This window comes from Brucella tritici, assembly GCF_008932295.1.
Taxonomy (GTDB): domain Bacteria; phylum Pseudomonadota; class Alphaproteobacteria; order Rhizobiales; family Rhizobiaceae; genus Brucella; species Brucella tritici.
The window spans coordinates 1-57,355 of record NZ_WBWA01000018.1; the positions used below are offsets into that span (position 1 = coordinate 1).

The following is a 57,355-nucleotide window of genomic DNA, read 5'->3' on the forward strand; positions in this document are numbered from 1 at the left end:
ATGGCGCAATCATTGCCCACTGCTGGTCATCAAGCCAGAATTCTCCTGCCATGGTCCAAAACTCCCGCTGCAGAAGCGAGTGAATCACGGAGTGCCAGTATGATCAAGAGTCTGATTGGGTTTTGGCCCTAGTGTGGCGAATCCAAAATTCGTATTACTCTGGAGCGGGGTTGCGAACGAATTTCGGATTCAAATCCACCACACTAGGATGCACTCCAAAATAAAAAAAGGCCGGGAGAAACCCGACCTTTCAATCGCCTCAACAATCAGTGCCAGTACATCCGTGGTCAAAGATCGGAGACAATAACTTAGCGCCCGAGTTAAAGCGCCTGAAGATTATCAGCGGCTTTCTTGCCGGAACGGCGATCCGCCACCAACTCGAAGCTCACCTTCTGGCCTTCATTGAGCGTATGCATACCTGCACGCTCAACTGCAGAGATGTGAACAAACACATCCGGCGAACCATCGTCAGGCTGAATAAATCCGAAGCCTTTGCCGCTATTAAAGAATTTTACTGTTCCGTTTGCCATAGAGAATTCCTTTCAATTCGCATGGTTGAAGAATAACGAAATAATTTTCGTCGCGATTTTACGAAATTGAAAGAAAAGTCATGGCGCTTTATGCGCCTTGTCGTTCGATGACAAAATCGATTTTTAATAGATATACCCTTATTCCACCCTCTACAAGGGTAGCAGGTTAATTTTATTTTTTTCGCCATCAATTCGATTTCGCTATAATTCTTTCAATAACACCGGAAATCGGGCCATATGCGTGCCAGAAATACCAAAAAATATTGAACATTTTCGGCGAACAAAAATTTACAATTCAAATTCTATTGCGGGCGAAAGACACGTGTTTCGGCCCGTGAACTCCAGTCGCGGAGCTGTGATCGGGCGTGAATTGTTTTGATCGGGTTCGCTATGGAACCAGGCACATTCATCGCTACCTCAATAGATGCGGATCGGCCCGGCATAGTTGAATGAATATGCGAGTTGACGATCCCACGGAGGAGCGCAATCCGATTGGCGCTATTCGGGAGATAATTGAAATGCGGTACCACCTTATGGCTGCCATTGCGGCAGGTGTTTCGCTGTTTTCATTTGCTGCACATGCAGAAGATTTCACTAAAGGCACACTGAAATCCTATGATCGGGCGAGCCAGGTCGTCACTTTGACCAACGGTCAGAGCTTCGAACTCTATCCGCCTTATCATCCGAATGTACGGCCTGGTGAACGGGTCGTCGTTGACTGGCAGAGCAATCTGAACGGCGATGATCACGCCGATTTTGTCGGCCCGGCATCAATGCACCACATGTAACCGGAAAGAAAGGCGGCAGAATTGCCGCCTTTCTTCTATCCATTTGCCGCCCAAGGCTTACTTGACCCATACAACGCGGCGCGTCTGCGTATCGATCAGCGCCGGACGATCCTCCACATAGACGTAGGCATAGGCCGGCTGCTCAGGAACGGCGACCAGCGGCACATCATCCGGGATGACCGTGCCTTCGGCAATGTCGCCTTCGATGACAACCGGATCGACCGGATTGGTTTCGATGTAGGTTACAACTTCGTTTGGAACCAGCGGCCCGGCATTCGGCCCTTCGGTATAATAAACGACCTGGCGGTTCTGCATGGAAACAATCACCGGCTCACCATTGACATAGACGTAACCGAAATCGGGATTGTCAGGGATCGGACGAACCGCGATAGCATCGGGTAGAACATAGCCGTCACTGATATCGCCCTCAATGACGACCGGGTCCGAAGGGTTTGCGATAACATAATCACGCGCTGCCTGAGGCACTTCGATAAGCACTCGATCCTGTGCCAGCGCAAAACCGGAGCTGGCGAGAAACGCCGCTACGGTCAGAACAAGAGCTTTCTTCATTTTCAGCCTCACTTTCGCGTTAAGTCGCAAGGCTGAAATAACCGGGCTGATATGTCGAAGTTCCGGCAGAAGGGTACACTTCCTGCGACAGGCTGAAACATTCCCCTTGCAGGTGGCGCTCACGCGGACGAACTGGCTGAGGCAACACATTCGAGTGTGCGCAAATATACCCAAACTAAAAAGATGAGGTCGAATAATTGCGAACAGTAGTTTGATCGTTCAAATTGCTCCAGAACGAGCGCAGCGATTCACGAGTTAATACATATTCTCCAGAACTCCCAAGCCTCTGGCTTTGGGAGATCGCCTGGCAGATAAATCAGCTATCCGGAAATTACATTTTGTTTTTTAGTAATAATTAAATTAGGCGTCGCCGATTGAAAAATTTTACCCAGCAAATTGCTATTTTAAGATCGATCTAAATCCAGTTAAGATGGCCGTGTTTTCAATGAACAGGAGGTTTTTAAACTTTTTCATATTGCTAAGCGCAATCCGTTCTCACTTTGCAAGCAACATCTGTGTTGGTCAATTAGACTGAAACACGCCTGTAGAGGAAAGCGGAGAATGCAAAACGGCTTGTATAATACTGATACAGGGTTAGGCCATTCCGTCATTCCCCCGTATGGCGTCAAGGTCTGGATTGCATTCTGGAAGCGTTGATTTTTGATTATATTTTTTATTACGAATGAATAGGCTGCCCTTGTCTGTCCCATCATCCAGACAAAGGCAGCCACATTTAATTGTGCCAGATGCGTGCAATCAGCGTATTGGTCGCTCCATCCGTGCCAGAATGGCCCGAAGCTCTTCAACGGACCGATCGATCTCGTCCTTCTTCATCTCAAGTTCCAGGAGTTTTTCCTTGAAGCGCGTGCGCAGGCCTTCTGTTTCCGCCGGATCGGTGGTGCCATTTTCCCACACGCTGATCAGTTGCCCCATCTCGCTCAACGTGAAGCCAATGCGCCGTCCAAACAGGATGAGACGCAAGCGTGTATGGTCGTTGTAATCGTAAAGTCGCGTCACACCCGCACGACGCGGATTAAGCAGTCCCTTGTCTTCGTAAAAGCGCAAGGCCCGCAACGTCAGGTCGAACTCTTCTGCGAGATCTCCGATCCGGTATAGCCGACCGCCTGACTGATTTTCCTTTCGTGCATTCCCGCTTGCACCGGTCAGCAGATCTGCAATCGCTATATCTGCCACCTGCCCTGGCGCGTTTGTTTGTTTACTCATGTTCTACCCTGTTTCCGCCCCCGGAAACGCCCGGTCACCGCGCGATTGCGCGATGGAACCACTGTTGATGACAGCCCACATTGACATTGCTGTCAGTGTCGCAGCTTCGATTTACATTTGCCGCCGCGATTCACGCATCTTCCATACCCGATAGGTCCGCTTTTCATGTCGGACTGCCTTCGACCTGCCGAATTCAACCCGCTCAACCGTGGGATGCCTTTCTGCACCCACTAAAGCACGCACTTAGCCGCATATATTAACGAGTTATTTACCACGTTTGGACAAATGTAAGCAGAGCAAATTCTTGCCAGTTGCGTCGCAGAATTTGCTTCCGGCGGTCTCTATCATTGGAAAAAGTGAATTTCTCATGGCAAACCCAGATCTGGCGTCAGGTTCACGATCCATCATTGACGAATTGAACGCCCGCCGTGAGCGCCGGGCGCCTTCGCCAGCCATGGAAGAACTCAACCGCACTTTGGCGAGCCTTGAAAAGCGCCTGATGGATCTCGAACAGGACGATACCCCCGACATGCGCAATATTCTGCGCTCGGAACGTCAGCCGGTTCGCCATCCGGACGAAACAGTCACCGGCCTTGCAGAGATTGCCGAAAACCTGCGCCGCATGCGCGGAAGCCATGAAGAGCCGGAACAGAATTATGCATCAAGTGCCGAGGTCAGCCGGGCCAGCCGCGAGATGACCCGCATTCAGCGCGCCGCAAGCGAAGAAGGCTTTTCGCAGCGGATGAGCGACGACTTCGACCGTATCAGCGACAGCGTCCGCCTTCTCGCCGACCGCAGCAGCGAGGCCAATGCGCAGGCGCTTCGCCGCCAGCTCGAAGAACTCAACCGCACGGTCCAGAGCCTTGCCCGCGAAGAAACCCTGCACCGTCTGAACAATCGCTGGGACCGCTTCGACGCGCGTTTCGAGGCATTCGAGCAGCGTCATAACGCCGTTGACCCAGCGCTCGATGCCATCGGTTCGCGGCTTGAGCAGGTGCGCGATGCTATCGGCACCCTGCCCCAGTCCAACCGCTTGAGTGCAATCGAAGATCGCATCGGCCAGCTCGCTAGTTCCATCGAGGAGTCGCTCAGCCCGCAACATGTGTCGTCGCTGGAGCAGAACCGCCTGCAGCAGATCGATGAGCGGCTGGATGAGATCAGCCGCGCCATCATTGCCACAAGCCGCGCCCAGCGCCCGGATCAGGACGGCGCACGCCGTCTGGAGCGCATCGAAAACCGTCTGGCGGAACTCGCAGAACAACTCGCCACTTCGGCAACGCAGCAGAATTCCGACACGCTTTATCGCAAGCTCGGCGAACTTTCCTCGCGCATCGACGGCCTTTCAGGCGGCTCAGCGCTGCCGGACGGTGTCATCGACCAGCTCGCACACCAGATCAACCTGCTTGCCAATCAGGTCGGCAAGGTTATGGAGAATCTCAGCCAGTCCGACTACCATGCCGTCGAGGCGCGCCTCGAAGCCATTGGCGAAAAGCTCGAAGCTGCCGAGCGCCGGGCCGAAGAGCCGCATCCTTCTGTTCTGGACACGATCGACCGTCGCTTTGCAGAACTGACCGAGCGTCTCGACACGCAATACGCCACGCAGCATGTCGACAACAGTGCGATACACACGCTGGAAGGTCGTCTGGACGATCTCTCGCAGCAGATTTCGCTGGGTCTTCTTCAGGCGCCGACCTATGAAGGTCCGGGACTGGACATGAAGGCGATCCGCAGCCTTGAAGATCAGATCGCAAATATCGCCCATCATCTCGCGCAACCTGTAGCCGAGATCGCTGAACTGAAGCCGCGTCTCGATTCTATCGAACGTTCCATCGCATCCAATCGCGAAACAGTGCTGGATGCAGCGCGTGAAGCTGCCGAAAGTGCAGTCGCGCGTGTTCTGCAGCATGGATCGCATGGCGACAGCGTAATCGCCCGGCAACTCGCCGACGACATGAAATCGCTGGAAGCCCTGGCGCGTAATTCCGACGAGCGCAACGGCAAGACATTCGAGACCGTCCACGACACATTGGTCAAGATCGTTGATCGTCTGGCCAGGCTTGAGCAGGACGTGGCGGGTAAATCAGACACGCCGGACGCTGAAAATCCGGTCTTCACCAGCCCCAACGCTGGATCACCGCGCCCATCGACGCCGCGTTCACCGGCGGCAGCAGCCGCCGAAGCAGCTTTTGCAACCGTTCAGAGCGAAGCCGGTCCCGCCGATATGCAGTTAGCTGAATCGGCTGGCAAGTCGTCGCTTTTCGGCGGTTTTGCCAAGGCGATACGTGGTCGCCGCGCTGACAAGTCTGTCGGAAAGAGCGACGAAACGCTGGAAGCCAGCGCTTTCGACACGACGCTTGATGCACCAGCCTTCGAAAGTGATCTTGCCGCCATTGAGCCGATCACCCGCGAAGAGCCGGAGCTGGAGACGATCCCGTCCCCTCGCCCTCAAGGCGAAGGCATGCCGGATCTCAATTCGATTATGAAGCGGGTGCGCGAAGAGCGTCGCCAGCGCGAAAATGCTGCCGATGCAGCCCTTGCCGCCAACGGCAAGGTGGACTTCATCACAGCAGCCCGGCGTGCCGCCCAGCTTGCCGCCGCCGAATCCGAACAGCTTCAGAAAGGCGCAACCAAGCGCACCGGCAAGAAGAAGTCGTCAGTCGGCGATATGATCCAGCGTCAGCGCAAGCCGATCCTGATGGCAATCGGTGCCGTGATGATTGCCATGGCCGGTCTGCAGATCGGCTCTGCCTTCCTGAACCGTGATGAGCCGGTGGAAACGGCAATCGATACAGTACCGCCGCAGATCGACACCACTGCAACCGAAAACACGTCTGCACCAGCCGACGAAATCGCCGCGAAGATCGCATCGGACACGACACCCGCGCTCGAGCAGTCCGCCCCCGCAGCAGTGCCTCCGGTTACGGAGCCGCATTCGGAGAAAGTTGTACAGGAAGAAACCCCGGCACCGGCAGATGAGCAGCAGGCAGCGGTGGAAATCCCGACACAGGTTGAACAGCCTGCCGCAACAATCGCCAATCCGGTGAAGCCCGTTGAAACGGCGGCATCAGCCGAACCTGCCGCACAACCTCAGACGGCCATTCCGCCTGTACCGGAAGAAGCCGGTCCGGCAGCGCTTCGCGAAGCTGCGGCCAAGGGCGACGCCCGCGCGCTGTTCGAAGTCGGCAATCGCTATATGGAAGGTCGTGGCGTTGCCGCCGACTTTGCCAAGGCGGCGAAATGGTACGAAATCTCTGCCGGTCAGGGCTTTGCACCCGCGCAATATCGTCTCGGCAACTTCAACGAGAAGGGCCTTGGCATGCCCCGCGATCTGGAAAAGGCCAAGACCTGGTACCAGCTCTCGGCTCAGCAGGGCAACGCCAGCGCGATGCACAATCTCGCCGTCCTTTTCGCAACCGGCGCCAATGGCAACCCGGACAATGCCTCCGCCGTGCGCTGGTTCACCGATGCTGCCGAACTCGGCGTGAAGGACAGCCAGTTCAATCTCGGCATCCTTGCGGCCAAGGGACTGGGCATGCCGGTCAATCTGGAAGAAAGCTACAAGTGGTTCTCGCTCGCCGCCAATGCCGGTGACAAGGATGCCGCCGACAAGCGCGACCAGATTGCCAAGGCAATGAAGCCGGAACAGCTCGAACGCGCCAAGGATTTGGTCAAGCTCTGGAAGGCCAAGCCGCTCGATCAGGCGACCAACTCCATTGACGTCCCGGATGCATGGGCGGAAAACAAGCCGCTCACCACCGGCTCGGTGGATATGAAGAAGGCTGTTCGCAACATCCAGCTTATTCTCCAGAAGAACGGCTACGATGTCGGCACCGCCGATGGTTTGATGGGCGGCAAGACCCGCGCCGCGATTGCTGCCTTCCAGAAGGCAAACGGGCAGACGCCCACCGGCGACGTTGACCAGAAACTGGTTCAGCTTCTTCTTGAGAAGAATAAATAACGCATTGACGCAACTTGGATTTTGAAGGGCAGCATGTGCTGCCCTTTCTCGTTTCAATCACAGGCGTCTGAAAAAAGTGACAGGTTGAATCGACTCGTCGAGGCTTATTATCTACCTCCTATCAACGAGGGGATAGACGATGCTCTTGCACGTAAACAACGACATGGAAAACGGGATCATCGCGAAGATTCCCCTCGCGCTCGACAAGGATATCAAAAATTTCCAGGGGGATGCGATCGACTTCGAGATTTCATCCGGCGACAAGCAGCTTATCCCGGCGGAGGATATTCATCCCTACAAATCCATTTTCAAAGTCCTATCCGGCAGTTTCGAGCTGAAGAACATCTTCATAGCCGTATCGTTCAATGCGAATTTCACAACACCAGATGGCAAGAAGACCTGTCTGACACGGTCCAGCCCCATGGAAGAATGGAATGTAATGAATGGCAACTACTATGCCGAAAGCATGAACTGCTTCGGCTTCAAGTCCAGCAGTCGCTTTGCTGGAAATTTCAGCGTGAACCTGACCAATCCCTATCTTTATGTCATCAAAAACGGCAGCCTGACCGACAGTAAAATGTCCGACAACATTTCAATCCGTGCGCAGTTTTATCCATCATCTGGTTATTCCGTCATCACACCGAAAGAAGATATCAATATCATCATCAGTAATCGCCAGAACGCTACCGACTGAGCCACAGTGCATCGCGGCCAGTATGCGTCCATGTATTTCCTATATATTTTATGGGATTATACCAGAAATAGCGGTTTTCAGCACTCTTCAGAGCTCTTTTTGTTGTTCTTAAACAACACCCCGCATTTTTCCTCAAATAGAGTTCCGCGAGATAAGTTTATCGGCAATCGGCGTTTGACTTCGCGGCGGCGACAGAGCAAGACATTATGAGGAGTGGCAGGGCTGAAACTCACATGTGGAGTTAAGCCTAACTACTTGTTTTCATGCATTTCCGTACGCAGAACAGTTTCATAATTTTGCCGGAGATGTTTTAGTAGGGTGCAACATCTTGCGGAGAAGCGCGGCCGCAAGCAGCTGTGTGTCATGCGTTGGTGAAAGCCGGGTTCGGAATTGGGTATTTACCTTCCCATTGCGGAATTGTCGGTCAACATGCTGGTTCTTCTCGGCATGGGCGCCGCCGTGGGTTTTCTCTCCGGATTGTTCGGCGTCGGCGGCGGCTTTCTGATCACGCCGCTTTTGATCTTTTATAACATTCCACCTGCAATCGCAGTCGCCACCGGCGCCAATCAGGTCATCGCCTCGTCGGTTTCCGGCGCGCTGGCGCATTTCAAGCGTCGAACGCTCGATATCAAGCTCGGCCTGTTTCTCGTGGCGGGTGGTGTATTGGGTTCGCTCGTCGGTATCTTCGTGTTCTCGTGGCTGCGCGATCTCGGCCAGTTGGACCTGATCGTCTCCATACTCTACGTCTTCTTTCTCGGCACCGTTGGCGGCTTGATGCTGGTGGAAAGCCTGCGAGCGCTCCGGCGCGTGAAAAAAGGCCAGGCTGGCGCTGTGAGACGGTCCGGCCAGCACACGTGGATACACCGACTGCCGTTCAAGATGCGGTTTCGCGCCTCGACCATCTATGTCAGCATCATTCCGGTTCTCGGCATCGGATTCTTCATCGGTCTTTTGTCATCGGTAATGGGTGTCGGCGGCGGCTTCATCATGGTTCCGGCGCTCATCTATCTGTTGCATGTTCCGACCAATGTGGTTGTCGGAACCTCATTGTTTCAGATTACCTTTGTCACTGCGGTCACGACCGTTCTGCAGGCAACGACCAACCAGTCCATCGACATCGTGCTCGCCTTCCTGCTGATGGTTGGCGGCGTTATCGGCGCACAATATGGCGCACGCGCAGGACAAAAGCTGCGCGGCGAACAGTTGCGCCTTCTGCTGGCGCTTCTCGTGCTCGCCGTTGGCCTGCGTCTCGCCTTTGGCCTGTTTGTGCGGCCCGACAATCTGTTTTCCATCTCGATTGCGGATATCTGACATGCGGAGCCTTACGCTTTCCTCCGCATTAATGTTCCTTCTGATGGCGGGAAGTGCGCTGGCGCAGGTCGATTCCAGTGGCAACGGCAACACGGTTCCGCAATTGCAGAACCCCGCCGACGAAACCATCGAGATCGGGCTTTCAACGGAAACCATCGCCATCACATCGAATTTCGGCGGCACTGATCTTACCATATTCGGTGCGCTCGATAATGCCGATCCGATGGTCCAGCGACAGGGTCGTTACGATATCATCGTCGTGCTGCAAGGCCCCTCACGCGATCTCGTGGTGCGCAAGAAGGACCGTTATCTCGGCGTCTGGGTGAATGCGGATTCGCAAACCTTCATGGGCGTCCCGCTCTCCTATTCGCTCGCCTCTACCCGCAATCTACAGGACATTGCCGAGGAAAAAATCTACCGGCAGCTTTCGGTGGGCGTGCGCAACTTCTATCTCGTCCCGGAAGATCCGGGCAGCCTGTCGAGCAACATCCCGACATTCGGCAACGAACTGCGCGAGATGAAAATTCGCCAGGGCCTCTATACGCAGCGCATCGGGGGCGTGGAGTTCATTTCCCGCACCCTGTTTCGCGCCACGTTGAACCTGCCCGCAAACGTGCCGGTCGGACGCCACAAGGCCCGTGCTCTTCTGTTCCGCAACGGTGTTTTTCTGCGTGAAGCCAATGCCAGTCTTGAAATCGTCAAGGCCGGTTTTGAACAGAGCATCTACAACGCCGCCCACCAGAACAGCTTTCTCTACGGCCTGTTCGCCGTTTTCCTTGCCGTTTTCACCGGCTGGTTTGGGCGCATTCTGTTCCGTCGAGATTAACCACTGTAAAGCGCGCCGCGCGCAATCGGGTAGACCTTGCCCTGCCCCAGCATATAGGCACGCAGGCTCTCGTCGGCGAACAGCCCCCGAAAGGCTCGATCCAGAATATTCAGCGCACCCGTATAGGCACCAAAAGCAGGCATGATGAGCCTTTCGCCGTCGCTTACAAAACAGGGGCGGCGCACCGACCGTCCCCGCCGCACGATGCGGGCCGCCGGATGAAGGTGGCCTGCAATCTCGCCCTGCCCGGCCTTGCGCGATGGTTCATGCCGGAAGGTAAGCGGTCCGATTGCCAGTTCCTCCACACAATCGCCCGGCAGATCCACCGGGCGATACGGATCGTGATTGCCGGTAATCCAGAACCAGTCGCGATGTTCCATCAGCGATTTCAGCCGGATGGCATAAAGCGACGGCAGGCGCTCGCTGGCCGTCGCATCGTGAAAACTGTCACCGAGGCTGATGACAGTTCGCGGCTGATAGCGCGCAATTGCCAGCGCCAGCATGTCGAGCGTCGCTGCTGTGTCATAAGGCGGGATGAGCTGACCGCGCCGGGCAAAGGATGATCCTTTTTCCAGATGCAGGTCGGAAACGATGAGCATATGCAGATCGGGCAGGAACAGTGCGCCGGATGGATCGCACACAGCCGCAACGCCACGCACTTGCGTATGGGCCAGACTGTAGGCCTCTCCGTTGCCCCACACCGCAGTCTTCATTGCATCGCCTCTCTGATCAGGTCGTCTGCGGCCTCTTCAAGCAGCATTTCATCACCATCGCCTGCCACACGCTCACGCCCGATTTCGAGCATGACAGGCAGTGCCAGCGGAGAAATCCTGTCGAGCGGCTTGTGCAGCAGATGACCTTTCACACGCGCCAGCATGTCGCCAAGACGCTTGATATCCAGAAGTCCGGTCGCAGCATCCGCGCGTGTCGCCTGCAACAATATATGGTCAGGCTCATGAGTCCGCAGCACGTCATAGATCAGGTCGGTGGAAACCGTAACCTGACGGCCTGTTTTCTCCTGTCCCGGATGACGGCGCTCGATAAGCCCTGAAATCACGGCACAATTGCGGAAAGTGCGTTTCAAAAGGTAACTTTCATCGAGCCAGGCTTCGAGATCGTCCCCCAGCATATCCTCGTCGAATAGCCGGGTGAGATTGAGCTTTCCGGTGCTGATCAGCGCGCCCATATCCTTGAGGCCCCAAAGCCCCAGCGAATAATCGGTGGCGACAAAGCCAAGCGGATGCGCGCCCATGCGTTCCAGGCGGCGCGTCAGCAACATGCCGAGCGTTTGATGCGCCAGCCTGCCCTCGAACGGATAGGCGACCATGTAGAAGCGATTGCCGCGCGGAAAGGTTTCGATCAACAGTTCGTCCGTTGCAGGCAGCACGGATTTCCACTGCTGCACTTCAAGCCACTCCCGCACCTGTTCCGGCAAAAACTGCCAGCGCGTGCGGTCGGCAAGCATGGCGCGCACCTGCGCGGCGAGATAGGTGGAAAGCGGAAACTTGCCGCCTGCATAGACAGGAATTTTGGCATCCTGCCCGGCAGCATTGGAGGCGATGCATTCATTTTCACGGATGCCTTCAAACCGCAGCACCTTTCCGGCAAACAGGAACGTGTCGCCAGCAGTCAGCGTCTCAAGGAAATATTCCTCGATGCGACCGAGAACACGTCCGCCACGCGCATTTCCGCCCTTGCCGCCACGAGTAAGCCGGACATTCAGCTCTGGCGCTTCGACAATCGTGCCGATGTTGAGCCGATATTGCTGCGCGATACGCGGATTGGACACCCGCCACGTGCCGTCCGCGGTCTTGCGGATTTTCGCAAACCGCTCATAGGTCTTGAGCGCGTAACCGCCGGTCGCCACGAAATCCAGAATACGGTCGAACGTGTCTCGCGGAAGGTTCGAATAAGGTGCAGCACTCTGCACCTCACGATAAAGCTGATCGGCGTTGAAAGGCTCGGCACAGGCCATGCCAAGCACATGTTGCGCCAGCACATCCAGCGCTCCGTCTATCAGGGGTGGTGTATCCTGCGCGCCCAGATAATTGGCGTCGAGTGCGGCACGGCACTCCATCACCTCGAAGCGATTGGCGGGCACCAGAATGGCGCGGCTTGGCTCGTCCATGCGGTGATTGGCGCGTCCGATGCGCTGCGCAAGGCGGCTCGCCCCCTTCGGTGCTCCGACATGAATGACCAGATCGACATCGCCCCAGTCGATCCCGAGATCAAGTGTCGAGGTCGCGACCACAGCCCGCAATGTGTTGGCAGCCATGGCTTGCTCGACCTTGCGGCGCTGGCTGGCATCAAGCGAGCCATGATGCAGCGCAATCGGCAGCGTGTCCTCATTGACCCGCCAGAGTTCCTGAAAAAGCATCTCTGCTTGACTGCGCGTATTGACGAACAGGAGCGTCGTCTTGTGCTGGCGGATCGCCTCATAAATGTCAGGGATAGCATAGCGTGACGAATGGCCGGACCACGGCACCCGCTCATCGGAATCGAGAATGCTGATTTCCGGCTTGGCGCCGCCATCCACTGTCACAAGACCGGCCATCGGCCCGGTGGCGTCCTGTTCCACCAGCCAGCGGCGCAGTTCATCGGGCTCAGCCACCGTGGCGGAAAGGCCGATGGTCTGCAATTGCGGTTGCAAGCGGCGCAACCGTGCCAGCCCCAACGCCAATAAATGCCCCCGCTTGGAAATCACCAGCGAGTGCAATTCGTCCAGCACCACATAGCGCAGCCCCTTGAAGAACTGTTCTGCACCTTTGGATGCGATCAACAGTGCAAGCTGTTCTGGCGTCGTCAGCAGAATATCCGGCGGCGCCAGCTTCTGCCGCTGGCGTTTGTGCGCAGGCGTATCGCCGGTCCGAGTCTCGATTGAGATGTCGAGCCCCATTTCCTCGACCGGCACCGTCAGATTGCGATGAATATCGACGGCCAGAGCCTTCAAGGGTGAAATGTAAAGTGTATGAACACCTCTTTTGGATTTTGACGCAATTCCGGACGGAAAACCGGTTCCCACTTTTCCTGGAATTGCTTTGCTTTGTCGCTTTTCCAGATCCACCAATGCAGGCAGAAACCCGGCCAGCGTTTTACCCGCCCCGGTGGGCGCGATCAGAAGCGTAGACTGTCCCTGTTCGGCACGGGCCAGAAGCTCAAGCTGATGCGCGCGCGGCGACCAGCCCTTGGCCGCAAACCATTCAAGAAAACGGTCCGGCAAGGGAAAAGCGGCAGAAGCAGCAGCGGGTTTCAGGTTCAGTGTCACGCCGTCAATCTAATCGCAGCAAGGCAAGCCGCCAAGATGTTTGTTCACTTTTGTTCTCATTTTGTCAGCAGATGCAAGCTCCCTCTCTTTTCGGCGCGAACTTCGTGACCTATCTTGAAACCATGCGTTTCAACCAGCTTCTCTGCTCCTCTCCCAAAGGCCTTTATTGCCCGCCCGGTGATTTCTACATCGACCCCGTGCGTCCGGTGGAACGCGCACTCATCACCCACGGGCATTCCGATCATGCCCGCTCTGGCCACACCCATGTGCTGGCAACGCCCGAAACGCTCGACATCATGGCGCTGCGCTACGGCGCGAACTTCGCCGAAACCACGCAACCGATAAACCTCGGTGAAACTCTGACAATCAACGGTGTGCGGGTCAGTTTTCATGGCGCAGGCCATGTGCTCGGCTCAGCCCAGATCGCGGTGGAAAAAAATGGAATCCGCATAGTCGCTTCGGGCGATTACAAGCGCGCAACCGATCCAACATGCGCGCCCTTTGAGCCTGTCGCCTGTGACGTCTTCATCACCGAAGCAACCTTTGCGCTGCCGGTATTTCGTCACCCTGATGCTTCACACGAGATCGCAACACTTCTCAAATCAACCCGGCAATTTCCCGAACGTGCCCACCTCGTCGGTGCCTATTCACTGGGCAAGGCACAGCGGGTTATCAAACTCATACGCAATGCTGGCTACTCGGAACCGATCTATATTCACGGCGCACTGGAAAAGATCTGCGATTATTACCAGTCGCAAGGCATCGATCTTGGTCCTCTGGAACCAGCCACTCTGGAACGTGACGAAGCGCAGCCGGATTTTGCAGGCAAAATCATCGTCGGTCCTCCGTCGGCTTTCTCCGACCGCTGGGCACGGCGTTTTCCCGATCCCATTTCGGCCTTCGCCTCCGGCTGGATGCGCATCCGCCAGCGCGCCAGGCAACAGGGGGTAGAGCTGCCGCTCGTCATTTCCGACCACTGCGACTGGGATGAGCTGACGGCGACAATTACGGAAATTACACCTGCCGAAGTGTGGGTCACGCATGGACGGGAAGAGGCGCTCGTTCGCTGGTGCGAACTGCAGAACATACCGGCAAAGCCGCTGCATCTCGTCGGCTATGAAGATGAGGGCGATTGATGCGCGCTTTCGCTGAACTTCTCGACCGACTGGTTCTGACACCGCAGCGCAACGGCAAGCTCCGGCTGCTTGTTGACTATTTCCGCGCCACGCCCGACCCGGATCGCGGTCTGGCATTGGCGGCAATCACGCGCGATCTAGAACTGCAAAGCGTGAAACCCGCCATGCTGAGGGCGCTGATAACCGAGCGCACCGATCCCACGCTCTTTGCCTATTCCTATGATTATGTTGGAGACCTCGCCGAAACGATTTCGCTTATCTGGCCCGGTCCGAGCGAAACCGCGCCCGGCGCAAATCTGCCACTTGGGATCGTGGTGCACGAATTGCAGAATGCTTCGCGTCGCGAAGGCCCGATGCTCGTGGCAGGATGGCTCGATCTGCTCGGCATTTCTGAACGCTACGCGCTGTTGAAGCTCGTTACCGGCGGTTTGCGCGTCGGGGTTTCAGCCCGTCTGGCCAAACAGGCCCTTGCTGATTTCGGCAACGTCAACGTCGTGGAAATCGAGGAACTCTGGCACGGCCAGTCACCGCCCTATGAGGCGCTTTTCGCCTGGCTGGAAGGCAGAGGCGAAAAACCTGCGGCCACCGCAGCCGCACCGTTTCGCCCTGTCATGCTGGCGACGGCGCTTGATGAAGCGGAAATCCCCTTGCTCGATGCATCTGCCTACAGTGCAGAGTGGAAATGGGACGGTATTCGGGTGCAGGCCGTCTCGGAAAACGGCGTGCGCCGTCTCTATTCACGCACCGGTGACGATATTTCCGGCGCATTCCCGGATATTCTTGAAGCTATGGATTTCGAAGGTGCAATCGACGGCGAACTACTCGTCGGTCATCACGGCGAAACCGGCATAGAAACAGCCACTTTTTCCGATCTCCAGCAACGACTGAACCGCAAGACCGTGAGCGCGAAGCAATTACGAGATTATCCGGCTTTCGTGCGAGCCTATGATCTCTTGCAGGAAGGAAACCAGCAAACGGGCAGCGATTTGCGCACGTTGCCTTTTTCCGAGCGCCGCGCCCGCCTGCAAAATTTCGTCGCCAAGCTCGATCCGCGCCGCTTTGATCTTTCGCCCGTCCTGCCCTTTGCCGATTTTCACGAACTGGCAGAGTTTCGCGCCAATCCATCCCATCCCGTCATCGAAGGCGTGATGCTGAAGCGTCACGACAGTACCTATCTGCCCGGACGCCCCAAGGGACCGTGGTTCAAATGGAAGCGAGATCCCTTCACCGTCGATGCCGTGATCGTCTATGCCCAGCGTGGGCACGGCAAGCGTTCCAGCTATTATTCAGATTTCACCTTTGCCGTCTGGACGGGACCGGAAGACGAGCCGGTGCTGGTGCCGGTCGGCAAGGCCTATTTCGGCTTTACGGACGAAGAACTGAAATTGCTGGACAAGTTTGTGCGCGAGAACACCACCGAGCGCTTCGGGCCGGTGCGGTCGGTACGTGCCGAGCCGGATCACGGCCTTGTGGTGGAGGTGGCTTTTGAGGGGCTCAACCGCTCTACACGTCATAAATCCGGCGTCGCCATGCGCTTTCCGCGGTTTTCACGACTACGATGGGACAAGCCGCCCCGCGAAGCGGACCGGCTTGAAATGCTGGAAAAGCTGCTGACCTGATTAGAGCGCCTTTCAATCTGATGGAATCAGATTGAAAGGCGCTCTAATCTCTTGTTTTTACGCGTATCTTATCCGAAAACCGTTTCACACTTTTCGGGATGCGCTCTAATCAGCAGCCGTCGAAACGCGAATTTCATAGATGTTGACCGGCTTGCCGGAACCGCTCAAATCCGAGTTGACCGTGATGGTACCTGCGCGACCTGCCTTCTGGCCGGACGGAATATCCATATCGAACAGGAAGTCGCTTGCGGAATCGCGAACGTCGTAGCGCCTGCGCCCGCAATCGCCAAGTCCCCCGAAATCGCAATTGACCGACATCTGAGTCATCTTACCGTCGTCAGCGCGTGCCACGATGTCGAAGGTCGCCTTCTTGCCTTCAAGCTGGTTCAAAATACCTTCGCCCACATCGAATGTGACCGTATCTTCAGCACCGGAAGACTGAATGCGGGCAAAACTGCGCGTGCCTTCCTGTTTGATTTCAGCCGTCGCACGTCCTTTGACCGACATGCGTGTCGCCTCGGACGGCTGGAAGATGGTGATCCACTTCAGCCCGCCCGGCTCCTCGCCTTCCTTCAGGGGCGCAATATTACCGTCGCTATGCAGCGGATTGTTCGTCGGCCCACGGCTCAGATCGATAAAGCTGTTATAGAGCGAATAACCGATGAAAGCGGCGACAGCCAGCACAAGTGCCGGAATGCCATAGCTGTAGAAAGGCGAATGGCGTTTCTTCTTCCTACGGTCCTTGCGCGACACGCCGCCCTCATAGCCAAGGTCGGCGCTGCTGCGCTTCTTCTGCCGCGAGGTCGCACGAATATCACCGGTGTCGAGTGCTGGCGATGCTTCTTCCGTCCTGCCACCAAGGATAGGGTCTTCCCTGTGCGGAGCGTCGAGCGACGGCTCGCGACGGTCGTTCGCCTCGCCGCCCGTCTTGAATTCTTCTTCGATCCGGGAAATAGCGTCCTTCAGCTTCTGCCGGCGCTGTTCCTTCTGCGCATCGCTGAGTGCTGTATTTGCCGTAAGAGCGCGCTCATGCGCACCCCAGGCGGATTCGTAGATTCGCTGGCGGGTCGCCGGATTATGCGCATCCGCCTTGGCAAATGCATTCCTGATCGCGCGCTCAATACTTTCCAAAGGCTGCTCTTCCCTTGTTCGTTCTTCCCGCCATTTCGTCACGCCCTCAACAAGAGCAAGCGATCCCCGATACAGACGATTTCATAAGCCTCAGCGAAATTAACGTCTGAATCAAGGCATTTACCTGTTCATCACCCGCTTTGACTAGCCGATAAGCATGTTGGAGACACCAAATATTAACTCTGACTGCGGCTTTCCCCCATCCGTATAGTTTTACAGGACCGAACTGCCCCCATTGCAGGTGGGCGAAACATCCTGAAGTATAGCGGCGATTCCCTTTGGGCACGGCATTTCGATCGCAACCGCATGCCAGTGTGTGGAAATACTCGCATCCGTTGGTTTCGACATCTCCCGTCGCGATTGTCGAAGGTAGCCAACGGTGACAGACATGCTCGCGCGCTTTTGATATTGCCGTTGGGCAAGGAGATGCTAGAACTATTACGTTTACGGAAACGTCAATCACGGAGGACGATTGAACATGGCCTTGCCTGATATTCTGAAAAGCAGACTGCGCATCCCGGTGGTTGGTGCTCCCCTGTTCATCATTTCGCATCCGGCCCTAGTGATGGCGCAGTGCAAGGCAGGCGTCGTTGGTTCCTTTCCTGCGCTCAATGCCCGTCCTGAAGCACAGCTTGATGAGTGGCTGGCAGAGATCACGGAGGGGCTTGCCGCTTACGATAAGGCCAATCCGGATCGACCGTCCGCTCCTTTCGCGGTCAACCAGATCGTGCATCGTTCCAACAAGCGCCTTGAGCACGATCTCGGCCTTTGCGTGAAATACAAGGTGCCGATCGTCATTTCCTCGCTCGGGGCAGTACCGGAAGTGAACGCCGCGATCCATTCTTATGGCGGCATCGTCCTTCATGACGTCATCAACAATCGCCACGCCAATTCGGCAATCCGCAAGGGTGCGGATGGTCTTATCGCCGTGGCTGCGGGTGCCGGTGGTCATGCGGGTTCCCTGTCACCCTTCGCGCTCGTGCAGGAAATCCGTTCCTGGTTTGATGGCCCCCTGCTCCTTTCGGGCGCCATCGCCAATGGCGGTTCGATCCTTGCTGCGCAGGCCATGGGCGCTGATCTCGCTTATATCGGCTCGCCCTTCATTGCCACGACTGAAGCGCGCGCAACCGATGCTTATAAGCAGATGATCGTCGACTCGAGTTCATCCGACATCGTCTATTCCAACTACTTCACCGGCATAGCAGGCAACTACCTGAAGCCATCCATTGCCAATTCGGGACTCGACCCGGATAACCTTCCGGAAGCCGATCCCTCCAAGATGGACTTCGAGACTGCGCAGCAGGAAGGCGCCAAGGCCTGGAAGGATATCTGGGGTTGCGGCCAGGGCATCGGCGCGATCCATGAAGTGGCACCCGCCGGACAATTGGTCGACCGGCTGGAGCGCGAATATAAGGACGCTCGCCAGCGTCTTTGCGCGGGCGCCTGATTCTGCGACGGTCACGGGACTGCGCCAGCTCGACGGTTGGCGCGGTTCTCATACTTTCCGACCCTCACCGCTTGCACCGTGCAAAACAGGTTTGGTGCGGCCTTGTCAGGCACTCGCGATGTGCATCTTGTGAAAGCTTTTGAACAAACATCGAGATTGTTTGATTTGGCCCTTGCTTTCCTCCATGCTTTTGGTTATCAGCGCACCGTCCAGCCGGAAACGGATGGCTTCCTTCGGGAAATTGGAACGCAATGTTCCGGGCCGCTTTAGCTCAGTTGGTAGAGCACATCATTCGTAATGATGGGGTCGCGTGTTCGAGTCACGCAAGCGGCACCAGTTAATATCTTGAAAATCCGACATTTTTCGACTTGAAGACACGACCCAACATGGTCGCCCTAGTGCCGCGTCTCTGCACAAGCTCTTTTTGTGTCTGGTGTGGCGCGGCACTGCCTTTGGCACAAAAAGATAAAACCGCTAACGTCAGGTCCGTCCTTTCAACAAACTATGAGCTTGACCATCTGCTGACGTCTGAGCAAGCCGCTAGTGTTTTAGGTTTAAGTCCACGGCGCTCTATTAGCTTTTATTGAACTACAAAAGAGGGAAAACACTAGTCAGAAGTGAAGCAGCCTCTATTGTCCGAAAATGCCGTGACTGATCATTTCCAATGACCGGAAAGGGGCCGTGAGTGGCCTGTCAGCTTTTAGCTTCCAAGTTGGAAGTAGTGGACGTTCTCAATGCTCGATTAAGAGCGACATGAAGTTTCTCGGCGACCTGGAGAAAACACCCGCATCGATCAATATCCTCAGAATCTAGGCTTTCTTAAACGGCCAGACAGACAGTATGTCCTTCCTTTGTGTCTCTGCAATGCACACCATGCTAAAGTCCACAATAGGGAGAGGTTATTACGCAAGTGGGAACCTCTTATTCTCAATCGTACAGATCCATCACTCATCGACACGGTTAGCCTTGGAAACTCGGAAAACCAATCTGACGCGGTTACCTTTTCGATATAGTTGCCGACGGGGCATTTCAATCATTCACAATCCACCGTACCAGTCATAGCCGTAGTCCTCCCAGTATCCACCTTTTCCACCTTGAATACCTGCAAAGCTTGAAACGAGCTCAATCGACTTGATGTATTTGCTCATCTTGTATCCAAGTTGTCTCTCTACGCGCAGACGAAGCGGAGCTCCGTTCTCCACCGGAAGGGCCTGATTGTTGAGACCGTAGGCCAATATAGTCTGCGGATGGCGGGCGTCGATGAGATCTATGCTGCCATAAAATGACGCTGTCCCTTTCGCGCCGTCTACCCTATCGAAGCAGTGGAAGACGACAAAGCGCGCGGATGACGTGGGGCGTGCCACATCGAGAATCTGGCTCAAGGGAACGCCTGTCCATTTGGCGATTGTACTCCAGCCTTCCACGCAGTCGTGGCGGGTGATCTGGGTGCGCCCTGGCATGTTGCGCAGTTGCTCCAGCGAAAAACTTACGGGGTTTTCTACGAGACCAGTTACCTGCAAAACATAGTTTGAGAAATTGGCAGCGCGAAGTGCTTCATATTCTTCTGTTGCTGGATTGGTTTCACCATTCGGTTTTTGACCCTGACGCAGCTCGCTTTCCCCATACTCCCTTGCAAGTGCATTATGTCCCTGCAGTTGCCGTTGAATGAGGTAGGTCAGATCGTTCGCCTTTTCGAGGACATGCCGCGTAGCGCTTTCGTTGTCGCCGACAAAATCGAAAGCATCACAACCGCTCAACATAATGGACGAGGCTGCGGCTCCGGAAAAAGTAAGGAACTGTCGTCTGGAAATATTCAGCTTGCTCATGGGTGCCTGTCCTCATCTTTTTTCGGAAGATCGGCGCAATACCAGCCAGAAATCATCGATCGCATTTCGTTGAACGGACCAGCCGCAAGCACCATCACGATATGAACGAAGACGAATGCGCAAAGCAGGAAAACGGCCAAAAAATGAAGAGTGCGGGCTGTCTGGCGTCCGCCGAGCCATTCCGTCAGCGGCAGTACGGCATCCATGCCGGGAGACATGGCCAGCCCCGTAACTATAACGATCGGGAAAAACCCGAAAAACACCATGCAATAGGTCAGCTTCTGCATAGGATTGTATGTTTTTCCATGCTGGAAGCGAAACTTGAGATGGTTGAGAAAATCAATGGGTAGGCTTTGTATATCGAATGCAGATGGCAACAGCTCGTTCTTCAAATGCCCGTTCAGAATGCTGCCGACAAGCCATAGCATGAGCGTGCCCACCAGAACCCAGGCGAAAAAAAAGTGAACCGCGCGTCCGGTTGCCAGATCGCGATAGGACGGAATGGTCAATGCTGGTGGAAATGCCTGATAGTCGGGAGCACTTGTGGCTCCCGATACGCCGAGAAAACCGGTTGTCTGGAAGCTTTTGCCCAAGATATCGACACGACCTTCAGGGCCGCTTTCACCATCGACGGCATAAATTGCCAGAACGGCATTATCATAGTCGAAACCGGATTCATTGCCGAGATAGAGCGTTGGGTGCGCATTGAATATCTGCAGCCCCGACAGCAGCAGAAAAAAGAGGCTTGCGGCCCAAATCCAGTGTGTGAGGCGCGTCAGCAGACGCTGGCGATAAACGAGCTGTTTCATGATTTTGTGCTCCGGTAATTTGCCCGCCAATCCCGAGGGAAGACTGGCGGGCCAGAACAATTACTGAGGCTTTTTCATGGAGTCGGGCTGCATCGCGTCCTGTTTCATGGCATCGCTCTTCATCGCTTTGTCGTCATGTTTCTTCATTTTCTTTTTTGTATCGCTATGCGTGGCGTCGCCTTTCATGGCGTCATGCTTGCCCATGGAATCCTTCTTCATAGTGTCAGACTTCATGGTGTCGGTTTTCATCGCGTCTTGCGCGAAAGAAACCGGCGTGAAAGATATAGCGGCAAGCAGGGCGAGCGCAGGGAGGACGATGATGTTCTGTTTGATGGTCATGACGATACTCCTGTTCATCTGGGCGCCAGCGGCGCGTAACAGGAGGAGTTTCGACAGGCAGAGGCAAATGGTTACACCGATCACGACGATGTGATCACCTCATCGGAAGACGTAACCTTTTCCGCTTCTTTCACGAATATGCCGGTGATTGGGAGTTGTAACCTGACCTATTCGAACGAAGAGAGGTTGAAAAAACTCATGATATTGGCGCTCGACGGAGACAAGGCAGCCTATCGGACCTTGCTTGAGGATTTGTCGCGCCGGCTGAAACCATATTTTCTACGGCGTCTTTTCGGCGATAAATCGCAAGCTGAAGACCTTATTCAGGAGACTTTGCTGGCGATCCATACCCGACGCATAACCTATGATCGAGGCATGGCGTTTCTGCCCTGGGTGAATGGAATTGCACATCACAAGCTTGTCGATCATCTACGCCGTCACGGGCGTGAGACTGCTACACCTCTGGAAGAAGATGTTCCTGTGTCCGATGAAGCCGAAGCCACCGACGCGCGCATGGACGTGGACAGGATGCTGAGCGGTGTTTCCGAACGCACCGCAGGTTTGATCCGCAAAGTAAAAATCGAGGGACAATCCATAGATGAAGCCGCACGTGACACCGGCATGAGCCAGAGCGCGGTTAAAGTCGCCATCCACCGCGGTCTTGCAACAATAGCGCAAAGATTTGGAGGCAAAGGGCGTGACCGATGATCTGATCGACAAGCTGACAGCAGATATCAAACCGGTTGGCCCTCACGCAATGCGCCAGCTTTTCTTGCGCTATGCGACGGGAGGCATTGCAGGCGGGCTTGCGATTATGCTGGTTTTCCTTGGCGTACGTCACGATTTGTTGTTGGCTATGACGACGGCAGCCTATTGGATGAAATTCAGCTACGCAGTCCTGCTTTTATTGATACTGATCCCCGCATTATTCACCTTGTCGCGTCCCGTTCGCACGGGATTGTACTGGTTGCCGCTGGCCATACTTCCGGCTTGTCTTGCAGGTGCTGCATCAATCCAGCTGCTGAACGCTGAGCCCGGACAAGCAGAGGTGTTGATATGGGGGCGGACAGCGTTGGTCTGTCCGTGGTTGATTGTTCTCATAGCTCTTCCCATGCTCGGATTTCTGCTTGCTGCGATGCGATGGCTTGCTCCGGCAAATCCTGCTCTGACCGGTCTTGTCGCCGGTATCGTTGCTGGCGCCGTAGGAGTTCTCATCTATTCACTACACTGTCCAGAATCCGGAATGCCGTTTATTGCAATCTGGTACACGCTCGGCATCGCCATCACAGGCTTTCTCGGCATGATTGGCGGGCGCGTTTTACTCAAATGGTAGGAGGTCAAAACGCACAGCTTCCATCCTGGTTTGAACAATTAACAGACCTCTCACTGGCAAGTTAACTGCTGGCCCAGGCACAAGCGGGCCTTGATCCTAGTCGAAACGCGGCCTTTCCGCGCGCATGATTCCGTATGTCGCGCATCGGCGTAACGGTGGCAGAATCTCGTCGTCTTCAAAACAAACATGGAGAATTAAACTCACTGGGCAATTGCGGCCAAAAACATTTTGGATTCTCCTCAGAATGCGTTAGCGTCTTCGCAGTTCTGTGGGAGGACCTTATGAAATGCAGTGGGGGAAGTAATCTGAAAAAACTTCCCGCTTAGTCGTGGTGTCTGCACCATGGCAAAATTTATTGGTGTGAGGAGGAAATATGCAAATCTTTATTCGGAAAACAACTGTTTCTTTGGCTACCGCATTGGGGCTTGTGTTTGGTGCAGCGCAAGCGAAAGCCGAGGAGTTTGTAAACATTCTGACCGGTGGCACCAGTGGCGTCTACTACCCGCTCGGCGTCGCCATGGAAAAGATCTATTCCAGCATTCCTGATGTGCGTCCTTCGGTTCAGGCGACGAAGGCATCCATTGAAAATATCAATCTCATCAACAGCGGTCGCGGCGAAGTGGCGTTCACGCTGGGCGATTCCTTGCGTGATGCCTATGAGGGGAATGAGGCGGCTGGTTTTAAAAAGAAGCTCACCAATCTGAGTACGCTTGCGGCAATCTATCCAAATTACGTTCAGATCGTCGCTTCCAAGGAATCCGGCATCAAGACATTGGCCGACCTCAAAGGAAAACGGCTATCGGTCGGCGCGCCAAAATCCGGAACGGAACTGAATGCGCGCACCATTCTGGAGGCTGCCGGACTTTCCTATGACGATCTCGGCAAGATCGAATATCTCCCTTTCGCAGAATCCGTCGAGCTGATGAAAAACCGCCAATTGGATGCAACCTTGCAATCTTCCGGACTTGGCGTCGCCTCGCTGCGCGACCTTGCCAACTCCGTGGACATCAACGTTGTTGAGGTTCCGGCAGACGTTATCGAGAAAATTGGTGCGCCTTATCAGGTCAACACAATCCCGGCGAATACCTATAGTGGCCAGGACAAGGACGTCGTGACGGCTTCCGTGATCAACTATCTGATTGTTCGTCCCGATATGGATGAAGAACTGGTTTACCAGATGACCAAGGGGTTCTTCGAGAATCTCGACCAGCTGGCTGCTGCCCATTCTTCCGCAAAGGCAATCAAGCTCGACAAAAGCACCATCGTATCTCCTGTTCCGATTCATCCCGGTGCTCTGCGTTACTACAAGGAAAAAGGCATCGAATAGGCCGGCAGCAATTCTGCGTGGTGGTTGGCACCCGGGTGATTTTCCCGGGTTTCTTCCTTGTCCTGACAGAAGGGGGCCGATTTTTGTTAATCGGATCGCTCCCGTAACTGTTTATTTCAAATGCACAATCTGATGAAGGTCCGTTCATGACGCAGAGCGAGAACAGTGCCGTAGAATCGGCCGAGCATATTCCCGCCTGGGGCACAGGCACAGGCGCAAAAATCCTGTTTGCCATTGCCGTGGCTTTTTCGGTTTTCCAGCTTTGGACTTCCGCTTATTCACCACTGCCAAGTCAGGTCGTCCGCTCCGTCCATGTGGGCTTTCTGCTTCTGCTTCTTTTCGGCCTTTACGCCAATGCGAGCACTGTCGCTGCAAAGCGAGCAGCGTTCTGGCTGGCGGCCATCATCGCCTTTGTACTCAGTCTTTATCATTGGGTATTCTATGAAGATCTGGTGATCAGGGCGGGTGAACCGAATACGCTCGATATTGTGATCGGCATTCTCGTAGTCGCTCTCGTCTTCTGGGCTGGGAAAAAGATGATGGGCTGGACCCTGCCTCTCATCTGCGCGATCTTTTTGGCTTACGGCTTGTTTGGACAATATCTCCCGCACCCGTTCAACCACCGGGGTTATGATTTCGAACAAGTCGTCGAGGTTCTTTTTCTGGGAACAGAGGGAATTTACGGCACGCCGATCTATGTCTCATCAAGCTATATTTTCCTTTTTATCTTGTTCGGAGCATTTCTCGAACGTGCTGGTATGATCCAGCTCTTCAACGACATTGCCATGGGAACGGTCGGTGCGTCGCGCGGTGGCCCCGCAAAAGTTTCGGTGATCTCCTCTGCCTTGATGGGAACGATCAACGGTTCTGGCGTCGCCAATGTCGTGACCACGGGCGCGTTCACCATTCCGCTTATGAAGCGGTCCGGCTTCCGCCCGGCCTTTGCCGGTGGTGTCGAGGCTGTGGCGTCAATGGGTGGCCAGATCATGCCCCCGGTCATGGGCGCGGTTGCTTTCATCATGGCCGAAACGCTGGGTCTGCCTTATGTTGAGATCGTCAAAGCGGCAATTGTGCCTGCTATTCTGTATTTTATAACTGTCTTCGTGATGGTTGATCTCGAGGCGCGTCGCCTTAAGATGAAAGGCCTCAATAAAAGCGAAATGCCAAGTGCTCTCGAAGCAATCAGAAAACGCTGGTTTCTGGTTCTGCCGCTCGTCGCATTGGTATGGCTGCTTTTCTCCGGCTATACGCCACTTTTTGCAGGCACGGTCGGCCTTAGCCTGACCGCCCTCATCATTCTTGGTGTGCCGGTTTCCGGCTCCATATCTATGCCTTTGCGTGTGCTGTTCTGGGTCGCACTCGGCGTCATGTCCGCCGCTGCATTTGGTACGACCTTCAGTATCTTCGGTTATGCCCTACGCGGCATTACGCTGATCATTGCTCTTGTAGCACTTCTGGTCGCGATAAATTTTCTGGTGCGCGGTGGTCGAGAAACGCTCAATCTTTGTCTTCAAAGCCTCGCGGAAGGCGCCAAGAATGCGCTGCCGGTGGGCATCGCTTGTGCTCTGGTTGGCGTCATCATCGGTGTTCTGGCGCTCACAGGAGCCGGTTCGACATTCGCCCGTGTGATTGTCAGCGTTGGAGAAAACTCGCTGTTCTTCTCGCTGATACTGACCATGCTTGCCTGTCTGGTACTCGGGATGGGCATTCCAACCATTCCAAACTATATCATCACATCCTCAATCGCCGGCCCGGCGCTTCTTCATCTCGAGGTGCCGCTTCTCGTATCACATATGTTTGTCTTCTATTTCGGTATCATGGCCGATCTCACGCCGCCCGTTGCGCTTGCAGCTTTCGCGGCGGCGCCGATCGCGCGAGAGTCGGGCATGAAGATCGGCATGCAGGCGATCCGGATCGCAGTCGCGGGGTTCGCCGTGCCTTTCATGGCAGTATACGAGCCAGTCATCATGCTTCAGGAGGGAGGCCCTCTTTCGGAAAAGTTCGGCTTCTGGCCTGCATTCGCCTATATGTTCATCAAGGCGCTTCTTAGTATCCTGCTCTGGGGCGCAGCCGCGATCGGTCATCTTCGGACGCCGCTGAACATATGGGAGCGCATATGGGCGTTTGCTGCTATTGCGCTCATGCTCGCGACATATCCGTATAGCGATGAGCTCGGCTTTGCTGCCTGTGCGGCCTTTCTTGCATGGCATTTCTGGAGGTCGCGGCCTTCCGTTGTCGCGACATCCGGTTGATGGCGGTCTGCATTGCAACGGCTGGCGGCGTACTGAAAATCGCCGCCACAAGTTTTATTCTTTCGTGGACGCACAGCGTTGAGAAAGTGCCATGGCGGGAGTTCTGGAATGTCACGTCCCAGGGCCTTGTATTGTCAGAAGCCCGCATCAAAGGCTCCGGCGCTGGAATGGACCCTCCTGCGGATTCTGTTCTTAAGGATGGTTGGTATATCTATCATCCAAACATTCCTCCCCGTCGTGAAATTGTTCTGGCCGTCTCCGGCAAGACGACTGGAGGCTGGACATTTTGCTCAGATCAAAAATGCATGGAACTGGGTAGAATAGAGGAACAACCAATCCATATATTCCCGTGCAACTAAAGCGGCCCCGCTCAGTCCCGTGAAAAATGCGCCACTCGGTTAAGAATCTGACCGGCGGTTGTAGATGAGAAAGCCCTTCACAGGACCGTCGCAAATGTAACGATCCCCACCTCTGCCATACTCCGGCTGTCGTCACCTTTCATTTCGAGGTGTGGTTCGACTGGAGGAAGAACACGTATTCACGTTGACTGGTATGGTAGTATGGTATATTCGGAATTTGAGGAGCCCAATTTATGCAAAGCCCATTATTGCAACCAAAGCACGTCAGTGTGGTCGATCAGCTCTACGCAACGCTGCGGGCTGCCATCATTGATAATGCATTGTCACCCGGCGCCCGGATTTCCGAGGCCGATGTGGCTCAGCAATACGGGGTTAGCCGTCAGCCTGTGCGTGAGGCCTTCATCAAGCTAGCCAACGAAGGACTGCTGGAGGTTCGGCCTCAGCGAGGCACCTTCGTCGCGAAAATTTCACTTCAGGCCGTAATGGATGCGCGCTTCGTCCGTGAAGCGGTTGAAGCCGACATCGTGAAGCTTCTGGCTCACTCTCCCGATCAGACGCTGATTACCGAGTTGCGAGCCCAACTCGTTCGTCAGGAAAAGCTTGTCGGCGGATCTGCACGGGACTTCATGGAGGCGGACGAAATATTCCACCGCACTCTGGCCGAAGGCGCCGATAAAGGAAAAGCCTGGCGCGTCGTGGTCGAGATGAAAGCGCAGATGGACCGGGTACGGTTTCTTTCCAGCATGCATTTCCCGGTTGATCGCCTCATTGCGCAACATTGTGCAGTGGTCGATGGGATAGCGAAAGGTGATGCCGTTCAAGCAGAGCAATCAATACGGACGCATCTGCGAGGAATTCTCAGCGATCTACCTGTCATCGAACAGGAGCGGCCCGAGTATTTTCTGTAGGACGCCCAGCAACAGCAAAGACACTATCTAGAGGAGGAAACAATGAAATTTCAGAGTTTTACGCGACTGGCAGCGACCTGTGCCATTCTCGCCGTCATGGGAGGAGCATCACTGGCGCAGGAGGTAACGCTCAAGCTCGGCCATCTCGCCAATGAAGAGAATATCTGGCACAAGGCAGCGCTGAAATTTGCGGAAGAAGTCAAATCTCGTACCGAGGGACGCGTCGCCGTCGAAGTCTATCCGAATGAATCGCTCGGCAAGGAAATCGATGTCATCAACGGCATGCAGCTTGGCACCGCCGATATGACCATCACCGGTGAAAGCCTGCAGAACTGGGCACCAAAAGCAGCCCTGCTTGCTCTGCCATATGCATACAAATCGCTTGAACATATGGACAAGATTGCGTCTGGCGAGATCGGCAAGCAGATAGAGGCAGAAATCATCGAAAAGGCGGGGATTCGTCCTCTGACCTATTTCGCGCGCGGCCCGCGCAATCTTTCTGCCAATCGCGAGATAACAAAGCCGGAAGATTTGAAGGGCTTCAAGGTTCGCGTGCCGAATGTGCCAATCTTTGTCGCCGCATGGCAGTCGCTCGGCGCGAACCCAACCCCGATGGCCTTCTCCGAGGTTTTCACGTCCCTCCAGAACGGTACCATCGAAGGTCAGGAAAATCCGCTCGCGCTTTTCAAGTCCGGCGGCTTCTACGAAGTTCAGAAAGTCGTCAACAAGACAGAACACGTTCGCTCGTGGATTTATCTGGCCATTTCAGAACGGAGCTGGGGCAAACTTTCGGAGGCCGATCAAGCTGCATTGCAGGAAGCCGCCAAGGCCACGCAGGCTTACGAACGCGAATTGTTCATCGCCGACGAAAAGGCGCTCGTCACCGATCTCGAAGGCCGGGGCGTGAAGTTTGTTGACGTGGATCAGGCTGCCTTTGCTGACAAGGCACGCGACGCCGTCATCAACTCCGTACCACAGGAAATCCGTCCTCTGGTCGAACAGGTCTTCAACGACTGAGATAATAGGGCCGCCGGGCCTATTCCGGCGGCTGCTACGTCGAGGATACCATGACAAAACTATTCAAAGGATTAGAAGGCATATGCCGCCTTCTGATACTGGCAGCATTTCTCATATTGATGGGCGCGGTGCTGCTGCAGGTTTATGCACGCACGTTTTTGAGCAGCGCTCCGGTCTGGACCGAGGAACTGACCAGATTCTGCCTGCTCTATATTGGTGCGCTCGGCGCGGGTCTCGCGCTGCGTAGTGGCGATATGGTCAATGTCGACCTTCTTTGCGAAAGCCTGCCCGGACGTATGCCGTGGCTGTTGCGACTGGTCAGCGCCGTATTGACGGTGGTCTTTGCGGTTATTCTTCTGCCCGCTGCGTGGGATTACACCATGATCGGGAGTCGTCAGACCGCCCCGTCGCTTGGCTGGCGCATGGATTTCGTCCACGCAACACAGCTCGTTCTTCTTGTCGCCCTGGGTCTCTGGGCACTGATGCGCATCATTGAAATGCTTTCGGGCCGTCATGACGGGCGCCCTATCCCCAATTCGGAGGAAAATTGATGGGCCTGACCCTTCTTCTTGGCACGTTCGTGCTGGGCCTTACCATCGGTTTGCCAGTAGCTGTGACACTGGGCCTTTCCTCGATGGCCTATCTTCTGTTCGCGGATATCCCTTTGGTTGTTATTCCTCAGAAAATGTATGCCGGGATGGACAGCTTTGTTCTGCTCTGCATTCCGGGGTTCATTCTAGCTGGAAACTTGATGAATTCCGGCGGTATTACCGAGCGGATTATTCGCTTTGCAAATGCCCTTGTGGGCTGGATGCGCGGCGGGCTGGCACAGGCCAACATTGCAGCCTCCATGCTCTTTGGCGGTATTTCAGGAACCGCAGTCGCCGATGTGGCGTCCGTTGGCGGCATGATGATCCCCGGCATGAAAAAGGTCGGTTATCCAGCAGATTTCTCTGCAGCTGTCACGGCCGCCTCATCGACCGTCGGCCCGATGATCCCGCCAAGCGTGCCAATGATTATCGTCGGATCGCTCTCCGGCCTTTCAGTTGGCAAGCTGTTTCTGGCAGGTGCGGTACCCGGCCTTCTGATGGGTTTTGCCATGATGGTAACGACCTATTTCATCGCTAAGAAGAAAAACTTCCCCCGCGAGGACTGGAAGGGCACCCGAGAACTACTGTCGTCGTTTACCGGCGCGATCTGGGCTATTGCAATGACCGCACTGATCGTGGGTGGCCTGCTGGTCGGCATCACGACGCCTACCGAAACCGCAGTGGTTGCATGCCTTTACGCCGCGGTGGTGGGGCTGTTCGTTTACAGAGAACTGCCGGTAAGCCGGATTCCGAAAATCATCATCGATAGTGCGATCAGTTCGGCTGGCATTCTCGTATTGGTGGGCACTGCTAATGTGTTCGGCTGGATTCTCGTCGCGGAACGTATCCCACAGACACTGGCGAATGCGGTTCTCTCCATCACCGACAACAAGTTCCTCGTTATCCTGCTGATTAACATCCTGCTTCTGTTCGTCGGCATGTTCATGGAGACGATTGCAGCCCTGATCATTCTGTTCGTGCCTCTGCAGGCTCTGGCCTTGGCGGTCGGTATAGACCCCATTCATTTTGCCTGTTTTGCAGTCCTGAACCTGATGATCGGCCTGACGACGCCACCGGTCGGCGTTTGCCTGTTTGTCGCGTCTAATATTGCACGGCTCCCCCTCTCGCCGGTGATCAGGGCAATTATTCCCTATATCCTCACCAATCTGATTGTCCTTCTGATGGTCAGCTACATGCCGCCTCTGGCGACTTGGCTGCCCAACACACTGATGCCGTGAGGCGGAAATGACCGAATTGTCGAACACGCGCGTGATCTGCCTTCACGCACAGGACGATCTGAGGATCGAGACCCGGCCTGTCGGAACACCGGGGCCGGGCGAAGTGCTGGTCACGGTCGAAGTAGGCGGAATCTGTGGATCGGATCTGCATTATTGGCTGGAAGGCGGCATTGGCACCATCCGGGTCCAGGAACCGATCATCCTCGGCCACGAGGCTTCGGGGCGCATCGCGGCCCTTGGCGAGGGAGTGACAGGGCTGATGCCGGGGCAGCTCGTTGCGATGAATCCTTCACAACCTTGCGGCACCTGCAGTTTCTGCCAGCAGGGCCTGCCACGCCATTGCAGTGCGATGCGCTTCAAGGGTTCGGCAATGTATCTTCCGCACGAACAGGGCATGTTCCGCGACAGGATTGTAATTGCGGCTGACCAATGCTTGCCTGTCCCGGACGGAACCGATCCGGGAGCCGCTGCCTGTTCTGAACCGCTGGCAGTCTGCCTTCACGCGGCCAATCGTGGCGAAGCGATTGCAGGCAGCCTGGCCAGCAAGATCGTCATGGTAACAGGCGCGGGTCCGATCGGCGCACTTTGCGTGGCGGTTGCGCGACAACGTGGCGCTTCCGAAATCATCGTGACCGACATTCAGGACGCCACCCTGGCAATCGCCACGCGCATGGGGGCAGACCATACGGTCAATATTGCGACTAACCCAACAGGGCTCATGCGGTGGCAGGAAGGCAAGGGCAAGGTCGATCTGGTATTTGAGTGCTCGGCTGCGGCACCGGCCATTAGCGACGCAATTTCCTGCCTACGACCGCTCGGTACGCTTGTGCAGGTTGGAGTCTCCGGACCGACTGTTCTGCCTCTCAACGTCATGGTGGGCAAAGAAATCCAGTTCGTCGGTTCACAGCGGTTCGATACAGAGTTTGCCGAGGCCGTGCGTCTTATTGGATCGAAGACTATCGACCCCCAGCCGATCATCACGGCTACCCTTCCCTTGACCGAAACCTTGTCTGCCTTTCAGGCGGCTATGGATCGTTCCCGGTCCGTCAAGGTTCAGATTAGTTTCGCTGACGCGTTAGCTTAGCACTGGAAATAGAAAGACAATTAAATGAGACAGACCTGGCGTTGGTTTGGCCCCAAGGACCTCGTGTCCATCGATGATATGCTGCAAGCGGGGGTAGAAGGCGTTGTCACCGCCCTGCATCATGTGGCGACCGGCGCGGTCTGGTCGCCAGCCGAAATCGAAAAACGGCAGGCCGAAATCGCCCGGATGAAGAATGGTGCCCCTTCCGGACTGAAATGGGAAGTCGTGGAAAGCCTTCCCGTTTCAGAAGATATAAAACGTCAGACGGGCGACTGGAAAGCTCATATCTCGAACTGGAAGACATCGATGCGCAACCTGCGTGACGCAGGCATCGAGATCATCTGTTATAATTTCATGCCCATCCTCGACTGGACACGTACCGACCTTGCCTACCGGCTGGCAAACGGGGCGACGTGTATGCGCTACGACACCCTCGATTTTGCCGTCTTCGATCTGTTTCTGCTCGAACGCAAAGGCGCATCGGACAGCTATCAGCCTGAACTGATCGAAGCTGCGCGCAGGCGTTTTGCGGAAATGTCGGAGGAGCGGCGGTTTGAACTTTCCGGCAATGTCGTTTTTGGTCTGCCCGGTGCTGCCGAACGCATGTCGATGGATGATGTGAAGATGCATCTCGCCCATTATGACAATATTTCGCCGGAGCGCCTGCGAAACCATTTAATCGATTTTCTGACAGAGGTAAGTCCGCTTGCGGAAGAGCTTGGCGTGCGTCTCTGCTGTCATCCGGACGATCCGCCGTTCCCGCTTCTCGGACTGCCGCGCATCATGTCCACTGAAGCCGATTATAAAGCCATCATGGATGCAGTGAATATTCCGGCAAACGGTATCACTCTTTGCACCGGGTCGCTTGGCGCGCGCTCCGATAATGATTTGCCGGGCATGATGAAACGCCTGGGTGATCGTGTGCATTTCCTGCATTTGCGCAATGTCGCACTTGAAGAACACCATCTCGGTGGATCATTCCATGAGGCTGCTCATCTTGAAGGCCATACGGATATGGTGGCAATGATTGCAGCCATTCTGTCAGAGGAAAACCGCCGCAAATCTGAAGGTCGTGCCGACTGGCGCATTCCTATGCGTCCTGATCACGGCCAGGATATTCTCGATGATCTGAACCGACGCGCTCAGCCGGGGTATCCATCCATCGGGCGCTTGAAAGGCCTGGCCGAATTGCGTGGAATCATGACCGCCCTGTCCCATCCAGACGTCAGGATCGGCAAGTGATACGGCTTTCAGCAGCGGCGAACTATGCAGCAGCGGCCAGTTGGCCCGCTTATACTCCGGAAGATCATGGAGTCGGTATCGTTCATCTTGGTCTCGGCAATTTCGCTCGCGCGCACCTCTTGTCCTATACCGACACCGTGTTGGCACAAAGGGGGGGCGATTGGCGGGTGACAGGGACATCGCTGCGCGGAACCACCGTTGCCGACAGCCTGAATCCACAAGACTGCCGCTATACATTGATCACACGCGGCCCCATCACAGAAGCGCATGTGATTGGAGCGCTGGACCGGGTACTATCCGGCCCAACGGTTAGCCATGATACACTGGATGCGATGACATCTCCCGGTTGCCGTATTGTCAGTCTGACCGTGACGGAAAAAGGATATGGTATCACCAGTGACGGTACGCTGGATCGTGAGCATCAAGCGATCGCCGCCGACCTCTCCAATCCTGAGAGGCCGACCAGCGTGATTGGCCTTATCGTGGCGGCACTTTCCCACCGTATGGCCGGTGGATTGTCACCGTTCACCGTGCTCAGTTGCGATAATCTCTCCCATAATGGTCAGAAGTTACGGAACGCTGCATTGGTCTTTGCCCGGGAAACTCGTGGCGAGCAGCTGTCTCGCTGGATTGCGAACAACGTCAGTTTCCCTTCAACGATGGTGGATCGGATCACGCCAGCCTCAAATGCCCTCACCGCCAAACTAGCTGCTGAATTGACGGGACGAGAAGATCAGGCCGCTGTTGAAACCGAACCCTTCAGCCAATGGGTGATCGAGGATAAATTCTGCGCAGGACGGCCGGAATGGGAATGTGCTGGCGCCCTCTTCGTCGACGATGTCACCCCATATGAAAACATGAAACTGCGAATGCTGAACGGGGCACATTCAATGCTCGCCTATAGCGGGCAGCTCTCGGGTAAAAGCTTTGTCCGAGACGTGATGGCCGACCCCGATCATGCTGCACTCGTCCGTCGTCACCTTGCTGCCGCTGCGGCAACTGTAGAAGGACTGTCCATCGATCTCAACGCCTATGCCGTCGCCCTCGCTGAGCGGTTCGCCAACCCGGCTATCGCCCATTCCACCGCACAGATTGCAATGGATGGAACACTGAAGCTCCCCCAACGCATCACTACCCCAGCCCTGGAAGCACTGACATCCGGCAAACCGCACAGAGCCTTTGTCTTTGCTCTCGCTGCGTGGCTTGCCTATCTGGCTCGAAAGGGGAACGAAGGCCACCCAGTTTCGTTGAATGATCCCAAAGCGACTGAGCTTTTGAACGAATTGAAAGATATCGAGACATCGGAGGAGATAATCCGTGCGGTTGCCTCTGTGTGCCCGGACGTCCTTCCCGAAGCACTGACAGATGGCGCGTTCGGTTCATCTCTGCGTGATACGCTTCATGCAATCCAGTCGGAAGGGATCTTGACGGTTATCAAACGGGAGGCTGCAGCGGTAGCTTGATGCTTTGAACTCATGAAAGACGTATCGGAGCATGTTGTAAGCGATATTGGCGATGCCATATTCACCGTCGCTTTGTTGGTGCCGATCGTCCTGATGCAGAGCTTCATCTTGTTCTTCTGCGTGGCAAAGACATGCTCGACAGCGAACCTGATCTTTGCCCCCGTTTCGCCCACGACATCAAATCCGGCATGGGCTTGCCCTCCGGCTTTCGCTAATGGATGCTGACTACTTGTCAGTTTGGCGCATACCGCGTTTTTGCAAGAGAGTGTGTGAAGTAGAGTTTTCAGTCAGCGCTTGTGCTTGTATCAGGTTTACTTCCATTTCTTCAAAGCGAGGATTGGTTCTCAGACCACGGACTTCATCAGAAAGCCAGCGACCGATTTCATCTACTCGCCTTGAAAGATAAGAACCTGCGATCCTAAAATTACGCATGCTATCTGTCTGAATTGCTTAACAACGGATTTAGGCTAAACGTCTGTTATGGGGCCGGACGCTGACCGTTCGCTTATGCGTTATAAACGGAGTTAGCTGCCATTCGGCAGCAGATCAGTCCTGCTGCTACCCGATCAGATTGTGGCCCTACATGAGCTTTTCCGCTCGCTTTCGCATTGTTGGCTCAAGTTCGAGTGAGTGCCGAGCAATCTTGTCAAAACAGACAGACGTTGTCTCATTGATGGCACGCAGTTCTCCATCGAGCGAACCAGCCATGATCTGACGAAAGGTGATTGATGAACGCCCAACCTTCAACACCTGTGAGCGGATCGTCAGCAGGTCTCCGGCCGGTACTTCCTGCTTGTATTCGGTTGTCGAGTGCACGTCCGCCCAACCGAAACTCTCATCCGGGATTTTCCCGGCAATGTGACCCAGGAGCTGAAAGCTCGCATCATCGAACATCCCGGCATAGTGCCGGACATTCATGTGCCCCATGACATCACACATCCACGGATGCGCGACACCAACAAAAGTAACAAGACCACTCATCGCGCCACCGATTGATAGCCGCCGAGGAACGTCGTCAGGTTATCGCCCAGCGCATCGCACAGATATCCGCCTTCCTGCACGATGACAGTTGGCAGGCGAAGCTTCGCAATTGCTTCGGCAATGCGTCCGAAACCACCAGTGGTGACCGACAATCCGCCGAACGGGTCGCCCTCGAAAGGATCGAGGCCAAGCGCTATCACCAGCGCATCCGGTGCGAAGGCTTCAATACGGCGGAAGGCCGTATCAAGTGACGCAAGGAATTCGGCATCGCCGGATTTGCGCAGCAGCGGTAGGTTGAGATTGTAGCCCAGTCCCGCGCCCTCGCCGCGTTCATCGGCATGCCCCCAGAAAAAGGGATAGAAGCGCACCGGATCAGCATGGATCGAGACGGTCAGCACGTCGGGGCGGGCATAGAATATGCCTTGCGTCCCGTTGCCGTGATGAAGATCCACGTCGAGGATCGCCACGCGCTCGGCTTTCGAGCGCAGGCGCTGGGCTGCAACCGCCGAATTGTTGACGAAGCAGAAGCCGCCCGCCACATCGGCAAATGCATGATGCCCCGGAGGACGACAGAGCGCATATGCCGCGACCTCGCCTGCAAGCACCGCATCGGCGGCATCGACCGCGCTCCACGCGCTCCAGCACACGCTTTCCCACGTATGTTCAGCAATCGGGCAAGCCGTATCGGCCATGTGATAGCCGACCTGTCCCACGGCGGATGCCGGATAACGGCCGTCACGCGCCAGCGGATGAATGTTCGGGATCACTTCTTCCGAAGCCTCATCAATACGCCGCCAGCGGGCATAGATGTGCTGGAGGAATTCCAGATATTCCGGCGTATGCACGGCTGCAATCGGGCCAAGGCCATGATTTTGCGGACGGATAATCTCACAGCCTGCTGCCTTCGCGCCCGCGAGCAGGCGCTCGGCACGCTCAGGCTGTTCGGGGTTAGGCTGCGGCGCACCGCTGGAAAGAAAGGCTTTCGGGTCGTGACGCTTTTGCTCGACAGCGTAAAAGGCTTTCATGACTGCTCCCTGATTTGATTGATACGTGCCAAGCGGGCGAAATCATCGCCATAAGCACCATGATCGCGGTCAGCTTCGATCCAGCCGATACCCAACCGGTCATAAAATCTTTGCGCTGCGACATTGTCCCGGTCCACGGCCAGCCGCAGATAGACGCCGCCCCGCGCCATCGACCAGGAGGCGACATGGCGCAAAAGCACCTCGCCTATCCCCTTGCCGCGAAAGGCTTCATCGACATAGAGGTCCTGCACGTAGACACCGGGTTTGCCGTACCATGTCGAGAAGATCGGAAAGAACAGAGCCAACCCGGCAAACGTATCGTCCACCTCAGCGATCAGGCTGGTAAAAGCCGCATGAGGGCCGAAACCGTAACGACGGAAATCCTCAACCGTGCTGGAGATTTTGTCTGTAGCGCCAAGTCCCGCCCCCATCGTGCAGATTGCTGCGTGAATCTGTTCGGCATCGGCAAGCTCTCCGAGCCGCACCACGACGCATGCCTTGTTGTCCAACACGATCTTCGGCATCAGAACGCCACCCTATCTCCACCCTTAAGGCCCAGATAATCGCGCGCCTCGTCGGGTGTGGCAACTTCCAGCGACAAGCCGTCAAGGATGCTACGAATGCGCCGCACCTGATCGGCATTGCTCTTGGCCAGTTTTCCCCGCCCGTCATAGAGGCTGTCTTCCAGACCGACACGCACATTGCCGCCCATGGCCGCCGCCATTGTGATCATCGGAATCTGGTGTCGCCCTGCCGCCAGAACCGAGAAGGAATAGTCGTCGCCGAACAGCTTGTCTGCAATGCGCTTCATATGCATGAGGTTGTCCGGGTCTGCACCAATGCCGCCCAAAATGCCGAAGACGAACTGGATGAACAGATGACCAGTCACCAGTCCACGATCACGGAAATGGGCCAGTGAATAGAGATGCCCCACATCATAGCATTCGAACTCGAAACGCGTGCCGCAGCCTTGTCCCAGGCTGGTCAGAATGCCTTCCATATCCGCGAAGGTGTTCTTGAAGATGGAATGACGCGTTGCCTCCAACAGTTCTGGTTCCCATGCGTGCTTCCACTCGCGTGGCTTGTCGAGGGCTGGAAACAGCGCGAAATTCATCGAGCCCATATTGAGCGAGCACATTTCCGGTTGCGCCTTGAGCGGCGCGGCCAGCCGGTCTTCCAGCCTCATCAGCGACGAACCGCCAGTGGAAATATTCACCACCGCTGCCGTCGATTGCTTGATGCGCGGCAGGAACTGCATGAACAGGTCCGGATCGGCGGACGGCCTGCCGTCACGCGGATCGCGGGCATGAAGATGCAGGATGGATGCGCCCGCTTCCGCCGCAGCGATGGCTTCGCTTGCAATCTCGTCCGGCGTCACCGGCAGATGCGGTGACATGGAGGGTGTATGGACGGAGCCTGTCACTGCGCAGGTGATGATCACCTTGCGACGCATCTTCTTCTTGTCGGTCATGATCCGGTTTCCTTATGCGTTCACGGGCAGCTTGAGTTCACGCGCCAGAACCTCCAGCGTATCGCCGAGGATCGCGGTGATCTCGCCAACCTGTTCGCGGCTCACGATCATCGGCGGACAGACGAGAAAGTGATCGCCTTCAACACCGCCGCGCGTGCGGCGCGAATAGATGATCAGTCCGCGCTCATAGGCGAGATCGACCATGCGCTGATGGGCATTCAGTTCCTTCGGTAGCGGCTTCATGGTTTCTGGATCGGACACGAATTCGGCCGCCAGCAGCAAGCCTTTGCCGCGCACATCGCCGATGAAGGGGAAGCGTTTCGCAAGCCCTTCCAGTTCGCCCTTCAATGCATCGCCCATGCGAGCGGCGTTACCGACCAGATCGAGACGATCGATCTCCTGCAATACGGCCTTGCCCGCCGCACAGGCCAGTGGATTGCCGGCATAGGTGAAGCCATGCAGGAAACCGCCAGCATCCAGAACCGGCTGCACGATGCGTCCGGGCGCCGCCATTGCGCCAAGCGGGCAATAACCCGAGGCGAACCCCTTCGAAAGCGCGATGAGATCGGGCTTGCAGTTCCAATGGTCACCGCCCAGAAACTTGCCGGTGCGTCCGGCGCCGCTCATCACCTCGTCGTGGATGAGCAGGATGCCATAACGGTCGCAGATTTCGCGGATACGCGGATAATAGCTGTCGGGCGCGACCAGCGCACCGGTCGACGCTCCGCCGATCGGCTCCATGATGAAGGCGAGCACGCTTTCAGGACCTTCTTCCTGAATCTTTTCCTCCAGCATGTCGGCATATTTCTGGCCGCGCTGTTCCATCGTAAGATTGTCCCGGTCGAGATAGGCGGTCGGTGCCGAGACTTTCGGCATTTCGCGCATGATGGGCGCGAAGGGCTCGCTCAGAGCCGCGTAGCCAGTGACAGCCAGCGCGCCAAGCGTACCGCCATGATAGGACGGAAAGCGCGAAATCACTTTCCAGCGCTTGCTCTGCCCGGTCGCGACCGCCCACTGGCGGGCGAGCTTGATGCAAGATTCCACCGCTTCCGAACCACCGGAAACAAAGAATATCTTGTCCAGACCTTCCGGCATACGCTCGGCGGCCATGCGCGCCAGATCTTCCGCTGGTTCGTTTTCAAAGTGCAGGCGATAGGCGAAGGTCACGCGGTCCATCTGCTCTTTCATGGCATTGAGCACATTGCGATTGCCATGGCCGATATTGACCACCATCGCGCCACTTGACCCGTCGATAACACGGCGTCCGTCCTGATCCCAGATATAGATGCCTTCGGCGCGATCCACCAGCGGCCTGCGCAGGCGCGACTGGTAAAAAAGGTGCGATGCCGGGCGTTCGTTCTGTGCATTTGTGTTGAGCATGGCGTTACTCTGTCAGCGCTTGAGATATTGGTTGAGAACATTGGCGGTCACACGCTCGACCATGCGGTCGCCGCGTTTGAGAGCCGCGACCCACTCGCAGCTTCCGGCGTGGAAAACCTCGCCCTTGCCGCGTGGAAAATTGACGATCATACCGCAGCCGCGCTTGATGCGTTCGACGGCTGCATCGCCATTGTCGCCGATCAGCGTATCGGCCACAAATTTGGCATCGGCATCGGAAAGGAACTGGTCGTCGGCTGGAATATCCGCGCTCTCTTCCTTGAGAGACGACATGCCAAGCGCCAGTATCTGCAATCCATCGGGTGCGCCGCTGCCCTCCTCCGGTTCAGGCAGACCGCCCCGGATCACATAGTCGAGCCCGTCGACCTCATAGCCGAAGGCGTGACCGTCAGCGCCCAGGAGATCACCGTAATAGATGCCGGTTCCCGCAAAGGCCCAATGTTCCGGGCGATAGACCGGAAAACCGCGCACGCCACGTGGAGCGCAACCACCCCAGCCGACATAAAGCCCGCGCAGCGCATTGAGGCCGAAGGTTTCGGCAGCAGGCCGTCCGGCTTCCGTCGCTTCCCAGCAACCGCTGGTGCGTCGTGGATCGGCGGAGCGATAGACCGGGTCTTCGGCGCGGGCGCGATATTTGTAGCAAGTCTGGCGCTTGCCATCATCCTCAAGCCGCGTCTGCCACATGAAGTTGCCCGCAAAACGGGCCGCACGGCCGCCGCCATCGACATAATGATCGACGGCATCGCGCATTTCCCATGTCCAGTATTCGTCGTGACCGACAAAGGCCACGCAATCATAACCGTCGAGGATTTCCGGCGAAAAATGCAGCTCATGCTGGCTGGCGAGATCGACCGCATAGCCCTCCCGCTCGGCCCAGCGGAAGAACAGGCTGTCATAACTTGCCCAGCCGGAAGAAGTATATTTCTTGGAATAGCCGTTGGCATAGGCCCATTCCATATGCGGATAGCGCGGCGGCGCGGCAGGCGGCGTCACAATTTCCAGCGGCACGCGCGGCGCATCGGATGGCAGGACAACAAAGCCACGGCAGAAAGGACGCTCGATGCTCACCGTCGTCGCATATTGATCGCCATTCGGCCCGGTGATGCCCTGATAATGGTTGGAGCCGCCCCATGTATTATAGGCCGTCCATGTGCCGGTGGCAGCGACCTGCAGGATGCGGCCCGGCTTGCGACCCGCCGCTGGGCGCAGGATGAAAAGGTGATGGCAATGGATCGGCTGTCCGTCATTGCCATGCGCCTTCAGCGTGATGCGATAAGCGCCGGAAGGCCAGTTCTCATCCGTCTTGAAGGCGAATGTCGTCTCCCAGCTGCAACCGGCAACCGAACATTGCGCTGGCGTTTCCTGCCATTTGCAGTCAATCCCGCGTTTGGAGAAGACCGGCGTTTCCACCGCTCCATCCCGCACGATTTCGATATCGAAACGCGAGGCGGTTGCGCTCACCTGTAGATGGATAGTCGCGCCCGGCAGATAGGAATAGGCATCGGTGTAGCACCAGATTTCGCCGCGCGGACCATCCATGCCGGGATATTCGTAATAATGGCCAAGGACGGCTTCACGCCGCTGCGCCGGGGTCAGCCCGAAATCGGGAAACTCCCCAAAATCGGCAAACTCATTGACGTTTCTCTCGTTCATTCCGATACCTCACGCAGCCAGATATTTCTTGAGGAAGGAGCGCGTACGCTCCTGCACCGGATTGCTCAAAATCTGATCCGGCGGTCCCTCTTCGACCACCACGCCGCCATCCATGAACAGGATGCGGTCAGCCACTTCGCCCGCAAAACGCATCTCGTGCGTAACGATCAGCATCGTCATATGTTCGGCGGCAAGCTGCTTCATGACGGCATTCACTTCATCCACCAGCTCGGGATCGAGCGCCGAAGTCGCCTCGTCGAACAGCATCACCTTCGGCTGCATGGCAAGCGCACGCGCAATGGCCACGCGCTGCTTCTGGCCGCCCGACAGGCGCGAGGGGTAGACGTCGATCTTGTCGGCAAGCCCCACCTTCGACAGAAGCTCCAGCGCCAGCGTGCGTGCCGCGTCCTTGCCCATGCCCTTGAGCTTGATCGGGCCGAGCGTGATGTTTTCCAGCACCGTCAGATGCGGAAACAGGTTGAAGTGCTGGAACACCATGCCCATCTGCTGGCGCACGGCATTGATGTGCTTCTCGAAAGCCTGCCCGGTGAGAGGTTGATTGACCTGCACGCCGTCAAGCCAGACTTCACCGCCATTCAGTGTTTCCAGATGATTGATCGAACGCAGAAGCGTGCTTTTGCCGGAACCGCTGGGGCCTATGATTGCCACGATCTGGCCGCGCGCCACGGAAAGGTCGATGCCTTTCAACACTTCCAGCGCGCCATAGGCTTTGCGGGCATCCTTCACTTCGACCATCGGTTTTGCAGATTGGGAGCTGCTCATCGCGTGACCTCCACTTTTCTTTCAATGCGCCGCAACCCGGCCTCAAGGACGAGATTGACCACGTAATAGATGGCCGCGACGGTGATATAGAATTCGAACGGGCTGAAGGTTTCGCTGATGGCGAGCTGGGCGCTGTGCACCAGTTCCGCAATGCCGATGATCGAAACCAGCGACGTATCCTTCAGAAGAACAATCATATTGTTGCCGATCGGCGGGATCGTGTTGCGGATCGCCTGCGGGATGACGATGTAGCGCAAGGCCTGACCATGGCTGAAACCGATGGAACGGGCGCCTTCCATCTGGCCGGGATCGACCGCCACGATACCTGCCCGGATGATATCGGCATTATAGACCGCGAAGTGCAGGCTAAGACCGATAATGCCAGCGCCAAGCGCGGGGATATTGATGCCGATCTGTACCAGCCCGAAATAAATCAGGAACAGTTGCAGCAGAAGCGGCGTCCCCATGAACAGCCACATGAAGAAGCGCACCGGATAGGCCAGAATGGCTGGCGCATAAAGGACAACCAGCGCAAATACGATCCCGAGTACGAAGCTCAAGAGTGCCGACGAAACGGTCAGAACCAGCGTCCACCAAAGGCCAGTCAGGAGCAGATCCGTATAGGGAGTGACGATGCTGAAATCGAGGGCTTGCATCCAGTCCTCCCTCACTGCGCCGCGAAGCGCTTGTCGAGAAGATCGACCCCGCGCGCCACGATATAGATGATGATCATGTAGAGAACGGCAGCAACGCCGAAAATCTCGAACGGCTTGTAGGTCGAACCGATAAAACGCTGCGCCGTATAGGTCAGCTCAACCACCGAAATAGTGGAGACCAGCGCTGAACCTTTCAAAAGGGCAATAGCGTTGACGCCAAGCGGACGGATCATCAGGCGAGCCGCCTGCGGCAGCACGACGAACCGCATGGTCTGGCCGCGCCCGAAGCCGATGGAGCGCGCCGCTTCGCTCTGCCCGCGATCAACGCTCAGGATCGCACCACGGATCGATTCCGACATGTATGCGCCGATATTCAGTCCCAGCCCGATGACACCAGCGGCAAACGGTTCCAGATTGATGCCGATCTGCGGGCCGCCGAAATAGAGAATGAAGAGCTGTACAAGGCAGGGCGTGCCGCGAAAAACGCTGACATAGGCCGCCGCCAGTCCTCGCAGAATGGGTGAGCGGGACAGGCGGCCCGCCACGAGTATTGCAGCCACCACAAGACCCAAGATCAGGGCCAGCGCGGAAATTTGCACAGTTACCCATGCCGCCTCCAGAAAGAACGGGAGGACGCGCTGCATCAACGCAAAATCCATCGGAAAACTCCGGTCAATCGGTTCTCAACCGGCCCGGACATATGCCGGGCCGGGATGACGCATCAGCGGATATCGCTGCCAACCCATTGCATCGAGATCTTCTCGTAGGTGCCGTCGGCCATGATCTCGTCTAGCGCCTTCTGCATGGCTGCCTTCAGCTCCGGATTGTTCTTGCGGATGGCAATGCCAATGGCAACGCTGCCGCCTTCGATATCGGGCGTATCGAGCCTGCGGACCTTCTGTCCTGTTTCCTTGATCGCCACCATGACCGGGATATTATCGACAACAATAGCGTCGACACGACCCGAATTCAGTTCGAGCATCAGTTCCGGCAGGCCCTTATAGGTGCGAATGGTCCAGCCACCCTGTTCACGGGCCCACTTCTCATGGGTTTCACCAAGCGTTACGCCCAGCGTCTTGCCCTTGAGATCGTCGAGCTTTTGAACAGCAGAGTCCTCCTTCACGAAAACCGCACGACCTGCATGATAATACGGCCCAACAAAATCCACGGCCTTTTCGCGTTCCGGCGTGATCGTCATGGAGCCAACCACCGTGTCGAACTTGCCAGCTCGAAGACCGGCGACGATACCGTCCCATGCGGTGGTGATAAGCTGTGGCTTGAGCTGCATGCGCTCGGCAATCGCCGAACCGATGGAAGCGTCGAAGCCCACGACTTCGTTCTTCTCATTGACGAAATTGAACGGCGGGTACTGGCCGCTCATGGCGATCTTCAGCTCGCCCGCGGCCTTGATTTTTTCAAGATCATCCGCCTGTGCAGGTGCAACCGCAAAGACTGCGGTGGCTGCAATCGCGGCCGCGGCAATGAAACCCGTGAATTTGTTAAACATGCTGTTCCCGACTTCCCTTTGTTTGTTTTTCTTGAGGCTTTTTGATGCCTTCCAATATTCATGATTGCTTTTATGGATGCATTTCGCAAATAGATAATAGGAATAGATTGCATAGATTTGATGAATGGATGATGCCATGTCGTTACATCGCCCTGAACGCCTTGTCTGGGATTTGGACTGGAATCTTCTGCGCAGTTTTGTGGTAATTGCGGAGGTCAAAAGCATCACCCGCGCAGCAGAGCGCCTCAACCTCAAACAGCCGAGTGTAAGCAATGCGTTGCGCCGATTGGAAGACCGCATCGGCCAGCGACTGGTGGAGCGCGACGCAACCCATTTTGAGCTGACGGACGTCGGCAAACTGCTCTACGAACAAAGTATCGAGGTGTTTGGCGCGATTTCACAGCTACCGCAACTGGTGCGCGGCGTCGGTGACAACGTGACTGGCCATGTCACCATCTCTGTCGCCAGCCACATCATATCGCCGATCTTCGATCAAGCGCTCGCGCTGTTTCATGAACAGCATCCCAATGCGACACTGACGATCAACGTATCCGCCAGTACAGAAGTCGCGCGGCTTGTGCGCGAGAAGCGCGCTTCCTTCGGCCTTGGTCTGGTGAGCAATCGCGACCCCGCGCTCGACTACACCATGGTCTATCGCGAGTTCTTCGGGTTTTTCTGCGGGCCTCGGCACCGGATGTTCGGCCAGTCTGGACTGACCCTTGCCGATCTGAAGGGAGAACCATCGGTTTCGTTCCAGACCGATCATATTGCCGACGCGCTGCGACCCGTAGCCCTGTTGCGCAGTGAGGCGCGACTTTCACCGGATGTAGTCGGCACCTCGTCAAGCCTCGAAGAAGTCCGCCGGATGATCATCACAGGGCTCGGCATCGGCCCACTTCCATTGCATGTCGCGCGACGCGAGATCGATGACGGCCTTCTCTGGCGTTTGCCGCCTTACGACAACCCGCCTGCCATCGATGTTTTCCTGATCCACAATCCTGAAGCCAACCTCAACAAGGCGGAAAAGGCCATGCTGGCCGGACTGAAATCTATCATTGCATCAACGCCCCTTGAGGAGCGCATCTACCAGGATTGAGCCCCCCAAAGCCCCTATCTTCATGGCTGTGCAAGCAGCGTTTCATGATAGGCCCAGAACTCGTCTATGAAGCGCTGCGCCAGGCTGTTGTCGGGGCCGTTACTGCGGCGAATGACCAGAAACCCAGCATCGACGAAGCTCGCGAAAGGCCGGATCGCCACGCCGCGTCCGCGAAATTCCGTTGCCGACGACGGATCGATGATCGTTATGCCCACACCTTCGGCCACAAGCGTCAGTGCCGTATGCGACAAGCGTGTCTCAATGGTGGCCGACCGTGGAATGCGCGCAAGCGCAACCTCGACGCGCATGGCAAACAGCGACCCCGGCTCCAGCGTGATCATACGTTCATCGGCGAGATCATCCGGTGAAACCACAGGATAGTCCGCGAGACGATGCCCCAGCGGGACAGCGACAACCGCCGGTATCGCCCGGGTCTCGATATTGAAACCGGGCCGGTCGAGCGGACCATCGGCAAATCCGAGATCGACCTGACCAGATGCGACGGCCTCAACAACCATCGCCGAAGGAATACCGTTGAGAGAGGCGTGGATATTGGGCCGCTCCTTGAGAAAACGCGCAAGGAAGCGCGGCATGATCCCGTTTGCAAGCGCAGGCATGGCCGCAATCCGCAGCATGCCCGCATTCTGACGGCTGATCTCGTCGGCGAAACTCCGGATGCGATTGAGCCCGACATAGGCCCGCTCTACCTCCTGCAACAGCGTCATGGCCGCCTGCGTTGGGACCAACTGGTTTCCGCGACGGTTGAAGAGCTTGAGTTTCGTGTCGATTTCAAAGTCGCGGATCAGGCGGCTCACGGCGGGTTGAGTGATCGACATCAGTTCCGCCGCAGCCGTCATTTTTCCGGTCAGCATGACGGTTCGGAACGCTTCGACCTGACGCAGGTTCATGTTTCACCATAATATTTGGTTATGCTTGAGGCTTCATTTCGAATTTGACTGTATTGAGCCCCGCTGTCAAACCACTCCCATAAACGTATCGGCGCGGTGAAAGCACCGGACATAAAAAGGGAACTAGGCAGTTGGGTGCGGTCAGCGCATATCTGGATTTGATGGGTTTTGCCGAAGACGGCTGGGGCTACGATATGCTCCGGGCCACCGGCATGACACTCGCGGTAGCCTTTTGCGGCTTTGCGGCAGGTGCGGTGTTCGGTATGATTGCCGCTGCCGCGTCATTTTCATCACAGCGCATTCTCAGAGTTGCGGCTGACGGCTATTCGACAGTGCTTCGCGGCATCCCCGATCTTCTGGTCATTTACCTGTTCTATTTCGGCAGCAGCGCTGTGTTGAGCCAGATCGGCGCGTTGTTCGGCGGGCAAGGCTTCGTCAGCGCGCCAATCTTCATCACCGGTGCACTGGCCATTGGCGTGGTATCGGGCGCTTATCAGGCTGAAGTCTATCGCGGCGCAGTGCTTGCACTCCCCAAAGGCGAGATCGAGGCTGCCAAAGCCTATGGCATGCCACCGCGTCTGCTGTTTCGCCGCATCATGGTTCCGCAGGCGGCACGCTTCGCCATTCCGGGCATCGGCAATGTCTGGCAGCTTGTCTTGAAAGAGTCTGCACTGATTTCGGTCGTCGGACTGGTTGAGCTGATGCGTCAGGCGCAAATCGGCGCTGGATCGACCCGCAAGCCGTTCACCTTCTTTCTGACCGCGGGGCTGCTTTATCTCGTCATCACATTCATATCGGGCTTGCTATTCAAGAACGCCGAAAAGCGCGCCATGCGCGGTATCCGGAGGGCGGTATGAGCTTTCTCGACCTGCCGTTCATGTTCGACAGTTTCGTTCAGCTATGCCGGGGTATTCCGCTGACGCTGCAACTGATGGCGCTATCGGTTATCAGCGGTGCCGTGCTGGCCACCATCCTGGCTACGATGCGTCTGTCGGGCAATCTGATACTGGACCTCATTGCGCGAGGTTATATCTTTGTGCTGCGCGGCACCCCGCTGCTCGTGCAACTCTACATCATCTATTACGGTCTCAGCCAGTTTCCCGAACTACGCCGGAGTTTTCTCTGGCCGTTTCTACGCGAACCCTATTGGTGCGCGGTGCTGGCTCTGGCGCTCAATACAGCTGCCTATAGCGCCGAAATCATACGTGGCGGCGTTCTGTCGGTCGCGACCGGGCAAATCGAAGCGGCGCGCGCTTATGGCATGAGCGGCTTTACACTCGTCCGTCGCATTCTGGCCCCGCAGGCTCTGCGGCAGATGCTGCCCGCCTATTCGAACGAAGTCATCTTGATGGTGAAGTCCACGGCGTTGGCATCAACCATCACAATGATGGAAGTGACAGGGCTGGCGGCCAAGCTGATTTCTGCCACCTATCGGCCGGTCGAAGTCTTCATCTGCGCAGGCGCGATCTATCTCCTCTTGAATTTCGTCGTCACCAGAATCTTCAAACTGCTGGAATACCGCCTTTCGGCGGCCCAGCGTCAGCCTGTCATCGTGCATGCCGCCGGAGGAAACTCATAATGCAACGTTTCGAAGCGCCTGCGGTCGAGATCAAGAACCTCGAAAAATGCTACGGCGCGCACAAGGTTCTGCATTCAGTTTCCTTGCAGGCACATCAGGGTGAAGTCATCTCCATTCTGGGGGCATCAGGATCCGGCAAATCCACACTGCTGCGCTGCATCAATATGCTGGAAGTGCCGGATGCGGGCAGCGTGGCTATTCATGGAGAGGCGTATAAGCTCGACCAACAGCCGGGACGTGCGCCTCGTCCAGCCGATGCGAAACAGGTTCAGCGGCTGCGCGGTCAGGCGACGATGGTGTTTCAGTCGTTCAATCTGTGGTCGCACCTGACTATCCTCGAAAATTTGATCGAAGCGCCTGTCCATGTGCAGAAGCGAAACCGGTCGGAGTGTATTGCCGAGGCTGAAGCACTGCTGGAGCGGGTCGGCATTGCCGATAAGCGCAACTTCTATCCCGCGCATCTTTCTGGTGGCCAACAGCAACGCGCCGCAATTGCCCGCGCGTTAGCGATGCGTCCAAAGATCATGCTGTTCGATGAACCAACCTCCGCGCTCGACCCCGAACTGGTGGCCGAGGTGTTGAAGGTCATGCGCGATCTGGCGGCAGAGGGGCGCACCATGCTGGTCGTGACCCACGAGATGGGCTTCGCCCGCGATGTTTCCAGCCGTGTGGTGTTTCTGCGTCAGGGCGTGATTGAAGAAGAGGGCACGCCCGACGAGGTTTTTGGCAACCCCAAAAGCGAACGGTTCCGGCAATTCATTTCCAAACAAAACGCGTGAACCGATCAATCGGTTCTCTAACAGAGGTGAACATATGAAACTGAAATTCGTCCTTTCCATCCTCGGCGTTCTCGCCGTTGCCCCGACCGCGCATGCCGAAGATGTTGTGCGCATCGCGACCGAAGGTGCTTATGCGCCGTGGAATTTCTCCGGCCCGAACGGTGTGCTGGAAGGCTTCGAGATTGATCTCGCCAAAGACCTTTGCGAGCGCCTGAAAGCGAAATGCGAAATCACCGCTCAGAACTGGGACGGCATCATTCCATCGCTGACCGCTGGCAAGTATGATGCCATCATGGCGGGTATGAGCATCACGCCGAAGCGTGAGGAAGTGATTGCGTTTTCGTCGCCTTATGCGGCAGCCATCAACTCCTTCGCAGTCATGGATGACAGCGACCTCGCCGATCTGCCGGAAAGCGGCAAGCCGCTGAATGTCGATTCCGATGCGGCCAAGCCGGTGCTCGAGGAAATCGCCAAGAAAATCAACGGCAAGACCGTCGGCGTTCAGGGTTCCACAACCGCTTCCGCCTTCATGGAACAATATTTCAAGGATGGCGCGGATGTGCGTGAGTACAAGACCGCCGAAGAACACAATTTCGACCTGACCAGCGGTCGTGTGGATGCGGTTGTCGCCAATGCCACAGTTCTTGCGGCTGCACTGGAAAAGGACGACATGAAGGGCGCAAAGCTGGCTGGTCCGCTGTTTTCGGGCAAGGTCTTCGGCATGATCGGCGTCGGTCTGCGCAAGGAAGATACCGCCCTGAAGGGTCGCTTCGATACTGCTATTCAGGCCGCGATTGCCGACGGCACGGTGAAGAAGCTTTCCGAGAAGTGGTTCAAGGTGGACGTAAGCCCGCAAAACTGAGCCTACACAATCGGGCCTGACTCTCGTCAGGCCCAACCCTGACGACGCTGTGACAACAGATTGAATTTACGAATGCGCAGATTGCCGGACCAAAACATAATCATTATCGGAGCGGGACTGGTTGGCTCTGCCATCGCCTGGGGTCTCGCCCGATCTGGTCTGCGTCCAATGCTTCTCGATGGGGAAGACCTGTCCCTGCGCGCATCCCGTGCCAATTTCGCGCTCATCTGGGTACAGGGCAAAGGCGTAGGCGCACCACACTATGCCCGCTGGACAATGCAATCTGCGCGCCTGTGGCCCGCTTTCGCAGACGAGTTGCGGGATGTGACCGGGCTTGATGTGGCGTTGAAACAGACCGGTGCCTTTACCTTCTGCCTCGACGAGCGCGAGCTTCAAATGTTTGCCGAAGACGTCGATACCGTGGCGCGCGAGCTTGGCAATGACGCCCCGGAACATGTTGTGCTCGACCATCAGGGAACGGCCAAAATGGTCCCCTCCATCGGCCGGGATGTGATCGGTTCAATCTATTCGCCAATGGACGGCGACGTGAATTCACTGCGCCTGTTTCGCGCCTTGCATACGGGCATGATCAAACTCGGCGCTGCCTACGAACCGCATTGTGAAGTCTCGTCCATCACCCCGCAAAACGGCGGCTTTCTCCTGAGTGGCACATGGGGTGAAGTCTTCACCGAACGCGTCATTCTGGCTGCGGGCAACGGCAATGCAGAGCTTGCAAAGAGTGTCGGTCTCGATGCGCCGGTCGTGCGCAGCAAAGGTCAAATTCTTGTAACGGAGAAATGCGCGCCTTTCTTCCCTTATACAGCGGCGACGCTGCGGCAGGCGGATGAAGGCGGTGTGATGATCGGCGACAGTCAGGAAACCCATACGGATCGGATCGCCACCAATCAGGACATCAGTGCAGTTCTGGCCAACAGAGCCGTTCGGACGTTCCCCCATCTGGCCGACGTCAATGTCATTCGCAGTTGGGCCGGATTTCGGGTCAAGACACCGGATGGCCTGCCTGTCTACGAACAATCCGAAAGCCATAAGGGCGCGTATGTCGTCATGTGCCATTCCGGCGTCACGCTTGCAGCCAACCACGCCCTGATCGTGGCGCAGGAAATAGCAGCCGATGTCAAACAACTTGCTGGTGATGCGTTCTCCGGCCGGAGGTTTCATGTCTCCTAAAATGTTCCTGAAAACTGAGACACCAGAGGAAACCGTGACGATCACATTCGATGCGCGCACCTTAACGGTGCCTGCCAATGTAACTGTCGCCGCAGCGCTGCTTGGAGAGGGTATCAACCGGCTCAGAGATAGCGTCGTTGGTAATCAGCCGCGAGCGCCCTACTGCCTGATGGGTATCTGTTTTGAGTGTCTGGTTGCCATTGATGGTGTTCAGAACCGCCAAGCCTGCATGACGCCCGTGGTCGATGGAATGGTCATTTCTTCGCAGACCGGCGCACGTCGGGTGGAACCATGACCACCATGCTCAAGAGAATTTCCGATATTCATGCGCTCGACGCGTTTTACGACCTTGCCATTATCGGCGCGGGACCGGCAGGCATGTCGGCAGCGGCAGAGGCCAGTAACGCTGGCGCCAAAGTGGTCCTGTTCGACGAGAACCCCGCCGCCGGCGGCCAGATTTACCGTGGCATTGAACACAATACGACTGCCCGCAGACCGTTTCTCGGCACCGACTACTGGCGGGGCAAAGAAGTCCTGCAAGCATTTATCGTCAGCAATGCCACCTATGTGCCACAGGCTCTCGTCTGGAGTGTGGAACCTCAGGACGGCGGCGACAGCAACAGCGTGGCGCTGCGCGTGTCAGTGGGCGGCAAGAGCGGGATTGTCTCCGCACGCCGTGTGATCTTCGCGACCGGCGCGATGGAGCGCCCGATGCCTGTCAGGGGTTGGACGTTGCCGGGTGTAATGACCGTTGGCGCGGCACAGATTGCACTGAAGACTTCCGGCCTCCTGCCCAACGGACGTGTGGTTCTGGCAGGAACCGGTCCGCTCCTCTACATGTTCGCCGCGCAGCTGTTGCAGGCGGGCGGCAAGGTTGCTGCTCTGCTCGATACGACGCCCGGCGCAAATTACGCGAAAGCTGCACCGAACCTGCTTTCATTCCTTTTCTCGCCCTATGCCTTGAAGGGGCTTTCCCTGCTTTTGAAGGTGCGCAAGTCGGTGCCGGTTTATTCCGATGTCACCGAAATAGCCATTGAAGAAAAAGACGAAGCCGAAGCGATCTGCTTTTCGGCCAAAGGCAAGACTCACAGGCTTGCTGTCGATAGCGTGTTCCTGCATCAGGGTGTGATCCCCAACAACAATCTCGCCAATGCTTCGGGCTGCACGCTCGTGTGGAACGACAGCCAGAAATGTTTCCAACCACAACTCGACGACAACGGTCGTTCGTCTGTTCCGTCCATCTATATTGCTGGTGACGGCAGCGGCATCGGCGGTGCGTTGGTTGCCGAGCAGAGCGGGCGTATCGCTGCGCTCGCGGCCTGTCAGGATATCTTTCCGGCACTGGCAACATCGTTGGCGTCAAAAATCGCAAAGCTGCAGGCGCAGGCGCGACGCGTCGAACGCGGGCGCGCCTTTATCGATGCACTCTACCTGCCTGCACAGGCATTTCGCGCACCGGCGGACAGAGACACGATTGTCTGCCGTTGCGAAGAAGTGACCGCAGGCGCAATCCGCGACGCGGCAGCCTGTAACATCGCCGGCCCGAACCAGCTGAAAACCATGTTCCGCTGTGGCATGGGGCCTTGTCAGGGGCGCTTGTGCAGTTCCACAGTCACGGAAATTCTGGCCGAGGTGCAAAACCGCGCGCCGGAAACAGTCGGCTTCTATCGTCTGCGTGCGCCGGTGAAACCGGTGCCGCTCAGCGAAATCGCAGCACTCCCTCAAACCCCCGATGCTGTCTTCGCCGTTACCGGCGAGCAACCGGAAAATTCCCCAACCATCTGAAAGGATTAAACTATGGCTGAGCGTTTCATTCAGACGCCGATCATGCATCGCGTCGTCGAGCACAATGGCATTGTCTATGTCGGCGGAACCACCTGTGATGACGAAAGCCTGGATATGGCCGGGCAGACCCGCGAAATCCTCGCCAAGCTCGACAGCTATCTGGCGCAGGCAGGCACGGACAAGACCAAGCTTCTGGCAGCCACCATCTTCGTAACGGATCTCAACAAAAAGCCTGAAATGGATAAGGTCTGGAAGGAATGGATCGATCCTTCGTTGCTGCCAACCCGAGCAACCGTTGGCGTTGCCGATCTGGGCGGCGACACGCTGATTGAGATCGTGGTTTCCGCTTACAAATAATCGATTTTAAAAATCTCGTGGGTTTTGAAAAAAGAAGCCGCCGACTGGATGACAGTCGGCGGTTTTTCTCTATCCAAGACGCTATAGCCTTTGGCGGCTATGGCTATCAGTGGACTTTACTACGTTAAATTTCAGAAGTATACGATTATTCTTAATAGTATATTTAAATAATTCTCTATAAAAACATTCCATTGAAATCCTGTAATCCCGATTAATTTCTCCACATAAACTATTATCGTGAATATTTATCAAAATATATCGATTATTGTTATTTATTTCGATATACTAAAGCTTCTGCGTACTGTTTTCAGTGGTGGCAAATCCCGCATCCTCAGCGAAGCGGCGCCTGAGTTTTCGGAGGGACATTTGAACATCCAAACCCTTTTAGAAGTAATGGATAGGGCAATCACCTTGACAGCCCGCGATGTTAACGGGGCCAAAGAACCCGTTCGTTCGTTTCAATTTCTATTTCCGTTCGGGGACGAACGCTTCTGCGGCGCATTCCAACTTACTTCGAGTGAATTGCCTGTTGGTTTCCACGCGGAACTGAGCCGGTTAGGCAGATAAGGGGATGCGGACTAGGTGACCGACTCATAAGATCGAAGCCAAATACGAATTGAAGCAAGCTGGATAGATGCGAGGAAATTGTCGTCGCGTTTGTCGTATCGGGTTGCGATGGCCCGGAAGTGTTTGAGTTTGTTGAAGAACCTTTCGACAGCATTACGTTGTTTATAGAGCCATGGACTGAAGGCGGGGATATTCACACGGTTTGGCATGGGGCGGATACAGCCCCATGCTCCTCGTTCTTTGAGGCTTTGGCGCAAGCTGTCGCTGTCGTAAGCGCGATCTGCCAATAGTATTTGCCCAGACCCGAGCGTCTCAAACATATCGGCTGCCGAACGTCCGTCATGTGCTTGTCCGGCAGTCAGTTTCAGTCGAATTGGGCGACCATCAGCATCGACAAGCGCATGAATTTTTGTGGTCATCCCACCGCGCGAACGACCCATGCAACCGGATCGCTCGTCTTTTTTTGGCCGTTGGCCGCATGTTGATGGACGCGGATTGACGAGGAGTCGATCATCTGGATATCGCCGTCGTAAGCTTCTGATATCGCGTTGAGAATGTGCGCCCAGTGCCCGGCATAACGCCATCTGTTGAAGCGATTTACACAGGTCGTATAAGGACCGTATCGGGCTGGAATGTCTGCCCAGGGTGCACCTGTTCTCAGACGCCAGAATATACCGTTCAAAACACGCCGATCGTCAACGCGGGCCTTACCACGCACTTTGGTCGGAAGAAGCGGTTCAATCACGGACCATTCGAAATCTGTTAAATCAAAACGCGCCATCACTGCCTCCAAATCGATGGAGACAGTGAATCACAAACCATTCAAACCGAAAACTATTTTATGAGTATGTGACCTAAAACTTGGCCCCCCAGGAGGTAGTTCATGTATTCCCATGCAGATAGAATTCGCGCCGTCGAGTTGTATATCCTGCTCGGCAAGCGGGTTAAGGCGACGATCCGCCAATTGGGTTACCCCACAAAGAATGTGCTGAGAAACTGGTATCGCGAATACCAGCAGCATCAAGACCTGCGTGTTGGTTGTGTGGCTCGCGCACCGAAGTTTTCTGAAGCCCAGAAGCAGGCGGCGCTTGAACACTACCGCACTCACGATCGCTGTATCTCTGCGACGATGAGGGCGTTGGGCTATCCAGGTCGTGGAACTTTGACAGCATGGGTTCGAGAAGCGTTTCCAGAGACCAGGACTTCGATGGCCGGTCGCTCCTGGCGTCCGACCTATCCCGAGGCGTTGAAGCAAGTCGCGGTCACTGCTCTTTGCAGTGGAGAGGAAAGCGCCCAGCAAGTGGCCGAGCGGCTAGGCGTATGCTGGCCGACGTTGTACGCTTGGAAGAATGAGTTACTCGGTCATGAGGCTGCCGCATCCATGAAACGCCGCAAAACCTCTACGCCAGCGCCCGAGCGTGAAGAATTCGAGCGACAGCTTGAAGCCCTCCAGCGCGATGTCCGCCAATTGTAACTCGAACACGATCTGCTGAAGAAGGCCAATGAATTGCTAAAAAAGGCCTGGGCGTCGATCTGCAACCCCTGAGTAATCGGGAGAAGACACAGCTGGTTGACGCCCTCAAAGATACCTATCGATTGTCAGAACTGCTTTTGCAGTTGAGGATTGCGCGAAGCGCGTACTTCTACCACCGTACCCGAGTGAACTTGGAAGACAAGTACGTCACCATCCGTCGTAACCTGACGGAAATATTCGAAAGCAACCATCGCTGCTACGGCTATCGCAGACTGCAGGCGTTGCTTGCCAGGCAGAGTGTAACAATATCGGAAAAGGTTGTGCCGCGATTGATGAAACAAGAGCGTTTGATCGTGGCCAGACCACGGCGACGGCGTTTTGGCTCGTACCTGGGAGAAATCAGTTCTGCGCCCGAGAACCAGATCAACCGCGATTTCCGTGCGAAAACACCGAACGAGAAATGGCTCACGGAAATCCTGGTGGACATCGCTGTATCGGTGGCAGAGTCGGCGTATTGGCATAAGCCTTCGCAAGATCTGCACGGGTCTCCTCTTTAGACACCTTGACATAGCGCTGTCGTTTTTTCGTCTTAGTCTTGTTCGGCAGACTAGCCTCAAGCAATTCCGCGAAATAGGCGTTGCTCTTTGCAACCCCCTTCCTGTTACCGCCCAATACCCGCTCTTGGTTTTCAGATGTTCCGAGCATTGCACCAACCGGCACTTTCGTGTCGAAGGCAATTAACTTACCGTCAGGGCCACGCGTATAGGCCCGTTCAATTACTTGGCCATTTGAAAAGCGAAGCTTACCAATACAGGTAAAGGCTTCACTCAAAAACGGTCTTGTATTTCAGAAATGATGATGGGTTGCCGATGCCGGGCCTATGCCTGCAAATGCGAAACGAATTTCGTATTCTGGTAGGCATCCAGCGCGTCGGCTCCGCCTTCGGTGCCATAGCCGGAATCGTTGATGCCACCGAAAGGTACTTCCGGCAGTGCCAGCCCGTAATGATTGATAGTGATCATTCCGCTGCGAACGGAAGAAGAGATTTTCGCAGCATTGGCCGATGATCCAGTAAAGGCATAAGCCGCAAGACCATAATTGAGCCTATTGGCTTCTACCAAAGCTTCGTCAAGTGACTGAAAGCTATTGAGAAGTGCCACCGGACCAAACGGCTCTTCGTTCATGATTGCCGCATCACGCGGCACATCTGCAAGGATCGTTGGCTCAAAGAAATTGCCGCGATTGCCAATGCGTTCGCCGCCCGTAACCACTGTAGCCTTATGTTCCTTTGCATCACCAATCAATCGCTCCATGGCGTTGACCCGGCGTGCATTGACCAACGGCCCCATTGTCGTATCGGCATCCAGACCGTCTCCGACTTTCAATGAACGGGCATAAGTTGAAAGACCTTCGATAACCTGATCGTAGACCGGTTCTTCAATCAAAAACCGAGTGGGTGCGATGCAAATCTGTCCTGCATTTCTGAACTTGGCCGCAGCTGCCACTTTGATTGCCCGCTCCACGTCGGCGTCAGCCATGATGACAACAGGCGCATGTCCGCCAAGCTCCATCGTAGCCCGCTTCATATGCAAGCCGCTCAGCGCTGCAAGCTGTTTCCCCACCTGTGTCGAACCCGTGAACGACACTTTCTTAATTACCGAATGAGGGATGAGGTAAGACGAAATCTCTGCCGGATCGCCATAAACGAGATTGATAACACCACCAGGCAAACCAGCATCAGCAAAGGCGCGCACCAGTTCGGCTGGGGCTGCCGGCGTATCTTCAGCAGCTTTCAAAATGATGGAACAGCCAGCCGCCAGAGCCGCAGATATTTTGCGAACCGACTGGTTGATTGGAAAGTTCCAAGGAGTAAACGCAGCCACTGGGCCAACCGGCTCTTTGACTTCCCATTGCATCACATTTGCAAAACGTGGCGGAACGATACGCCCATAGCTACGCCGGGCTTCTTCTGCAAACCAGTCGATCAGGTCACTGGCCGCAGCAGCCTCGGCACGCGCTTCCGCCAGAGGCTTGCCCTGCTCAATCGTCAGCAAGCGCGCAACGCCCTCGCCGCGAGCCCGAAAAATGTCTGCAGCCTTGCGCAGCATCTTATAACGATCAAAGGCCGATACCTTGCGCCAAATCTCAAAGCCGCGCTCGGCTGCAGCCAAAGCGTCATCAAGATCTGCTGTCGTGGCTTTAGCAATATGTCCGATAACATCGTTGGTCGCCGGGTTCAGGACGTCAACCGTTTCACCAGAACTACCATCGCGCCATGTTCCATCAATGAACAGCTTGATATTGGAATATTCCACTTGAGTGTTCGTCATCACTCTTTCCTCAAACTGTTGCCTGATATTGATGGATGACACCGGCATCAATCAACTCTGCCAGTCTGGCTTTATCGAATTGAAGAACGTCCTCCAGAATGGAGGTACTATCTTCACCCAACATTGGCGGCGCCTTATAGGAAGCATGTTTCTGTGCCTCCAATCCTTGTGCAGGGCGCACAAGAGAGACCGGCCCCAGATGTGGGCTTTCCAATGTTTGCACCACATTCCGTGCCACAACATTGGGACTTTCAAAAGCTTCTGGAACAGTTTTCACCTGCCCAGCAGGAACGCCCATCTTCAGACATTCAGCCATCCAATATTCGCGCGTTTGGGTGCGGAAACGCTCAGCCATCGGCGGTATCAGTTCGGAACGATTAAGCGCTCGCCCGCTTGCCGTCTTGAAACGATCGTCCGCTGCAAGTTCTGGCAGGCCAATGATCTTTTCGCAGAGGATTGCAAACTGGCGGTCGTTACCGACAGCGAGGGCAAAGGCACCATCGGAACACTCGAAAATCTGATAGGGCACCACAGTCGGATGGGCATTACCAAAACGTTTGGGAATATGCCCGCCATTCAGATGGGCACTACCAATATTGATAAGCGTATTGAGCGCGCATTCAAAAAGAGAAATATCGACAAACTGTCCGAGACCTGTGGTCTTGCGCTG

53 protein-coding genes, 1 tRNA gene and 1 pseudogene (1 of these 55 cut by a window edge) are annotated in these 57,355 nt (G+C 55.9%); 32 read left to right on the forward strand and 23 right to left on the reverse strand.

The window, feature by feature from the left end:
* Window positions 1-320: 320 nt before the first annotated feature.
* Window positions 321-530 (reverse strand): cold-shock protein, encoded by a 210-nt coding sequence (locus F9K91_RS17065; protein ID WP_061346907.1) that lies wholly within the window; start codon window positions 528-530, stop codon window positions 321-323.
* 518 nt (window positions 531-1,048) lie between these two features.
* On the opposite strand from F9K91_RS17065, the gene F9K91_RS17070 reads away from it, so the two are divergent.
* Window positions 1,049-1,318, forward strand: coding sequence for a hypothetical protein (locus F9K91_RS17070; protein ID WP_151555602.1), 270 nt, complete (start codon window positions 1,049-1,051; stop codon window positions 1,316-1,318).
* A gap of 57 nt (window positions 1,319-1,375) precedes the next feature.
* Here the strand turns inward: F9K91_RS17070 and F9K91_RS17075 are convergent, their stop codons facing one another.
* Window positions 1,376-1,888: a DUF1236 domain-containing protein gene (locus tag F9K91_RS17075; RefSeq protein ID WP_151652378.1), complete on the reverse strand. Its 513-nt coding sequence runs from the start codon at window positions 1,886-1,888 to the stop codon at window positions 1,376-1,378.
* A 756-nt stretch (window positions 1,889-2,644) separates the two neighbouring features.
* On the reverse strand, window positions 2,645-3,112 hold the full coding sequence (locus F9K91_RS17080; protein WP_151555600.1) for a MerR family transcriptional regulator: 468 nt from the start codon (window positions 3,110-3,112) through the stop codon (window positions 2,645-2,647).
* 367 nt (window positions 3,113-3,479) lie between these two features.
* On the opposite strand from F9K91_RS17080, the gene F9K91_RS17085 reads away from it, so the two are divergent.
* The 4 genes from F9K91_RS17085 to F9K91_RS17100 all read left to right on the forward strand — a co-directional run bounded on the left by F9K91_RS17085 (window position 3,480) and on the right by F9K91_RS17100 (window position 9,901).
* The gene (locus F9K91_RS17085; protein ID WP_151678286.1) at window positions 3,480-7,070 is read left to right on the forward strand and encodes a peptidoglycan-binding protein; all 3,591 of its coding nucleotides are present in this window, start codon (window positions 3,480-3,482) and stop codon (window positions 7,068-7,070) included.
* Window positions 7,071-7,209: 139 nt separating this feature from the next.
* The gene (locus F9K91_RS17090; protein WP_151678287.1) at window positions 7,210-7,764 is read left to right on the forward strand and encodes a hypothetical protein; all 555 of its coding nucleotides are present in this window, start codon (window positions 7,210-7,212) and stop codon (window positions 7,762-7,764) included.
* Between the two features lie 429 nt (window positions 7,765-8,193).
* On the forward strand, window positions 8,194-9,075 hold the full coding sequence (locus tag F9K91_RS17095; RefSeq protein WP_029376011.1) for a sulfite exporter TauE/SafE family protein: 882 nt from the start codon (window positions 8,194-8,196) through the stop codon (window positions 9,073-9,075).
* A gap of 1 nt (window position 9,076) precedes the next feature.
* On the forward strand, window positions 9,077-9,901 hold the full coding sequence (locus tag F9K91_RS17100) for a TIGR02186 family protein (RefSeq protein WP_151555597.1): 825 nt from the start codon (window positions 9,077-9,079) through the stop codon (window positions 9,899-9,901).
* On the opposite strand, the gene pdeM is transcribed toward F9K91_RS17100, so the two are convergent.
* Window positions 9,898-10,614 (reverse strand): ligase-associated DNA damage response endonuclease PdeM, encoded by a 717-nt coding sequence (gene pdeM, locus F9K91_RS17105; RefSeq protein ID WP_151678288.1) that lies wholly within the window; start codon window positions 10,612-10,614, stop codon window positions 9,898-9,900. The genes F9K91_RS17100 and pdeM overlap by 4 nt on opposite strands.
* A complete protein-coding gene (locus tag F9K91_RS17110; RefSeq protein ID WP_151555596.1) occupies window positions 10,611-13,166 on the reverse strand; it encodes a ligase-associated DNA damage response DEXH box helicase in 2,556 nt (851 codons plus the stop codon). The genes pdeM and F9K91_RS17110 overlap by 4 nt, the downstream gene beginning before the upstream one ends.
* Before the next feature lie 122 nt (window positions 13,167-13,288).
* Between F9K91_RS17110 and F9K91_RS17115 the strand changes: the two genes are divergently transcribed.
* Both F9K91_RS17115 and F9K91_RS17120 read left to right on the forward strand, forming a co-directional pair.
* Complete coding sequence (locus F9K91_RS17115) at window positions 13,289-14,302, forward strand: ligase-associated DNA damage response exonuclease (protein WP_151678289.1); 1,014 nt, start codon at window positions 13,289-13,291, stop codon at window positions 14,300-14,302.
* Window positions 14,302-15,921, forward strand: a complete 1,620-nt coding sequence (locus tag F9K91_RS17120) for a cisplatin damage response ATP-dependent DNA ligase (RefSeq protein WP_151678290.1) — start codon at window positions 14,302-14,304, stop codon at window positions 15,919-15,921. Before F9K91_RS17115 ends, F9K91_RS17120 begins: the two co-directional genes overlap by 1 nt.
* Window positions 15,922-16,026: 105 nt before the next feature.
* Here the strand turns inward: F9K91_RS17120 and F9K91_RS17125 are convergent, their stop codons facing one another.
* Window positions 16,027-17,052, reverse strand: coding sequence for a hypothetical protein (locus F9K91_RS17125; RefSeq protein WP_061346898.1), 1,026 nt, complete (start codon window positions 17,050-17,052; stop codon window positions 16,027-16,029).
* Window positions 17,053-17,530: 478 nt separating this feature from the next.
* Between F9K91_RS17125 and F9K91_RS17130 the strand changes: the two genes are divergently transcribed.
* Complete coding sequence (locus F9K91_RS17130; RefSeq protein ID WP_151678291.1) at window positions 17,531-18,499, forward strand: NAD(P)H-dependent flavin oxidoreductase; 969 nt, start codon at window positions 17,531-17,533, stop codon at window positions 18,497-18,499.
* A gap of 260 nt (window positions 18,500-18,759) precedes the next feature.
* A tRNA-Thr gene (locus F9K91_RS17135) sits at window positions 18,760-18,835 on the forward strand.
* Between the two features lie 701 nt (window positions 18,836-19,536).
* Here the strand turns inward: F9K91_RS17135 and F9K91_RS17140 are convergent.
* The 3 genes from F9K91_RS17140 to F9K91_RS17150 are packed head-to-tail and all read right to left on the reverse strand — an operon-like array spanning window position 19,537 to window position 21,473.
* On the reverse strand, window positions 19,537-20,325 hold the full coding sequence (locus tag F9K91_RS17140) for a molybdopterin-dependent oxidoreductase (RefSeq protein WP_151678292.1): 789 nt from the start codon (window positions 20,323-20,325) through the stop codon (window positions 19,537-19,539).
* Complete coding sequence (locus tag F9K91_RS17145) at window positions 20,322-21,134, reverse strand: cytochrome b/b6 domain-containing protein (RefSeq protein WP_151678293.1); 813 nt, start codon at window positions 21,132-21,134, stop codon at window positions 20,322-20,324. Before F9K91_RS17145 ends, F9K91_RS17140 begins: the two co-directional genes overlap by 4 nt.
* A gap of 60 nt (window positions 21,135-21,194) precedes the next feature.
* On the reverse strand, window positions 21,195-21,473 hold the full coding sequence (locus F9K91_RS17150) for a pentapeptide MXKDX repeat protein (RefSeq protein ID WP_151555589.1): 279 nt from the start codon (window positions 21,471-21,473) through the stop codon (window positions 21,195-21,197).
* 198 nt (window positions 21,474-21,671) lie between these two features.
* On the opposite strand from F9K91_RS17150, the gene F9K91_RS17155 reads away from it, so the two are divergent.
* The 12 genes from F9K91_RS17155 to F9K91_RS17210 all read left to right on the forward strand — a co-directional run bounded on the left by F9K91_RS17155 (window position 21,672) and on the right by F9K91_RS17210 (window position 34,286).
* Complete coding sequence (locus tag F9K91_RS17155) at window positions 21,672-22,181, forward strand: sigma-70 family RNA polymerase sigma factor (RefSeq protein ID WP_151678335.1); 510 nt, start codon at window positions 21,672-21,674, stop codon at window positions 22,179-22,181.
* A complete protein-coding gene (locus tag F9K91_RS17160) occupies window positions 22,171-22,806 on the forward strand; it encodes an NrsF family protein (protein ID WP_151678294.1) in 636 nt (211 codons plus the stop codon). Before F9K91_RS17155 ends, F9K91_RS17160 begins: the two co-directional genes overlap by 11 nt.
* A gap of 373 nt (window positions 22,807-23,179) precedes the next feature.
* Complete coding sequence (locus tag F9K91_RS17165; protein WP_151555586.1) at window positions 23,180-24,133, forward strand: TAXI family TRAP transporter solute-binding subunit; 954 nt, start codon at window positions 23,180-23,182, stop codon at window positions 24,131-24,133.
* Window positions 24,134-24,279: 146 nt separating this feature from the next.
* Window positions 24,280-26,385 carry a TRAP transporter permease gene (locus F9K91_RS17170; protein WP_151678295.1) on the forward strand — a complete coding sequence of 702 codons (2,106 nt, stop codon included), beginning with the start codon at window positions 24,280-24,282 and terminating at the stop codon, window positions 26,383-26,385.
* Entirely contained in the window at window positions 26,385-26,744 is a 360-nt protein-coding gene (locus F9K91_RS17175) for a DUF1850 domain-containing protein (RefSeq protein WP_151555658.1), read from the forward strand. The genes F9K91_RS17170 and F9K91_RS17175 overlap by 1 nt, the downstream gene beginning before the upstream one ends.
* A gap of 233 nt (window positions 26,745-26,977) precedes the next feature.
* Complete coding sequence (locus F9K91_RS17180) at window positions 26,978-27,652, forward strand: GntR family transcriptional regulator (RefSeq protein ID WP_151555584.1); 675 nt, start codon at window positions 26,978-26,980, stop codon at window positions 27,650-27,652.
* 42 nt (window positions 27,653-27,694) lie between these two features.
* Complete coding sequence (locus tag F9K91_RS17185; protein WP_151555583.1) at window positions 27,695-28,669, forward strand: TRAP transporter substrate-binding protein; 975 nt, start codon at window positions 27,695-27,697, stop codon at window positions 28,667-28,669.
* A 50-nt stretch (window positions 28,670-28,719) separates the two neighbouring features.
* Complete coding sequence (locus tag F9K91_RS17190) at window positions 28,720-29,220, forward strand: TRAP transporter small permease (protein WP_061345637.1); 501 nt, start codon at window positions 28,720-28,722, stop codon at window positions 29,218-29,220.
* Window positions 29,220-30,497, forward strand: a complete 1,278-nt coding sequence (locus F9K91_RS17195; RefSeq protein WP_151555582.1) for a TRAP transporter large permease — start codon at window positions 29,220-29,222, stop codon at window positions 30,495-30,497. Before F9K91_RS17190 ends, F9K91_RS17195 begins: the two co-directional genes overlap by 1 nt.
* A 7-nt stretch (window positions 30,498-30,504) precedes the next feature.
* A complete protein-coding gene (locus F9K91_RS17200) occupies window positions 30,505-31,581 on the forward strand; it encodes an L-idonate 5-dehydrogenase (protein ID WP_151678296.1) in 1,077 nt (358 codons plus the stop codon).
* A gap of 24 nt (window positions 31,582-31,605) precedes the next feature.
* Window positions 31,606-32,823: a mannonate dehydratase gene (gene uxuA, locus F9K91_RS17205; protein WP_151678297.1), complete on the forward strand. Its 1,218-nt coding sequence runs from the start codon at window positions 31,606-31,608 to the stop codon at window positions 32,821-32,823.
* On the forward strand, window positions 32,820-34,286 hold the full coding sequence (locus tag F9K91_RS17210) for a mannitol dehydrogenase family protein (protein WP_151678298.1): 1,467 nt from the start codon (window positions 32,820-32,822) through the stop codon (window positions 34,284-34,286). The genes uxuA and F9K91_RS17210 overlap by 4 nt, the downstream gene beginning before the upstream one ends.
* A 579-nt stretch (window positions 34,287-34,865) precedes the next feature.
* Here the strand turns inward: F9K91_RS17210 and F9K91_RS17215 are convergent.
* The 10 genes from F9K91_RS17215 to F9K91_RS17260 form a co-directional block, all read right to left on the reverse strand.
* Entirely contained in the window at window positions 34,866-35,267 is a 402-nt protein-coding gene (locus F9K91_RS17215) for an acyl-CoA thioesterase (protein ID WP_151678299.1), read from the reverse strand.
* On the reverse strand, window positions 35,264-36,292 hold the full coding sequence (locus F9K91_RS17220; protein ID WP_151652362.1) for a histone deacetylase family protein: 1,029 nt from the start codon (window positions 36,290-36,292) through the stop codon (window positions 35,264-35,266). The genes F9K91_RS17215 and F9K91_RS17220 overlap by 4 nt, the downstream gene beginning before the upstream one ends.
* A complete protein-coding gene (locus F9K91_RS17225; protein ID WP_151555576.1) occupies window positions 36,289-36,816 on the reverse strand; it encodes a GNAT family N-acetyltransferase in 528 nt (175 codons plus the stop codon). The genes F9K91_RS17220 and F9K91_RS17225 overlap by 4 nt, the downstream gene beginning before the upstream one ends.
* Window positions 36,816-37,763 carry a beta-keto acid cleavage family enzyme gene (locus F9K91_RS17230; RefSeq protein ID WP_151678300.1) on the reverse strand — a complete coding sequence of 316 codons (948 nt, stop codon included), beginning with the start codon at window positions 37,761-37,763 and terminating at the stop codon, window positions 36,816-36,818. The genes F9K91_RS17225 and F9K91_RS17230 overlap by 1 nt, the downstream gene beginning before the upstream one ends.
* Window positions 37,764-37,775: 12 nt before the next feature.
* Window positions 37,776-39,143: an aminotransferase family protein gene (locus F9K91_RS17235; protein WP_151678301.1), complete on the reverse strand. Its 1,368-nt coding sequence runs from the start codon at window positions 39,141-39,143 to the stop codon at window positions 37,776-37,778.
* 12 nt (window positions 39,144-39,155) lie between these two features.
* Window positions 39,156-40,814 (reverse strand): N,N-dimethylformamidase beta subunit family domain-containing protein, encoded by a 1,659-nt coding sequence (locus tag F9K91_RS17240; RefSeq protein ID WP_151555573.1) that lies wholly within the window; start codon window positions 40,812-40,814, stop codon window positions 39,156-39,158.
* Window positions 40,815-40,823: 9 nt separating this feature from the next.
* A complete protein-coding gene (locus F9K91_RS17245; protein ID WP_280952351.1) occupies window positions 40,824-41,597 on the reverse strand; it encodes an amino acid ABC transporter ATP-binding protein in 774 nt (257 codons plus the stop codon).
* On the reverse strand, window positions 41,594-42,253 hold the full coding sequence (locus F9K91_RS17250) for an amino acid ABC transporter permease (RefSeq protein WP_151652358.1): 660 nt from the start codon (window positions 42,251-42,253) through the stop codon (window positions 41,594-41,596). Before F9K91_RS17250 ends, F9K91_RS17245 begins: the two co-directional genes overlap by 4 nt.
* Before the next feature lie 11 nt (window positions 42,254-42,264).
* Complete coding sequence (locus F9K91_RS17255; RefSeq protein WP_151678302.1) at window positions 42,265-42,912, reverse strand: amino acid ABC transporter permease; 648 nt, start codon at window positions 42,910-42,912, stop codon at window positions 42,265-42,267.
* A gap of 62 nt (window positions 42,913-42,974) precedes the next feature.
* Window positions 42,975-43,760, reverse strand: coding sequence for an ABC transporter substrate-binding protein (locus F9K91_RS17260; protein WP_151652357.1), 786 nt, complete (start codon window positions 43,758-43,760; stop codon window positions 42,975-42,977).
* A 136-nt stretch (window positions 43,761-43,896) separates the two neighbouring features.
* Between F9K91_RS17260 and F9K91_RS17265 the strand changes: the two genes are divergently transcribed.
* Complete coding sequence (locus tag F9K91_RS17265; RefSeq protein ID WP_105535385.1) at window positions 43,897-44,856, forward strand: LysR family transcriptional regulator; 960 nt, start codon at window positions 43,897-43,899, stop codon at window positions 44,854-44,856.
* A 20-nt stretch (window positions 44,857-44,876) separates the two neighbouring features.
* Here F9K91_RS17265 and F9K91_RS17270 read toward each other — a convergent pair whose 3' ends face one another.
* Window positions 44,877-45,764, reverse strand: a complete 888-nt coding sequence (locus F9K91_RS17270) for a LysR substrate-binding domain-containing protein (protein WP_151678303.1) — start codon at window positions 45,762-45,764, stop codon at window positions 44,877-44,879.
* 161 nt (window positions 45,765-45,925) lie between these two features.
* Between F9K91_RS17270 and F9K91_RS17275 the strand changes: the two genes are divergently transcribed.
* The 9 genes from F9K91_RS17275 (at window position 45,926) to F9K91_RS17315 (ending at window position 52,881) form a co-directional block, all read left to right on the forward strand.
* Window positions 45,926-46,621 (forward strand): ABC transporter permease, encoded by a 696-nt coding sequence (locus F9K91_RS17275; protein ID WP_078340611.1) that lies wholly within the window; start codon window positions 45,926-45,928, stop codon window positions 46,619-46,621.
* Window positions 46,618-47,343: an ABC transporter permease gene (locus F9K91_RS17280; RefSeq protein ID WP_121987236.1), complete on the forward strand. Its 726-nt coding sequence runs from the start codon at window positions 46,618-46,620 to the stop codon at window positions 47,341-47,343. Before F9K91_RS17275 ends, F9K91_RS17280 begins: the two co-directional genes overlap by 4 nt.
* Window positions 47,343-48,122, forward strand: a complete 780-nt coding sequence (locus F9K91_RS17285) for an ABC transporter ATP-binding protein (protein WP_151678304.1) — start codon at window positions 47,343-47,345, stop codon at window positions 48,120-48,122. Before F9K91_RS17280 ends, F9K91_RS17285 begins: the two co-directional genes overlap by 1 nt.
* Before the next feature lie 34 nt (window positions 48,123-48,156).
* Window positions 48,157-48,984: a lysine/arginine/ornithine ABC transporter substrate-binding protein gene (locus F9K91_RS17290; protein ID WP_151678305.1), complete on the forward strand. Its 828-nt coding sequence runs from the start codon at window positions 48,157-48,159 to the stop codon at window positions 48,982-48,984.
* A 72-nt stretch (window positions 48,985-49,056) separates the two neighbouring features.
* Window positions 49,057-50,172: an NAD(P)/FAD-dependent oxidoreductase gene (locus F9K91_RS17295; protein ID WP_151678306.1), complete on the forward strand. Its 1,116-nt coding sequence runs from the start codon at window positions 49,057-49,059 to the stop codon at window positions 50,170-50,172.
* A gap of 1 nt (window position 50,173) precedes the next feature.
* Window positions 50,174-50,467 carry a (2Fe-2S)-binding protein gene (locus F9K91_RS17300; protein ID WP_151678336.1) on the forward strand — a complete coding sequence of 98 codons (294 nt, stop codon included), beginning with the start codon at window positions 50,174-50,176 and terminating at the stop codon, window positions 50,465-50,467.
* The gene (locus F9K91_RS17305; protein ID WP_151678307.1) at window positions 50,464-51,957 is read left to right on the forward strand and encodes an FAD/NAD(P)-dependent oxidoreductase; all 1,494 of its coding nucleotides are present in this window, start codon (window positions 50,464-50,466) and stop codon (window positions 51,955-51,957) included. Before F9K91_RS17300 ends, F9K91_RS17305 begins: the two co-directional genes overlap by 4 nt.
* Window positions 51,958-51,969: 12 nt before the next feature.
* Window positions 51,970-52,314, forward strand: coding sequence for a RidA family protein (locus tag F9K91_RS17310; protein WP_061345658.1), 345 nt, complete (start codon window positions 51,970-51,972; stop codon window positions 52,312-52,314).
* Window positions 52,315-52,551: 237 nt separating this feature from the next.
* Window positions 52,552-52,881, forward strand: a complete 330-nt coding sequence (locus tag F9K91_RS17315) for a hypothetical protein (protein WP_151678308.1) — start codon at window positions 52,552-52,554, stop codon at window positions 52,879-52,881.
* Window positions 52,882-52,892: 11 nt separating this feature from the next.
* Here F9K91_RS17315 and F9K91_RS17320 read toward each other — a convergent pair.
* Window positions 52,893-53,662, reverse strand: a protein-coding gene (locus F9K91_RS17320) for an IS5 family transposase (protein ID WP_151678309.1) whose coding sequence is annotated in 2 segments (ribosomal slippage) — window positions 52,893-53,345 and window positions 53,348-53,662 — 768 coding nt in all. Because the reading frame shifts where the segments join, the coding sequence is not laid out codon by codon here.
* Window positions 53,663-53,764: 102 nt separating this feature from the next.
* Here F9K91_RS17320 and F9K91_RS17325 point away from each other — a divergent pair.
* Window positions 53,765-54,831: pseudogene (locus F9K91_RS17325) on the forward strand (IS3 family transposase); the annotation flags it as partial.
* A gap of 402 nt (window positions 54,832-55,233) precedes the next feature.
* Here F9K91_RS17325 and F9K91_RS17330 read toward each other — a convergent pair.
* Entirely contained in the window at window positions 55,234-56,685 is a 1,452-nt protein-coding gene (locus tag F9K91_RS17330; RefSeq protein WP_151678310.1) for an NAD-dependent succinate-semialdehyde dehydrogenase, read from the reverse strand.
* A gap of 10 nt (window positions 56,686-56,695) precedes the next feature.
* A protein-coding gene (locus F9K91_RS17335) for a CaiB/BaiF CoA transferase family protein (RefSeq protein ID WP_151678337.1) crosses the window boundary here: on the reverse strand, window positions 56,696-57,355 show its 3' portion. 594 nt of this gene lie beyond the right edge of the window; 660 of the gene's 1,254 nt are visible here — the last part of the coding sequence; the start codon falls outside the window, past its right edge; it ends in the stop codon at window positions 56,696-56,698.

Excerpts from the sequence above, each read along its gene's own strand:
- F9K91_RS17330 (WP_151678310.1), bottom strand. The coding sequence starts at position 56,685 with ATGACGAACACTCAAGTGGAATATTCCAATATCAAGCTGTTCATTGAT.
- F9K91_RS17095 (WP_029376011.1), top strand. The coding sequence starts at position 8,194 with ATGCTGGTTCTTCTCGGCATGGGCGCCGCCGTGGGTTTTCTCTCCGGA.
- F9K91_RS17115 (WP_151678289.1), top strand. The coding sequence starts at position 13,289 with ATGCGTTTCAACCAGCTTCTCTGCTCCTCTCCCAAAGGCCTTTATTGC.
- F9K91_RS17300 (WP_151678336.1), top strand. The coding sequence starts at position 50,174 with ATGTTCCTGAAAACTGAGACACCAGAGGAAACCGTGACGATCACATTC.
- F9K91_RS17100 (WP_151555597.1), top strand. The coding sequence starts at position 9,077 with ATGCGGAGCCTTACGCTTTCCTCCGCATTAATGTTCCTTCTGATGGCG.
- F9K91_RS17290 (WP_151678305.1), top strand. The coding sequence starts at position 48,157 with ATGAAACTGAAATTCGTCCTTTCCATCCTCGGCGTTCTCGCCGTTGCC.
- uxuA (WP_151678297.1), top strand. The coding sequence starts at position 31,606 with ATGAGACAGACCTGGCGTTGGTTTGGCCCCAAGGACCTCGTGTCCATC.
- F9K91_RS17255 (WP_151678302.1), bottom strand. The coding sequence starts at position 42,912 with ATGGATTTTGCGTTGATGCAGCGCGTCCTCCCGTTCTTTCTGGAGGCG.
- F9K91_RS17220 (WP_151652362.1), bottom strand. The coding sequence starts at position 36,292 with ATGAAAGCCTTTTACGCTGTCGAGCAAAAGCGTCACGACCCGAAAGCC.
- F9K91_RS17275 (WP_078340611.1), top strand. The coding sequence starts at position 45,926 with ATGGGTTTTGCCGAAGACGGCTGGGGCTACGATATGCTCCGGGCCACC.
- F9K91_RS17280 (WP_121987236.1), top strand. The coding sequence starts at position 46,618 with ATGAGCTTTCTCGACCTGCCGTTCATGTTCGACAGTTTCGTTCAGCTA.
- F9K91_RS17155 (WP_151678335.1), top strand. The coding sequence starts at position 21,672 with ATGATATTGGCGCTCGACGGAGACAAGGCAGCCTATCGGACCTTGCTT.
- F9K91_RS17215 (WP_151678299.1), bottom strand. The coding sequence starts at position 35,267 with ATGAGTGGTCTTGTTACTTTTGTTGGTGTCGCGCATCCGTGGATGTGT.
- F9K91_RS17165 (WP_151555586.1), top strand. The coding sequence starts at position 23,180 with ATGCAAATCTTTATTCGGAAAACAACTGTTTCTTTGGCTACCGCATTG.
- F9K91_RS17150 (WP_151555589.1), bottom strand. The coding sequence starts at position 21,473 with ATGACCATCAAACAGAACATCATCGTCCTCCCTGCGCTCGCCCTGCTT.
- F9K91_RS17285 (WP_151678304.1), top strand. The coding sequence starts at position 47,343 with ATGCAACGTTTCGAAGCGCCTGCGGTCGAGATCAAGAACCTCGAAAAA.
- F9K91_RS17070 (WP_151555602.1), top strand. The coding sequence starts at position 1,049 with ATGCGGTACCACCTTATGGCTGCCATTGCGGCAGGTGTTTCGCTGTTT.
- F9K91_RS17170 (WP_151678295.1), top strand. The coding sequence starts at position 24,280 with ATGACGCAGAGCGAGAACAGTGCCGTAGAATCGGCCGAGCATATTCCC.
- F9K91_RS17120 (WP_151678290.1), top strand. The coding sequence starts at position 14,302 with ATGCGCGCTTTCGCTGAACTTCTCGACCGACTGGTTCTGACACCGCAG.
- F9K91_RS17140 (WP_151678292.1), bottom strand. The coding sequence starts at position 20,325 with ATGAGCAAGCTGAATATTTCCAGACGACAGTTCCTTACTTTTTCCGGA.
- F9K91_RS17310 (WP_061345658.1), top strand. The coding sequence starts at position 51,970 with ATGGCTGAGCGTTTCATTCAGACGCCGATCATGCATCGCGTCGTCGAG.
- F9K91_RS17245 (WP_280952351.1), bottom strand. The coding sequence starts at position 41,597 with ATGAGCAGCTCCCAATCTGCAAAACCGATGGTCGAAGTGAAGGATGCC.
- F9K91_RS17270 (WP_151678303.1), bottom strand. The coding sequence starts at position 45,764 with ATGAACCTGCGTCAGGTCGAAGCGTTCCGAACCGTCATGCTGACCGGA.
- pdeM (WP_151678288.1), bottom strand. The coding sequence starts at position 10,614 with ATGAAGACTGCGGTGTGGGGCAACGGAGAGGCCTACAGTCTGGCCCAT.
- F9K91_RS17130 (WP_151678291.1), top strand. The coding sequence starts at position 17,531 with ATGGCCTTGCCTGATATTCTGAAAAGCAGACTGCGCATCCCGGTGGTT.
- F9K91_RS17225 (WP_151555576.1), bottom strand. The coding sequence starts at position 36,816 with ATGCCGAAGATCGTGTTGGACAACAAGGCATGCGTCGTGGTGCGGCTC.
- F9K91_RS17085 (WP_151678286.1), top strand. The coding sequence starts at position 3,480 with ATGGCAAACCCAGATCTGGCGTCAGGTTCACGATCCATCATTGACGAA.
- F9K91_RS17235 (WP_151678301.1), bottom strand. The coding sequence starts at position 39,143 with ATGCTCAACACAAATGCACAGAACGAACGCCCGGCATCGCACCTTTTT.
- F9K91_RS17145 (WP_151678293.1), bottom strand. The coding sequence starts at position 21,134 with ATGAAACAGCTCGTTTATCGCCAGCGTCTGCTGACGCGCCTCACACAC.
- F9K91_RS17080 (WP_151555600.1), bottom strand. The coding sequence starts at position 3,112 with ATGAGTAAACAAACAAACGCGCCAGGGCAGGTGGCAGATATAGCGATT.
- F9K91_RS17190 (WP_061345637.1), top strand. The coding sequence starts at position 28,720 with ATGACAAAACTATTCAAAGGATTAGAAGGCATATGCCGCCTTCTGATA.
- F9K91_RS17180 (WP_151555584.1), top strand. The coding sequence starts at position 26,978 with ATGCAAAGCCCATTATTGCAACCAAAGCACGTCAGTGTGGTCGATCAG.
- F9K91_RS17265 (WP_105535385.1), top strand. The coding sequence starts at position 43,897 with ATGTCGTTACATCGCCCTGAACGCCTTGTCTGGGATTTGGACTGGAAT.
- F9K91_RS17230 (WP_151678300.1), bottom strand. The coding sequence starts at position 37,763 with ATGACCGACAAGAAGAAGATGCGTCGCAAGGTGATCATCACCTGCGCA.
- F9K91_RS17305 (WP_151678307.1), top strand. The coding sequence starts at position 50,464 with ATGACCACCATGCTCAAGAGAATTTCCGATATTCATGCGCTCGACGCG.
- F9K91_RS17185 (WP_151555583.1), top strand. The coding sequence starts at position 27,695 with ATGAAATTTCAGAGTTTTACGCGACTGGCAGCGACCTGTGCCATTCTC.
- F9K91_RS17175 (WP_151555658.1), top strand. The coding sequence starts at position 26,385 with ATGGCGGTCTGCATTGCAACGGCTGGCGGCGTACTGAAAATCGCCGCC.
- F9K91_RS17260 (WP_151652357.1), bottom strand. The coding sequence starts at position 43,760 with ATGTTTAACAAATTCACGGGTTTCATTGCCGCGGCCGCGATTGCAGCC.
- F9K91_RS17240 (WP_151555573.1), bottom strand. The coding sequence starts at position 40,814 with ATGAACGAGAGAAACGTCAATGAGTTTGCCGATTTTGGGGAGTTTCCC.
- F9K91_RS17090 (WP_151678287.1), top strand. The coding sequence starts at position 7,210 with ATGCTCTTGCACGTAAACAACGACATGGAAAACGGGATCATCGCGAAG.
- F9K91_RS17075 (WP_151652378.1), bottom strand. The coding sequence starts at position 1,888 with ATGAAGAAAGCTCTTGTTCTGACCGTAGCGGCGTTTCTCGCCAGCTCC.
- F9K91_RS17250 (WP_151652358.1), bottom strand. The coding sequence starts at position 42,253 with ATGCAAGCCCTCGATTTCAGCATCGTCACTCCCTATACGGATCTGCTC.
- F9K91_RS17295 (WP_151678306.1), top strand. The coding sequence starts at position 49,057 with ATGCGCAGATTGCCGGACCAAAACATAATCATTATCGGAGCGGGACTG.
- F9K91_RS17200 (WP_151678296.1), top strand. The coding sequence starts at position 30,505 with ATGACCGAATTGTCGAACACGCGCGTGATCTGCCTTCACGCACAGGAC.
- F9K91_RS17065 (WP_061346907.1), bottom strand. The coding sequence starts at position 530 with ATGGCAAACGGAACAGTAAAATTCTTTAATAGCGGCAAAGGCTTCGGA.
- F9K91_RS17195 (WP_151555582.1), top strand. The coding sequence starts at position 29,220 with ATGGGCCTGACCCTTCTTCTTGGCACGTTCGTGCTGGGCCTTACCATC.